Raw genomic sequence first — 50,716 nt, 5'->3', positions numbered from 1 at the left:
AACTCAAAGAGCAGGAAAACCTGCAGGCGCTGAGCCAGCTGCGGGTCGGGCTTAAGGTGACCTTCGAGACTCGCGAGGGACCGGCGTTCGGCATCGTCACCAAGATCAACCGCAAGAGCGTGATCGTGCTCGCCGAAGACGGGACCAAGCAGTACAAGGTCTCGCCGGAATTACTGAAACCGCTTCATGAAGTGAAGTGATCAACTCGCTTGGCGTAGGTCTACCACGTCTTGGAATGAACGCTTACTTTCAAATGGCACTTCCTGGATTGCATCCTCATAGAGTGCCTTCGGGATCGGGACCGTTCGTGACTTGCCAGACTTGGTGTAGTTGAACGTCACCCGGTAGGGCGCAAGGTTGCCCCTGGTAATGCCTTCCGCTTCTGACCAGCGGGCACCCGTCGCAAGCGCAAGCCGTGTCACCGTGTAGAGACTCGGATTCGATGAGGCGCGGCACTCCACCAAGAGCCGATTTATTTCCTCCTGGGTGAGGAAGGCCAGTTCCTGTTCGTCAATCTTGAACTTGCGAACATGGCGAATCGGGTTCGGTTTATCCCAACTGCCCAGGCGCGCCAGCTCATTGAATACGGCATTCAAGTAAGCTTGTTCCCGGTTGACCGTGTTTTCCGTCACGCGGTCAATCTCGATGCGCCTCTGACGGAATGAGGCAAAGTCACTGGCCGTGAAACGGTCCGCCCTGGGGTTTCCCAGCAACCTGGTTATCATCTCCAGCTTGCGCTTACGCTTTACGCCATCCTTTAACCGATAGCCGCTGGCGTCATGCCATTCCTCAACCAAGTCTGAAAGGTGTCTGCGATCCGGGGCCGGATTCCAGTCCTTCCGTTCCGCACTACGCCCGAGAGCGTACTGCTCAAATCGCTTTGCCTCTGCCTTGGTATCGAACCGTTTGCGGATCCGTTTCGATCCTCGGCCATTCGTCCAGAGATCGACTTCCCATCGGCCGTTTTTGAGCTTCCGGATCATGCCGCCACTTTCCCTTGCAGCCGTCGCTGTGTGAGTCCATCACGCACCATCTCGTACAGCATTCGCTCGGTGATCTCACGCCTTCGGTAGTAGGCTTTCAGGTCGTGCCATAAGCCGGACTTCTTAAGGCAGTGCCACGCCTGCTGAGCGTTGAACCGGTTGCGCGCATAAATGCTCAGCAGATTGCCGAAGGCAAGGGCGACGTTCTTTTCGTTGCCGCAACCCGGGGTCTTTTTTTCGCGTTTGTAGGCGATCGGCGGGGCTTTGTGGCCGAAGCTCACTTCATCGCGGAGGAAGGTCCAGATCGGGTGGACCCAGTCCTTGCGGTACTCATAGCGGTTCGACCGGAGCGCGTATTGCCACAGCCCCGTGAGGTGCTTGTCCGCTTCCAGATAGGTGTAAATGGGCCCGACAGCGTCAGTCCCCCGCCAGAGTTCGTTAATGATGCGTTGGTGAAATCGCACCTCCAGCCGCCAGACGGGCGCCTCCTCGTCGTAGCAGGTTGCCGGGAAGGTGTCGTCATTGGTGGCCGCTCGCCAGATCGACTCCATAAAGTCGCGCTTGTCGGAGACGTCCACTTCCTCGGACTTGTTGTAAAGGCAGAACTGGAGACTGTTGGCCTTGCCGAAGGTGAACGACGTCCCGCGGCCATGGACAATGGCACTGTCACAGCCCTGGAAGCGGAATTCGGCCATGCCGTCGTAACGCTGGACCCGGCGGGCCTTGGTGACAAAGTGGCTGTCGAAGTCCTGGGGCGGCTCCCAGCCCTGGAAGTCCACGGCCAGGTGAACGGCCACGGCGTTGGGTTTAGGGTTCTTCAGCAGCTTACCGGCCCATTCAAACAGCTCGTCGTTGATCTGGTACTTGTCGCGTTCATAGAGCCACTGGGGCGAGCACTCAATCTTGAGGTGCGTCGAGATGGCATCCACTTCGGCGTAGAAGTGCTTGTACAGCAGCGTAAGCCCCAGCTGGTTGTTCTGGAGCATGTACTTGAAGCCACCCTGTTTGCCGCTTTTGACAGCGAACGCATAGCCGTCAATGGTGACGGTTGAACCGACACCGGCTTCGTAGGCGTCCGCGATCTCGTGGAACTGGTGTTCTTCCGGCCGGCCTTCGAACATCTGGCGGATGGTGTCAGTCCCGGCCCAAAGGACGTTCACCCGGTCCAGGTTGAGCTGGGACCCATCGGGACCAACGAACAGCCGACCGGTTCCAAGTTCTCCGGTGTTCACGTCGAGGCGTTCAAAATCCTTAATGGTCATATGTGGTTTCCTGTGGTCTTAATTGGCTTTCAGAGAAAGACTGTGAGACGTGCTACAGGGACGTCTCAGGGCGCGCGCCCGCGCGCACCCACTACGTTGGGTCCGCGCGGACGCGCGTCGGCAGGCCCCGCTCTACCGCGTTGCGGCAGGTGTTGTAATCGGTATCAATGACGTGGCCGTTTTCATCCACCAGGCGGCACCGGTTATCGGTCCACATGCCCCCAACCGCCAGAGTTCCCCGGTCTTGTTCGGCCGGCTCAGCCTTGGCCACTTCCTGGACGTTCGCTTCCGGGGTATCCGTGCTGGCTTCAACGGCCGCTTCCGCCGCCTGGCCCTGCTGGGCAAAGGAACTGGCGAAACTGTTCACCAGGAGCACGATCAGCCCGATCCCGCCGACGACGATGCCGCCACCAACCTTCACGGACCGGGGCAGGCCCTTCACTTCGGTGTGCACCTCTGCGCTCTTGTAGAGGTCGAACAGCTTCTTCGGGTGCTTCCAGGGCGTCACATCGGCATCGTGCAGCTCGTGGCGGTCCTCCACATCAAAGGCCCGGTCCATGGCGTGGACGTTGACCAAGCCGAAGTTATTCTTGCGGGTGATGTGTTCGTGCTTGCCCACCAGGCGCCGCACGTGGTGGTTAATGAGCTTGGGATGCTGGGTGACCAGGATCAGGTCAATGCCCTTGTGCCGGTGCTCTTCCAGCTCGGTGATGCGCTTAGGCGCCTTGGCGTGGGGCGAGTCCGGGCGGAAAGTTTTCTGTGCCTCGTCGAACACCACCAGGGTGTGCTCGTCGTACTCGTACCATTCATGCTCCATGGGCCCCATGATCGACGGATCGGCGCCATCGACATTGCCCACGCAGCGAAACGGCAGGCCCTGCTTTTCGGCCCGTTCCTTGTGTTCCATGACGTAGTGAATCGCCCGCAGGGTTTTCCCTGCCCCTGGGACGCCGGTAATCAGACGGATCATCGGATCACCTCCTGGATATCCTGGATGGCGAACAGCACCCACAGGTGCGAGACGTAAAGGACAAGGGGATAGCGCCCCATCCATTCCAGGGGACCGCCGAACGACCCCACCGGAAGGCGGGCATTGCGTGGCACCTGGCGAAAGAGCCGGCCCAGGGCGAGGAACACAAATACATAACCGGGCTGGTAGCCCTGCCACGAGATGGGCCAGTTATAAAGCTGCAGGGCACCGACCACGGCGACGATCAACACCCAATGGATGGGAAGCAGCAGCAGCGGCAGTAACGCCGCATAAATCACCAGGATGGGAACGGCCGCGACGTCGAGCACAACGGCAACCGGCCAGGACACCAGGGCAGCCACCCACACCTGGCCGTAACGCCGGCCCAGCCGGTACCGGAACAGATACCCGGAAAGCACCATGAACATGGGCATTGCCAGGCGGGTGAGATGGCGGATCTCATCCGCCCAGCCGAAAACGACCACGACGTGATCCAGGATCATCAGCAGCAGCGCCAGCCCGCGCAGCACATCAAAGGCAGCTATCCGTTGCATCAGCTGCCCCCTGTAATCGCCGCACTGGGACCGATGGAGAACTGATCCAGCATCAGGCGAAACGCCCAGGCCCCGATGATGATCCCGAGCGCTTCCCAAATCCCCATCAACGCCGCAATCTGCAGCCATTCCTGAGGCGCTCCGGAGGCCGCGCTCTCGATCTGCTCCATCACGTAATCGACCAGGACCATGGACACGCCGGACCAGACAACGAGCCCGGCAATACGGGCGATCAGTGAGGCGATGAAGAAGCCGGACATCACCTGCAGGATTCTGACGACAATTCCCCACATGGCGTTATCTCCTGATCACGATGAAACCGGCCAGCACCCAGGCACCGGCCAGGAAGAAGGGGTTCACTCGCTCGGCAAAGGTGCAGATTTCGGTGTAAGGGATCGTGATTTCTTCCTGGACGATCCCGCCGACATTGAGGGTGAAGCTGTAAGGCTCAGGGCATTGTGCGGGCGCGACGTTGACGTCCTTCTCTTCCAGGTCGTCCGGGCCGTACATGTTCACGTTCCATTCCGGCTCCGGCTTCTCCGGAAAGGACAGGGAATCGCCATCACCGCCATCCATTTCATCCAGAATTTCATCCTCGGCGGTTTCCGGCTCGGTCTCTTGGTCCGGGTGGGGTCTTTCTTCGCCCTTTTCGTCCGCTGTTATATTGTCGGCATCCTTTTTAGCCGCACGGCGCAACGGCTCCGGGATACCTTCGTCCGATTCAATACGAGGATCCGCATCAGTGTTCTTCTTCCATTCGCCTTGGGGATCCTCAGCAATCCAGGGAACAAGCTGTTTCGACCGATCAGCAATCGGCTCATCCAGCTTTTCTAGCTCTTCATCAGTCGCCGGACGCTGTACTTTGTCCGGAACATTCTGTTGATCTAAACACCCGACCTCCTCAGCCTCAGGATCAAAAACACCAGAAGAACCAGCAGGACATTTAAGTTCATGGCAATGGTTTTTCCCGTAACACATATGAAACGGCAATCCTTTTGCGTACACATCGAGAAACCTCTCGTGCGCTTCCTCACGCGTGTAAGAAACACTCAAACTGGATGCTGAGGAATCAAGCGGTTCTATAAATTGAGTCTCAGACCCAGGAACAGACGTCATATTGCCTACCGGTACCTGCTCCGGATCCGATTCACTGAGAATCTCACCCGTGTCGTTATCAATAATCAGGCCAGCAGCAACGGTGGCCGCGATCATGGCCGGGTGAATGCGCCCACGAGCAACGGATTTAACGGCAAGGTTGCGAACTCGTGTCACAGGCACAGCGCGGGTAACAGTGGAATACATAGACCGCTTACCCGGCAGATTCTTGTGTTTGAGGTCGGCACTGAGCTCCAGCGCGGTAGCCTGAGCGTTTTTACCGAGCGTGCGCAGCGCCCGGACTTCCGTGCGGGTTTGAATATCAGAGGCGTGAGCGTCAGGGGTATCCGCTAACGCGAGTGCCAGAAGAGCAAGTAAAGCGCCGAATAGCCAACGATCAGGATCAACCATCCTTCCATTTCCACTACCACCGATTGAAACGAAAAGGCCCCCGAAGGGGCCTGTGCGTTCAGGCTTTCAGGAAGCCGCGGAGAACGCCGATGCCGTACACCACCCCACCGACGGTGAGGATCGCGGCACCAATGGTTGTGATGTTGCCGGTGACGGTCCCGCTGAGATGATCGACGATGGACGCCGTATCCAGGGTGGATTCACCGCTGCCATCGCTGGCCGCTGCCTGCATGGAGACAACCGCCGAAGTGGCTGCCGTGGATACCGCCGCAGCGGTGCGCTTGATTGCCCGCATAAGGCACCTCCTTTCTATCGGGTTTTGTAGAACAACACGCGGTAAGTAACTCCGACACTCCACGCGACCGCGAGCACGAGGGCGGAGGCACCGAGGATCTCCAGAGAGTCCCCGACTGACAGCGGAGGCAGCGTGGAGTGATAGGTCGTCCAGATGCAGTCCTGGCCAGCCGTGTCAGCGCACACCTTCACGTACTGGTAGGCCGGTTCCTGGTTGCCTTCGCTCATCGCTGCGCCCCTGCTGTTTCGCTATCCGTTACTGGCTCGCTTGGGCGGACTGACTGCCGCCGCTGGCGCCACTGGATTTGCTGCCGGTGATCTGGCGCTTGGCCAGACTGAGCAGCTTGAACTGTGCCTTCTGTCCGCCGCCGGCTTTCATCAGGGCTTCGGCGTCGAACTCGCAGGGCAGCTCGGATTCGTACTGTTCGATCTTTTCGACCAGGGCGTGATCACAACCCCATTTCATTACGTCGTTTCCGATGCGGTCCTTATCGTCCGGGTCGGCCGGTTCCATGGTGAAAATCTGGCCGATCTTGTTGCCGTCGATGTCGAAACGACGCGCACCGATGACGGTGATGGTGAGTTGTTGCTTGGACATGGTTTTTTCTCCAGCTTTTGGCCGCTTGTGCGGCGGTTTTCACTTGTGGACTCCGGGGAGTCCGGTTGCTCGGGGGCGCCCTGCGGGCGCCGGTCCGGGACCTCGGGCTCGGGAATCAAGGGGCAGGCGTCGCTACCCCCGTCATCCTCTGCCGTCGGCGGCGCCAAGATGACCCAGGCTTTGGACAGCGCAAGGGCCGCTTCGCTGCGCCCTTCGGGCGCCCCTTGCCCTGTCCAAATCCAGGGTCGGGCGCCTGGTACCGACGGCGACGGATGACGGGGGCAGCTCTTACGGGCCTACTCATTGGCAGCAGACTCCCCAGCTTTCTGTCTCAGTGCTTCTTCTCCAGCTCTGTGATTCAGTCCTTCAGCCAGCAGCTGTGCCGCGTAGTCGGACGGGGTTTTCACGTCCTGGGTGTTGGCGGCCTGGACCAGCAGCTGGCGATAGGTGTCGACGTCCAGGTAAAGGCGGACGCTTTGCTTTCGGCGGCTCATGCGGCCTCCTGTTGGTTGGATAGGGCGGAAAACGCAGTGCAGGCCCGGTGGATGAGAAACGCTTCCGGGCTGACGCTGTGGCAGGGCCTCAGGCTGTATTCGAAGACGACCCTTTCAACGCCCAGCAGCGGTTCATGCCATTCGGGCTTGAGCGTCATGGCGGCACTGACCAGCCCGGCGAGGCGGTGTTCCTGGATGCGAACCGCCTCGTGTTTACCCTGGTGGCACAGGTCCATGACGTGGCGGGCCTGCCGGGTGACCTGCTTCAGATACAGCTGTGGGTTCCCGGTCGCGTGTGTTGGCCGGCTCATGCCAGTTCCTCCTGGTTGGTGGCTTTCTGCGCCCACTGCTGGGTCTTCGCGTGAATCGCGTTGCGGAACCATTGCCGGAGCCAATCGGCGCACGTAGCGGATGAGACGGTGACGAAGAACCCGCGCTCAGGGTCATCGGCCTGGAAGATGTGCCACCACACGACTGGGTAGCCTTTGTCTCTGGTGCCCTTCAGTGACCAATCGCCCCGCACAGCGCGCCAGCGAACGCCATTCACGGACAGATTCAGGCGAACCGGGCGGCCGTTGTTGGAGCGCAGCGCTTTCTGTACGTCTTCGCGGCTGAGGAACGCGGCGTTCTCGGCCTCCATTGCCGTGAAGCCGATCAGATCGGGCTGGGCGGGGTCGTGAGTCGCGGGGTTCATGCCGTCCAGTCCTCCAGGTTGATGGCTTCCTGGGACAGGCGGGCGATGTTGACCATCCGGGCCTTGCCACACTTCATCGAGGGAAGGTGGCCTTTCTCGATCATGCCGCGGACCTGGCCTTCACTGAGCCCGGTCATCTCCGCAAATCGTTCCTTGCTCATGACCGGCACCGGGATCATCACAATTTGCTTCTGCTCGTCCACTTTTAACCACTCTGCTACACTATTAAACATGAATGCGTGGCACTATGTGCATTGCATTATCTACAAATATAAGGAGTATTTGTACTCCATACAAATAGTGGATTTAAATGATTCGCGAGCGCCTTATAGATTTCTTTAATACTTGTGGTGTCACATCTAAGGAGATGGAACATCTGACAGGTATCGATCGAGAGAAGTGGAACTCGGTCCGCGCAAGGCGCCGGCGAGTCAATGAAGAAGATATCGAGGGGTTCGCAGAAGCATTCCCGCAGTTCGCATACTGGTTAACGACAGGAAAAACTCTCCCGGAGTCAGGACAGATAAGTCCCCACGACGAGCGAGTAAGAGGTGATAACGACCTCGGACACGGAGAGGCTTCCGGTTAGCCGCAACAATCCGACAAAGATGGCATCAGGGAAAGCCCAGGGAATAACAAGGACAAGAGGGAAACGGCCAGCGTGCAAAGGGGTACTGGCGAAGGTTTTTAGGGAAGCAGAGGAGAAGTGACTTCTCTGGGTGTTCGGCAAGATTAACGAAGAAAGACACTTATGGATAAACGCTACCAAGTATTTGTGAGCTCGACATACGCCGATTTGGCAAACGAGCGACAGAAGGTGATTCAGTCACTGATGGAAATGGACTGTATACCAGCAGGCATGGAAATTTTTCCTGCCACTGATGAAGAGCAACTAGCTTTCATAAAAAAAGTTATTGATGACTGCGACTATTACCTCCTTATAATTGGGGGGCGATATGGTTCCACTGACGAGAACGGCTTAAGTTACACAGAAAAGGAATATGACTATGCCGTAGAGTCTGATATTCCAGTAATTGCTTTGTTGCATTCAGACCCAGGTCAAATTGCATCATCTAAAACAGACCAAAATGACGAGCTTGCACAACGTTTAGAAGAGTTTAGGGATAAAGTCAGTAAAGGAAGGCTTGTAAAGTTTTGGGATAATGCAGATCAATTGCCAGGATTAGTTGCGCTAAGCCTTTCAAAAACAATTAAAGCACACCCTGCGATTGGCTGGATCAGAGCAGACAAAGCAGCACCGGACTCCCTTTACCAACAAGTAAGCGAGCTATCAAAAGAAAATGCCGAACTAAGGGAAAAAATAAACGAAGCACCTAAGGCCAAGAAAGTAAAAGTTGAAAATCTAGCAGATCTAGACGATACGTTTGTTGTTTTTGGGGAGCACACTCCTACACGAGGGTCTCTTCGTGAGCAGTGGTCTGTGGAGTTGACGTGGGGCGAAATATTCTCATTCATTTCTCCATACCTCATGGAAACGCCAAACGATATACGAGTTAAACGCACAATTGAGGATCGTGCATTTAGAAAAACTGGAAATAGATGCATTAATAAAGATATAGACGACCAATGCTTTCAACAGATTAAAATCCAACTTATGGCACTTGATTTGGTTAAAGTCCAATATGCTAAGACCACAAGTGGTTCCAAGGCACTATTTTGGAAAATGACCGATAAAGGGCATGAAACCATGGTTCAAAGAATTGCATTAAAAAAACAATAGTCAGAAAAAGAAAGGCCTAGGACGAGAAAATTATCGTATAGCTGTAACTTTGGAAGAAGCAAAAAGCGGCATTAAATAACTTTTCACATTTGGTTTATATATACAGAATATCTTTTATGCCTATCACTGATAGAAAGTTTGTTTTTTCACTCAAAGCTATATTTTGGAGTGCAGCAGCTGCCATAGCAACCACCTTTGTTTTTTACGCTTGGAATTTTCCATTCGAATTAAGTCATGAACATCAGCGATGGGCTGAATTTGGTGACTATATTGGAGGCACTCTAAGCCCAATACTATCTTTCTTAGGTCTTCTCGCCATTCTTTTAACGGTGGTATTACAAAGCAAATCTCTAAGGATTTCCCAAGATGACCTCCGCTTAACAAGGGCAGAACTCTCAGAAACTGCCAAGGCATCATCCTCCCAAGCTGAACACTTCAAGACAAAAGCCAAAATCGATGACTGTGAGTCTGTAATACAGAATATCGAGAGTGAGTTCGCCCGCATAAAAGATTGGGCGATTCGATGTACGTTAGGAGATTCAGTTCTCCACCTATCGTTAGAACAAATACTCGCCAAAAGCCATGACTTAGACTTTTTAGCGAGGATACGCCCAGTCAGTGATCTTCAGGGTGACGAGATCAATCCGGAACTGCGAGAAGATGAAATTCGAAGACTTATATTTTTAATGCACTTTCAGATTAAGAGTTTAAAGAATATACCTGAAGCACAAGAGCGGCATAAATATTATCAAACAAAATACCTATGGGTTTTTATCGCAATTAATCTAACGGGGATTATAGATTGGGATTGGATCGGTATGCTAGAAGACGATTATAAAGATTATGTTAACAATATAACCAGTCAGATTGATTCTTTCCAAAACCAAGAAGCTAATTTTTAGCTTTTATTATCACTAAGCACCAGTACTCTCCCTGGCAGTCCCACCACTGAGCAGGTGGCGCACCCGCTCTGGCAGGAACTGCTGCATCCGTGCAACGCGGGTGACTCGTCCTGAGTCATGGGCACGATAGCGCCTGGTGCTTTCTCGGCGCTATGGGCGATCTCTGAGTTCCGTGTAGGATATTTCCTACGTCCATAGGGGAGGCTTCAATGTGTGGCCGTTTTGCCCTGTATACCCCAAGAAATCTGATCGCGAGAACCTGGTTCGGTATCAGCATGTCCGTGGGCAATGTTCACGCGCGGTACAACACCGCACCAGGTAGCGCGATCAGTATTGTCAGGCAGAGAGATGACGGAATAGATTTCGGCTTCGCTAAGTGGGGTTATAAACCGGACTGGGCAGAGGAGAAGGCGCCGAGGCCCATCAACGCCCGAGCCGAGACGGTGGCAACCAGCAAGTACTTTGCTGATGCGTTCCTTCATCGCCGCTGCCTGATCCCCGCTGATGGGTGGTTTGAATGGATGACCACAGACCAGGGTAAACAGCCGTACTACATAACGGACCCATCCAACGGCCGTAATGACGTCCTGTTTTTCGCCGGCATCTATACAGGGGATATCGAACCCAACTTATCGGCCGCCATTCTGACCGAGCCTGCTGCTCCGAACCTGCGCCACATTCACGACCGTCAGCCTGTGGTCCTGGATCCTGAATGCCGTTGGGATTGGCTGAGCCTTGAGATCACCAGCCGTGACCAAGTTCGCCAGGTCGCCAAGAGGCTCGACCCTTCGCGGCTGGATAGCTGGCCAGTCACGACTAAGATGAACAAACCGGACTATGATGATGAATCAATCATAGAGCCGTTATAGAGTGGAAGTGCGCGCGTTGTTTTTAGATAAGGAGTGAGGTACAGGGAAATGGGGATACAGGACAGAGAGTATTTCCAAGAAGATCAGAAACGTCGCATGGAGAAAAACGCGAAGGCAAGCCCGAAACCGGCCAAAGATTACCTGCTTGACCCTGCAGAAAGCCATATCATCCCACGCAGCCGATGGCCGGAGAATCGGCCAGCGTCCAATCGATCATCAGCCGGGTGGTCCCGATCGAATGTATCCGCCTGGTGCGCGGGACTTGCTGTTGGTGTACCAGCTGGTGCGCTCGGCCTCATGGTGATTACCATTACCGCTCCCAGGGCAATGGATCCACTGTGGAACTGGATGTTGCAACTGCTTTCCTGATCCGTGGCGAGTTAAATATACTCAACGTCGAAAAACCATGGGGTGCAGCCCCGTCATAGGCTGCTTTGTTCGCCGCTAACGAGCGGCCTATGGTTCCGATTAAGTGTCCACGAAGTGTCAACATAACTGCTGCTTACAGTGGTTCTGCGAGGTGCCCTTTTTCGCTAAGCACCTGACTGTGCAGGATTATGGTTTTTCGTGGTGTCTTCTCTCTGGATTGAAAATCCTCGTGTCGGTGGTTCGATTCCGCCTCCGGGCACCACAAATATCAAAGACTTAGCCCGCCTCGTGCGGGCTTTGTTGTTTCTGGCCATCCACATTTCATCCACACCCTTCAGGATGATGTAGAGTTCGTCGAATGTGGTAGGGTCGCTCAAGTAGATTGCAGGGAATGCGCAAAAAGGGAAGCCGTTATGACGAAATGGATATTGTCGCCCCAGGATGAAAAGAAACACCATCACTTCGAGCCTGAATCAAGAAAGTACGTTATCAAGAAGGCTGCTTACCTCCCTCAGGAAGGCATAGGCGTTAACGGGAACTTCTTTATTAAGGGTTCCGTCGTCGCGAGAGGCACTAATATCTTTGTGACGGCGATGGGCTTCACCCCCGCCATGGAATTGCCGAAATACGAAGGTGCATTTGAGTTCTACGGAAGCGTGATGCTTCTGTCCGGGAATGAAACCGTTACCCGTAAGCGTTTCAAGCGGGAAGGTCATGCTCTCTGGCCTGAGAATGGATACGCACCAATTGGTTCCGTGATGCTTTATACGCCTCCTGCGTACGATTCAGGGAATTACTCCCTTCGTATCGAGGCCAGTTACTGGTTTGACAGCGGTGTCGGCACAGTGACGCCGATGCCGAGAAAAGCGGAAACGGTCGTCGAGCTTAGAGGAGTGAACGCCAGATGAGTCGTGGCCGGGTATCTTTCATGTGGGTGGCTGTGTTGGTGGTACCGCTCATGCTTGGGTGTTCATCCTCTGCGGCAGAGAGCCCTGAGGAATTGGTTGAGAAGGCCCGGGCAACAGGGGCAAGGGCATCGGGCAATGCCGATTTCACTGAGGCTCTGAAGCTTACAGAGCAAGCTCTCGAAGAAGATGAGGCGTTTGTTCCTGCTCACAATGCGCGAATTAATATCCTGCTGGAAATGGGGCGACTCGATGACGTTGCCGCTCAGGCCCAGCGCTTGTACGAAGTCCAGCCAACCCCCGACAACCACCTTTACTGGTGTATGGCGAAAGAGGCAGCCAGCGACGACGATAGCGGTCAAAAGGCGTGCTATTCGGATGTCGTGGACAGCGTAGAGCAGAGCTCAGAAACGCCTGCCACGAATGCCAATTATGTGATGGCTCTGAAGTTGCTCGAGTCGCCGAAGTTTGATGAGGTGGTGGAGCGCTATATCGTTGAGCAGGAGTCTGACGCGGCGCGAGAGATGGCTCGTTTTCAGTTTATTGAGCGTGATCGGGAGACCGTGATTAACAATCTGTTCCGAGTGTCGAGTTCCGGCTCTTAACGCTCAAGCTGAAACGTAACGCTCATCGGCTTTTCTCCCTCATGCCGCAGGTAATTCACTTTCCCGTAGTACCGGAAGGGCGCTGCTTTGCCGTCCGGGCCCAGTTTGTTCTCCCGCACAAAGAGATGAATGTCGATGCCTCTGCTGTGGTGCTCTATGAGCTCACGGCCCTTGGGGTTGGCTGGAGAGGTGCTGTTCTGGCTCTGCCAGTGGAAGGTCTGGTCATCGATGAAATAGTCCTGGTAGCGGTGATCTTTCTGGCGGCCCTGCTTGTTCAGGGTTATCAGCAGAACGTGTGCGCCCTGCTCACGCAGAACGATATGCCCTTGGTTCCAGCTCCCGTGTTTGAAGGTCTCTCCGAACAGCGGAGGGATGTTTTCGCGCATGAAGGTTTGGCCTATGGCCAGGTCAAAAGGATCAATGACGTCCTTAAAGCGCGCAAATGTGTGCATTGATTCGTCGGCTGGAAGGTCTTCGTAATCGGGATTGTTGGCTCTCAGGACGTACTGGCCGTCATTCTGTTTGGTGACGACCCGAAGCAGATACTGGTTGTCGCCACCTTCATCCTGGCGCTCGATGGCCATGGTTGAACCGGTGATCGAGCCTGCATTGGTCGGGTTGATGCGCTCCAGAAGCAGGTAGTCGCCATCCCTAATGGGGTTTTTGCCGCCATCCATGGAATTCCCGGAAGCTTGTGCAATGAAATGCGTGTTCGGATCGAGCCTGCCGTAGCCGTCGCCTGGATTCACGTACTCTTCGGCATCCGCAGTGCCTGTCTTGAAGTGCCCACAGGCGATTCGAATATTCGGGAAGTAGGGCAGGTCGGCCCCTCGTTGTTCATCACCGAAGGGAGCCACGTTGTCAGGCTCCGGCGTATCCGGTACCAGCCGTTCCTGGTAGGTGCTGAGCCGGTAATCGACCAGTTCCTTGAGCATGGTTCCCAGAACGGGAATAAGTCTTTCGGGCAGCGTCAGTCTAGGGATCAGTCGATCATCTTCGAGCGTGAAGAGCGTTTCCGATTCCTGGGACTTGTTCTCACCGATCCAGGCCGCTATTGGGTTTTTGCGCCAGTAGCGCAGCCATTCGGTCTCTTCGACTGATTCCAGCAGGCGGTGGGATTCCGTCAGGTCAGCTCGCAGCTTCGGGCGCCGGTGCAGGATGTTTCTTGAGGCTTCACTGATGGTGCCGAGGGTTAATGGGTGCTTGAAGCCGTCGTTTTCGATCAGAGCGTCGAGAAGCACCATTTTGAAGCTTTTGTTCATTTTGGTGGTTTCAATCGCTTCCAGGAAACCAGCGGCCTTTTCGAGAACCTGCTTTTCCTCCTGGTCCAGGTCCGCCACCTCATCAATGAACGCCCACCAGCTGCCGTACTGTTTGCGCAGTTTCGAGATGCTGATGCCAGCGCGGTAGACTTCAAGCAGCGTTGGTCGGCGACCCATGCTTGATTTCAGCGATTGGTATTCGTCCTCTATACCGGTTGGGTTCAGGGACTGCAGGAAGTTGAGGATCTCGAGGTCGTAGTTGGCAAAGCAACCTTCCGGAAGAAGCGTTTGCTGCTGTGATTGCACCTTTTTCGCGAATTCAGCTAGTTTGCTGCCGGTTCCCTCCACGCCGAACAGTGCCTGGGGTTTGTTCAGGAACCCTTTGTGGTTACCGATGAAATCCAGGATCACCAGGCGGTCTTTCTTGTCTGAGCGGCGCAGCCCTCGGCCGATCTGCTGTAGGAAAAGCACCTTTGAATCGGTTGGGCGCAGCATCATGACGGTGTCGATATCGGGAACATCCACACCCTCATTGAAAAGGTCGACGGAAAAGACAACGCTGACCGAGCCATCGTTGAGCTTTTCGATCGCATCATGCCTATCAATGTCCGAGCGGGTATGCACCGAAACTGATGGGACACCGCTGCGGTTGAACTGCTCCGCCATGAAATCCGCGTGGCGGGTTGAAATACAGAATGCAAGTGTTCGCTTCAGTCCCTTTTCGCGCCATTCGTTCAGGGCATGTCTTGCCCGGCCCAACGTGGCGAGCTTGGTACTCAGCGCATTTGGGTCGAAGCGGCCGTTGCGCCAGGGGATCTCCTCGTAGTTGACGTTTTCGTCGTAGATTCCGTAATAGCTGAACGGGCAGAGCAGTCCCGCGCTGATGCCGTCAAAGAGGTTTCTGTTGTAGACCAGGTTGTCATCACAGAGTTGCAGGATGTCGGACTGGTCCGAGCGGTCCGGCGTTGCCGTCAGTCCCAGAAGGAATTTGGGCCGGAAGTGCTGGAGCAGTCTCAGGTAGGTGTTGGCCGCTGCGTGATGGAATTCGTCCACCACGATGTAGTCAAAATGGTCAGCCGGGAAACGCTCAAGGTGCGAGGCACGGTGCAGCGTCTGGACTGAGGCGAACAGCATGTGCGCTTCGCTGTCTCTGGAGTCACCGTAGTAACGGCCAACGCGGGTTCTGGGCATGACGCGCTGGAAGGTTTCCTCGGCCTGAAGGAGGATCTCCTCCCGGTGGGCGACGAACAGGACCCTGTGAGCACCCAGCTGCTGCGCATCAAAGGCGGCGAGGAAAGTCTTGCCCAAGCCCGTGGCCATGACAACCAGACCACGTTGATAGCCCTCGGCGCGGGTTTCTTTCAGAGCTTCCAGCGCGGTGCTTTGCTCATCGGTTGGCGTGGCTGGTTCCGGTTCTGGATCATCGCTGCCCGGTGCGATCTTCGGAACAATGTCCGGGCGGTTCTGCTCGTATCGGTCGATCCACTGATGGGTTAATGGCTTTGTACCATCTGAATGGAATAGGGTGGTGAATTCCTGTCTGACCGTTTCAAAGGGGCCTGCCCCATCAACCGAGTCTGAATCCGGGGTTATGACTCGGTAGTTCCACTCAAGGCCACTGGTGAGCGCAGTTCTGCTCAGATTGCTGGAGCCAACAAAAGCATCACCGATGAGTGTTTCATCTTCCGTCCGGACGAAGATGTAGGTTTTCAGGTGAAAACTGGTTTCCGTTGCTTCGAACACACGGATGTCCGCTCCCCGCTCGGCCAGCAGCATCAGCTGGCGCAGGGCTGCGGGATCGGTCACATTCAGGTAATCACTGGTCAGGATACGTAGGTTGGCCTGCGGCTCCTCGGTGACCCTCTGCACCAGGCTGTCAAAGATAAGCGCCAAGCCGGAGGACTTGATGAAAGCCACGGCAAGGTCGATCTCGTCCGCGCGCAGGATGGCCTGTCTCAGTTCCGGGGCGAGGGGGCTGGAATCGCCTCCGGTAATCAGTCTTTTCCTCTCGGTGCCGGTCATGCAGAAAGCCTGGTCGTGGGATTCCGATGACCGCCCAGGTTAGAAGCTTTTGATCCGTCACACCAGCAGTGGGGATATAGCTGGGTTTGCCGGCCGGTCACGGGTTCTGGAATACAGCGGTTTCCCAGGCCACTTCACTGCGGCCCATCCGGTCTGTTTCTTTCCCCTCAGCCACCGGAAGGCTTGCCAAAGATTGGCTTTCCGCCAGCCTCTCCAGCTCGTCGCGGTTCGTCTCATAGAACACACGCTCACCATCGCCTGGCCCATGCCGCAGGGTGATGACCAGGATGCCCCCGGGAGACAGCAAGTCCGTCAGCACTTGGAAGGCGGTGTTTCGTTGAGAGGGAGGGAGATGCATCCAGACCGCGGATACCAGGATCAGGTCGAAGCGGTGATCGAGGGTACGGACATGGCTCAGTTCGGGTAAGTGATCCTCACACCACTCAACTGCCAAGTGGCGGGCCGCGTTTTCGCCAAGTTGTCTGAGCGCAGTAGCAGGCTCCGCGGCGAGCACATGCCAGCCCCTGGATGCGAGCGCGGCCGCGTCCCGTCCACTGCCGGCCCCGACGTCCAGAGCAGAGCCCGGCGATTCAGGTAACTGTGCGAGCCAGTGCTGGTGAACGTCCTCAAACGCAAGCTTTTGGTATTGGTTGAAAAAGTGCAGGGCTTTTTCTGAGTATGGATCTGCCAATAGAGGTTACCTTCAGCCTACCCGAGTTCCTGAACCGGTCGTGTACCACGGCATTGGGGGAATCTCGTACATCCCCAGAACTGCTCTCCGGCATGGGCGCCACGTTGAGCGATCCTTTTGGTCATAGAGGACTGACAGCGGGGGCATTCAATCGTTGCCTTTGAAACCGTGGAGTGAGTTTCGATTCCACCCGGTTGGGTTTCAGCTTCCAGCAGCTTTGCAAGCTGTTGGCCATCTACCAGCTTAATATCGTTTTGCCCGGCAAGCTTAGAGGCATCAGGTGTAAATGATCCGGACGTCACGATGATGCCTTTATCTGCACCTGCAGCCGTGATGCTTCCCAACAGTTCCCGGATGACAGCCACGCCCACTCGTTGGGATTTCCAGTGCTTTGCCTGAACTAATGTATGGGTCCGGTCTTTTTTCAGTGTTAGGTCAACGCCGCCATCCGGGCCAGGGAGTGAGTGCTTCACCTGATATCCCTGGGCACGAAAAGTCGCTGCAAGAAGAGATTCAAACTGTTGCCACGAAAGGTCGTTCACTGGCGGAGGTGTTTGTTTCTGTTCTTTGCTCTGGATCCTCCTACGACTTCTTGAGAGCAGCCTGTCGCCCTTGTCGCGCCTTACAAGGTTGGCAATCATCCCCATGAGGAAAATAAGTGGAACGATATATTGCAGATAGGTACTGAATACACCGATGAGGATCCACGATAAGTTATCAGGGACAGGTATCGGGTTGTTGGGTGTAGAGGTGGTGCTGGGAGTGATCTCAATCAGTGATAGGGCGTGAAACACAAGAAACGATATGAGGGCTGATAGGAGTGATGCCCACCAAGGCATCAGAGTCGCCATCCTTAGAAGATCATTCAATGCCGATGCTTTTCGAGCCATGCGTAGGTTTCCATATAACCGGCTGGTTTATGGTTTTATTTTCGCTCAAGCCCTGTAATTCTGCCAGCTCTCACTGCCCGGGGCCGCCAGTCAGCTTCCGATCAATAGCCTTCAACATACTACCAAAAGCCTTGGTTCCGGCCTTGGCGGCAACCGGAGACAGGACACGCCCTACCACCGGAATACGAATCCGGAATACCGACGTCCAGGTCACCTTCGTGCCCCGAGCAGTCTCTTCCAACCTAATACGCCCACTCTCATGCTCAATCGGCGGGCGTGAGCGCAGGATGCGGTAGTCCATGCTTGTGGGCCGGTTGAAGTTGCTGATTTCTTCCTCAAACCAGACCGCGCCCAGGTCAATGCGACGCACGGCGCCGTTGCCGTTGGGCTCCTCGCTACCTTCTTTCAAAAGCCGGGAATCACGGATGCCGTCAAACTGCTTGTAGTTGGCGTGATCACTCAGGAGCTCGAAGACCTGGTCGATGGGAGCGTTGATGGTGCGTTCGACGGCGATCGTGTGCATGGTTCAGGACTCTATGGAGGGGGCGATCAATAAGGGGCAGGCCTGACTGAATGGATAGGCCCGCGGGGGCTGACGACGTCAGCATTTACCAGCTGGAGTCGCCAGCGTGTTCGTCACTCTCTTCTGATTGCGCTTCTTCGCCGGCATGTTCGTCCGATTCGGATTTTTTGTCATCCCTGGATTTGTCGTGATCCTTGGACTTCTTCTCATCCCTGGACTTGGCTTCATCACCGGCATGCTCGTCATTCGCATGTTCCTCGGAATCAGCGGTGTCCCCGGCATGTTCGTCACCATGACTGGATGCCAGCGCCTGGCCTCCGAAGGCAAGGCCTGCAATAACGGCCAGTACGGTTGCGATGGAATGGAAACGTTTCATGTTTTCTTCTCCTTGTTGGTGGAAACTACCTGCCAGCATACACCTCAGACTTTTGGAAACTGCGCCTCTGCCGTCAAGTACTTATGGAGTTTACGTCGCTGAGCGTCGCTCCGGATCATCCTGGTTGTGGTTGCGTTGGGTGAATGGCTCAGCCAGCCAGGTGGCGAACGACAGGTAGTCGTCCCGCCCCTCGGTCAGGCCGAGCTCCCGCATCTCGTCTTCATCCGGCTCCTTGTAAGTACCGAAGAGGCGGTCCCAGATGATGAAGATGGTCGCGAAATTGGCGTCCCCCGTCCGGCGCGAGACCGTGTGGTGGCTGGTATGGAACCGGGGCGTGACGATGAACAGGCGCAGGATGCGCTCCCAGCGGTCCGGGAAGTCGATGTTCGAGTGGTGGAACTGGCTGGCCAGACTGACTGAGATCTCGAAGGCGACAAACGCCGCCAGGCTCGGGCCCCAGGCGGCAATCCAGACCAGCTTCACGAAGAACGAAATGAACAGCTCCCCGGGGTGGAAGCGCAGCGCGGTGGTCACATCCACATGGGTATCCACGTGGTGCACCTTGTGGAAGCGCCAGAGCAGGCCCACCCGGTGATTGAAGCGGTGCCACCAGTAGTCGAACATGTCCAGAACAATGATGGTGGCAACGATGCCGCCGACGCCGCTGTAACCCAGCATGGGCGCCAGCCCCCAGCCCTGTTCGGCGATGTACTCCGTCCAGTAGAGAAAGGGTGCGAGGATGATGACTTTCAGGACGACTGTATTGAACACTGCCACGGAGGCATGCATGCGCAGGCGCTGGCCGCGCGGTTCCTGCCAGGGCCGCTTGGCCGCGAGGCTCTCGATCAGGAAGAACAGAGCGAAGCCGCCAAGGAACAGGGGCAGTTTCAGGTCATCCATAGTGGCTACCGGAGCAGGTTGATGCGGTCATCCACGAAGTTGTAACGCGGCTGCTGCACCCATTCGCCGTGCTTATGCACGGGCAGCTTGTGCACGTTTTCCTCGTACACGACCAGCTCGCCGCCGTGGACCTGCAGCCAGAAATCCAGGTCATAGGTTTTGTAGGGGTCACCAATGGCGGCAAAGTTGGTACACGCGAAGTAGTGACCGTCGCCCATGGTGCGCACCGGGTCGTGGATCTTCTGGAACCGGAGCTCAAGGGTCTGGCTGGTGCGCGGATCCGTGATCTCGAAAACGCCGGGGTTGCCCATCTGGGTGCGGTTCTCGATGTGCTCGCGCATTGCGGCCTTGATCTCTTCAGCGGTGAAGGATTCCGGGTCGCGCTTCGCCTCCGTGGCGTCAGTCTGCTCCGGGGTGGCCTCATTCGCCGGATCCGCGGATGCCTGTTCGTTACCGCCGTCTGGTTCACCGCCGCATCGTGCCAGCAGCACCAGTACGAGGATGATGGGCAGGGCGATCATCCCCTTGTTAAGCAGCCATTTGGCGCGTTCGCTCTGCATGGGTCGTTACCTGTTCCTGTCCACTATCGACTCTATACGTCCGGTGTTCGCCTCCAGTGCACTATTTGAGCTTGGAAGCCCAGATCGCCAGCTTGTGCTTCATGGCCTTCTGCGAGATCTGGTCTTCCGGAATGGGTTGGATCACGCTGTCGTGCACGAGGAGGCGGTAGATGTACTCGATCTTCGCCTCCTGCGAGTCTGTGGCCTCAAATTCCACCACGCCCCGGTTCTCGCCATACTTCATGCCTTCCTCAATGGCTTTTTTGACCATTTCCTTTTCGTTCTTCATTTTTTTCATGGTCACCTCATCGGATATGCCTTCTGAATCCACTGTAACGCCCTGACTGAACCCCGGCCAGCTGCGGCGGGCGGATGATTTCTGTTTTCTGGTGCATAATGCTCACTGAACCCGGGAGTTGCGTTACCCATGTATATTCTGGACATTGAAGCAAGCGGCCTTGGTCCGGACTCCTATCCGATCGAGATCGCCTGGTGCTCTCTGGATGGCGAGCAGGCGTGGAGTACCCTGATCAACCCGGACTCGGCGGGGGATTGGGAGGACTGGGATGACTATGCCGAGGAGGCGATCCACGGGATTGCCCGTGATCAGTTGCTCAGCGAAGGGCAGGATGTTGTGAAGGTTGCCCGTGAGCTTGAGCAGCGGCTGGGGGGCGAGGATGTCTTCTCGGATGCAGTTCTCTTTGATGGCTTCTGGCTGCGCCGGCTTTTCGGGGCGGTCGGGCGCCAGAATCCGGTACGACTTCAGCCACTGGAGACGATCTTCTGCAGCCGTTACGCCGTCGAGCTGGACTCGGCGATTGCGGCATTTGAGCCGCCCCACCGGGCGCTGGCGGACTGTCGTGGCCTGGCTGAAGTGGTCCGGTCGGTGGTTGGTCAGCAGTGATTCCATTAGGAGAGGCTATGCGTAGTCGATTGATAGTAATGATTGTGGCACTGGCTGTGCTGGCCGGCTGCAGCGAGGGCAGGGATGCGGATGGCCCGCACCGGATTGAGGTCAGCGGTGAGGGTGAGATAAGCCTGCCCGCGGAACTGGCGGACCTGAGCCTGGGGTTTGAGGTGATGGCCGATGGCGCCTACGAGGCCAGTGAACGCCTCCGGGCGAAGGTAAACCCACTGGTCGAGGAGCTGCGTGGGTCACTGCCGGAGGGTGCCGAGCTCCAGGCCCGCTCCCTGGCGGTTGCTCCGCAGTATCGTTGGAACGAGGGGGAGCGCAGCCTCGAGGGTTACCAGGCAACGCGCAGTATTCAGCTGATGGCGCTGCCGGTTGCGGAACTGGGTGAATGGACGTCCAGGCTTTCGGAGAAGAATCCCCAGCGGCTGTCCGTCACGAATTTCCGTCTCAGGGAGGGCGACACGGCCGAGCAGCAGGCGCTGGCCCGGGCGTTTCGAAGCGCACGCCGGCGGGCTCAGGCACTGGCGGACAGCGCCGGCCGTGAGCTGGGGCAGACGCTTTCCATTCAGGAGCAGCAGGTCTCTCAGCCCGGTCCACATCGCATGATGGCAGCGGATGCGCGTGAAGCGGATGAGTTTGAAGCGGGCCACGTTCAGGCCCAGGCGGATGTGCGCGTTACCTTCGCCCTGGAGTAGGGGGCGAACCATGGGGCGTTGCCCAGCGTACTGACTCCCATGACAGACCGGACGCCCCGCCATCTTATCCTGATCCTCGGTGATCAGCTCACTCCGTCGCTGCCAGCCCTGGCAGAGGCTGATCCCGCGCGTGACCATATCCTGATGGCGGAGGTCGCTGAAGAAGCTGGCTACACCAACCACCACAAGCAGAAGCTGGTGCTGATTTTCAGCGCCATGCGCCACTATGCGGCCGAGCTTGAGCAGGCCGGGTGGCGTGTTCATTACCACGTGTTCGATCCCGAAAGTGAGTGCCAAAACCTGGGAGGTGTGGTTCGGGCCACGGCGGAATCACTGGGCGCGGAGGGCGTGGTGACCACGCAGTGCGGCGAGTGGCGTCTGGACGAAGCCATGCGTGCGTGGGAACTGCCTGTGCCGCTGACGATCCGTCCCGACGGTCGATTTTTTGCCACGATTGAACGCTTTCAGGCGTGGAGCCGGAATCGCAAGCAGTGGCGGATGGAATACTTCTATCGGGAGCTCCGCCGCGAGACCGGCCTGCTCATGACCGTCGATGGTCAGCCCGAGGGCGGTGAATGGAATCTGGATGCCGCCAACCGCAAGAAGTGGAAGGGCGAGCCGCCCGCTCCTCCACCCTTCCGGGTTGAGCCGGATGCAACCACGGAGGCGGTGATAGCGGAGGTCGAGTCCAATCTAAGCGGGCACGTTGGCCGCACGGATTCCTTCGGTTGGGCCGTCACCCGGGACGACGCGCTCGGGGCGCTGGACCACTTCCTCACGCATCGACTGCCGTGGTTCGGCGACTTTCAGGATGCCATGTCGGACGACGAGGCGACTCTCTTCCATGCCCTGCTCTCGCCTTACCTCAACATTGGTCTGCTGTTGCCCAGAGAGGTCTGTGAGGCAGCGGAAGCCGAGTACCACGCGGGCCGTGCTCCGCTGAATGCGGTTGAGGGCTTCATCCGCCAGATTCTGGGGTGGCGCGAATTTGTACGTGGGCTCTACTGGACGCTGATGCCCGGTTATGCGGATGAGAACAGGCTCGGCAATACACGCCCGCTGCCATGGTTCTACTGGACCGGCGACACCCGCATGCGCTGCATGGCGAAGGCCATCGGCAATACGCTGGAGCACGCCTATGCGCACCACATTCAGCGGCTGATGGTCACCGGTAACTTCGCGTTGCTCGCCGGTGTTCACCCCGAGGCCATCTGCGACTGGTATCTGGGGGTCTACGTGGATGCCTACGACTGGGTGGAGCGGCCCAACACCCAGGGCATGGTCATGCACGCGGATGGCGGCATCCTGGGCTCAAAACCCTACGCGGCCAGCGGCAAGTACATTCACCGGATGTCGGATCACTGCCGCCACTGTGTCTATAACGTGAACGACACCACCGGCCCGGATGCCTGCCCCTTCAACAGCCTCTACTGGCATTTCATCCACCGCCATCGTGAGCATTTCCGGGGAAACCCCCGTATGGGCATGATCTACCGCAACTGGGAGGGGCAGGGTGAAGCCCGGCGCGAGGCGGTGCTGGCGAAAGCGGAAGAGGTCCTGCTCAACATTGAGGCCCTTTAGCAGGGGCACAGCTCCTTACTGGAACAGGTCCATCTGCCCGGTATGGCCGGAATGGGCCTGGCGTGGTGAGCGACGCCCGGATGGCCGGTTCCGACTGCGGTGAGCCCGGCTGCCGTGGCGCGCCAGTACCTGGTCCGTCATGTCCCGGCGCACGTGTTGCTGTCGCCACGCCTTGATACGCGCACGGGCTCGGCGTGCCGCCTCTTCGTGATCAATCAGGGGCAACGGGTAGGCCGCCGCACCGAGGCGGCTGCGCTGGGCGGATGACAGTCCCCAGGGTGTGTGAATCCATTCATTCGGTACGCCGGCCAGCTCCGGGACCCAGGCCCGGATGAAGCGGCCCTCCGGGTCCAGCCTGTGGGACTGCAGTACCGGGTTGTAGATGCGCAGGGCGTTGATCCCGGTCAGGCCCGACTGCATCTGCGCCTGCGGGTAGTGGATGCCGGGCTCGTAATCCGTGAACAGGCGCGCCAGGTGCAGTGCCGGTTCCCGCCAGTGCTGGTGCAGGTGGTAACTGGCCACCGCCATGAGCATGGCCCGCATCCGGAAGTTGATCCAACCGCTATGGTGCAGGGCCCGCATGCAGGCGTCCACCAATGGCCAGCCGGTTGTGCCCTCTCGCCAACGTTCCAACGCTTCTGGCCAGTTGCCGGGTTGTCGCAGTCCTTCCAGGTCCGGGTGAATGGTCTGGAATTCGATGGCCGGTTCGTCCTCCAGCTTCTGGATGAAGTGGCAGTGCCAGTGCAGGCGTGAGCGGAAGGCCTTGAGGCTGCGACGATGGGCGCCGGAGATTTCCGGGGCAGCGGCCGTCGCCCGGCACTGCTGGACGATCCGCCGCAGGGAGACGGTGCCATGGGCAATATGTGGGCTCAGGCGTGAACTCGCCTCCCAGGCAGTAACCGGGCTCGAAATGCACTTCTCGTACCCCCGGCTTCGTTGTTTGAGGAAATCCGCCAGCAGATGTTCGCCCTGGTCCATGCCTCCGCGCTGGCGAGCGGGGCAGGGGAGTTGATCGCCGAATGCCGGTGGCTTCAGGCTCGCCAGAGGGTGAGGGCATTCAGTCAGTTTGGGGGTGAGGCGTGAGGGCGTGGCGTAAGCAGGCGCCTCCATGACGGCGCGCCAGGCATTGTCCCAGTGGTCGCGGTCATGTGGCCCACGGACGACGCCAAACTGACGGTATTCGCGCCACTCGACACCCTGTGCCCGGCACCAGTGCGCGACCGCACGGTCGCGCTGGAAGGTCCAGTCGTTACCGGTTTCCTCATGACTCAGAAGTCGGGTGAAGCCAGTCTGCTGGTGGAGGTGATGGAGGACAGCGGTGATCTCGCCGTGATGCACGATCAGGGGCGCGCCGCGATCACGCAGTTCTGAGTCCAGGTCGAGCAATGATTCCAGTGTGAAAGCCCACTGCCGCTCGCTGGTGTCCGTAAGCTGCCAGTAATCCGGCTCGACCACGTAGAGTGGGATCACGCCCTCAGCGGCCGCATCATGCAGGGGGCCATGGTCGTCCACGCGAAGGTCGCGCTTGAACCAGGCGACGGTTGTCATCGCAGTACCTCTTCCGGCTGATTTCTATGGCGCCGGCAGCGCTCGCTGCAGTAGGTGACCTGGTCCCAGCAGCGGGCCCATTTGCGTCGCCACTTGAACGGGCGCCTGCAAACCGGGCATGTTTTTTCGGGGAGTGGTTTCTGACCCATGCTCGAGCATACGTCTGCTAAAGGAGGCTGGACCGCCAGGGGGTGGGTCCATACCCAGGCCAGATTGCGTATCATGGAGGAAAGGCCGCAGTAACCAGGTAACCGCTGCATGAGTGAATCGAAAACCAATATTGCGTTGATCGGCATGCCGGGCTCCGGCAAGAGTACCGTCGGTGTGCTTCTCGCCAAGGCCAGCGGCCGGGACTTCGTGGACACCGATCTGCTGATCCAGAGCCGTGCGGGGGCCACGCTGCAGACCATCGTGGATGAAAACGGCTACGAGGCGCTGCGTGAGGTGGAGGAGCAGGTGCTGCTGTCACTCTCGCTCTCCAATCACGTTATCGCCACTGGCGGCAGTGTGGTCTACAGCGACGCGGGTATGGCGCACCTGAAGACCAGCAGTGTGGTGGTCTTCCTGGATGTCTCCCTGGAAACCGTGCGGGAGCGTATCGGCGACTACAGCCTGCGGGGCATTTCCAAGCGGCCGGATCAGACCATCGAGGATCTGTTTGAAGAGCGCCTGGATCTGTACCGGCGCTACGCGGACGTTGCTATAACCTGTGACGGTCGCTCGATGGAGGAGGTGTGTGAGGCAGTGATGGCGGCACTGCCGAAGGCCTGAGGCTTGTCAGCTCAGAAGCCGGCGTATCGGCGCCGGCAGTCCTGCATCAAGGGCGTTCTCCCGGTGGAGCCAGGAGCGGCTGCGGTCATCCTGAAGCGCCTGGGTACTGATGGCGGTGAGCCGCACCGGCCGGATCCAGAGATGGTAGTGGCTGAAGGTGTGCCGGAAAGATTCCTGTGTTTCGGGCTCGGAGGTTTCAAGACCGAGTGACCGCTCGCAGTGCTCCGGCAGCTCCTCCGGTTGGAGCGCCGGATCGGCCTCCGGGAAGCTCATCAGGCCGCCCCAGATGCCACTGGGCGGGCGCTGTTCCAGCAGGATCCGGCCCTCGCCGTCCTCGATCACCAGCATCCACACGCTTTTTTCCGGCTTTTCCTTTTTCGGCTTGCTGTCTGGGTAGGCCTCGGGGTTGTTGCGGGCGTAACCAAGGCAGCCCTCGCGCACGGGGCAGGCGGCACAGCCGGGGCGACGCCGGGTGCAGACCATGGCGCCGAGATCCATGATGGCCTGGGTGTAGGCCTGGATGCGTTCGTCCGGGGTATGGGCCTCGGCGTGTTCCCAGAGCTCGTTGGCGACCGCCGTCTTCCCGGGCCAGCCTTCCACCGCGTGGTAGCGGGCCAGTACCCGCTTGGCGTTGCCATCCAGGATGGCGGCGCGTTGGCCGTGGGCCTGGGCAACGATGGCGGCGGCGGTTGAACGGCCAATACCGGGAAGCTGCTGAAGAGTGTCCTGTTCTTCCGGAAACGCACCACCGTACTGCTCCGCAACGGTGATCGCCGCCTTATGGAGATTACGTGCCCGGGCGTAGTAACCGAGCCCGGACCAGTAACCCATGACCTCATCCGTGCTGGCGGCGGCCAGGGCCTCCACCGTCGGGAAGCGCTCCATGAAGCGCTCGAAGTAGGGGATGACGGTGGTGACCTGGGTCTGCTGGAGCATGATCTCCGAGACCCAGACCCGGTAGGCGGAACGCTCCCGGTGCCAGGGCAGGTCCTTGCGCCCGTGCTGGTCGTACCACTGCAGCAGCTGTTCGGCGAACCAGTCCGTCATGATCAGTTGAACAGGTTCCGGATGCGGTCCCGTGTCTTCTCGTCCACACGTTCCTTGACCTCTTCCTCGACGCGTTCGCGTGCCTTCTGCTCGGCCTCGTCCTTCTTGCGGTCGACTTCCTGGCGGGCCATGGACTTGAGCACATCGCCAAAGCGGCTGCCGTCAAAACCGCAGAGCCCGGCGGGGTCATCCCCGAAGCCGCCCTGGCAGCGCACCGGGATAATCACGTTCTGGATGCGTTCGTTCACGCGGCAGGCGTTGTCCCGGTGGACTTCGCCCACGACACGCAGGCCCACGCGGTAGTCGAGCATGGATTCGATCAGGTTCACCACGCCGTCGCCCTCCAGCCGCAGGCCGGCGAGATCGGCGGTCAGGTTCTCATTTTCCAGAACGCCGTTGTTGATGGTGAAGTTGCCGCTCATGTCGTTGAAGGGGGTACTGTCACCCCAGTCCTCAACGCTCAGTGACTCACCGTGCACCCGGCTGATGCCCTGGCATGCCATGCGCGTCATGTTGACGTTCTCGATCGCGCCTTCCTCGATCCGGAAGTCGGCCTTGCCGTTCGAGTTCTCCAGCAGGGCGTTGATGCTGTTACCCCGGGAGGTGCCGCTGGCATTCAGGTTCATGCCGCCGGAAAGCAGGTCCATCTCCGCCAGGTCCATCAGCAGTGGCTGGGACTGTACGCCGGAGAGCTGTTTGTTGAACTGCCATTTCGGGTTGTCGGTGCGGGCATCCAGTGATGCCGTCATGTTGAACCCACCGTCATAGAGCCTGGCGCTGAGCTCATCCAGTGACAGGCGGCCTTCCTTGCCGGTGATCGTCACGAGTAGGTCGGTCAGGGTCAGGTTGCTGGCGATGAGTTCGCCAAGGCCAAGCTGGATATCCAGATTGAGGCCACGCAGGGTCTCCAGCGGCAAGAGTTCCGAATCACGGGCGCCCGCTGGCTGGCTCCCGGCATCAGCTTCTGCTGTGTACTCCTCGCTGTCTTCTGCTTTCGGCGGCAGGTAGCGGTCCAGGTTGAAGCGGTTGCCCTGGAGGTCGACCAGGATCGCCTGGTTCTCCAGTCCGTACCCGAGCTGGCCCTTGAACTCGGTTTCATCCAGCTGGAGGCGGGTCTCCTGGAGCCGGACCATGCCTTCGCGGGTGGCCAGGGTGGTCTCGAAAGCAGCCTGGGAGAGCACGTCATCATCCCGTGTCTCAATGGCCGGCTGGCCAAGCTGCTCCAGGAGTGTGGCGGGTGAGAATTCGGCCACTTTCAGGTCGCCACTGACATCCGGTTGGGCATTGAATCCCTGGATGTTCAGGTTGGAGGTCACCTCCAGATTCTCCAGGCTGGCCATAAGCCCGCTGACGCTGGCGGTTTCCGCGTCCAGGTCCGCGCTGGCCGAGCCGCTCAGTCCCGCACTCACGGTTTCCCCGTTGAAGGGAGCACCGGTAAGGGTGAAGTCGCCGTCGAGTCCGCTCATCGAGAACTGTTTCAGGTTCTGTGCGGCATTGAGCTGCATGGCCAGGGTGCCGTCCACATCCAGTTCCGGCTCATTGAGCGAGACACTGAACCCCAGTTCCAGCGGGAAGTCCTGCCCCAGGGCAATGTCACTGGCCTCAAGGCTGGCATTGCTGAGCTGGAAGGACTGGCCGGACTGACGGTTCTCGAAGTTCACCTGCGCATTGCTGATCCGGACTTGCTGCACATTGAAGCTGATCAGCTCGCTGCCGGACTCATCGGTCAGGGTCTGTTCCGTTTCTGCGGCGCTTTCATCGGTGGGTGCCGCTTCGCCCTCTGGTTTCTCGGGCATGATGCGGGTCCAGTTGCCGGTGCCGTCCTCATTCATCATGAGGTTGGCGCGGAAGCCGTCCAGCTGGAAGGTGTGGACCGCGGGCGCCATGGTGATCAGCGACCACAGGTCCACGCTGGCCACCAGCTCATCCAGCGCCACGAATTCCTCGCCCTCCAGCGACGCCTGCACATCCGCCACGGAAAGCCCCAGGGGAATGAAGGACCACCGGATGTCACCGTTGAGTCTGAGTTCCAGGTTGGTGTTGTCCGCGGCGGCCTGTTCGATGTGGCCTTTATAGTCGTTCGGGTCGATGACCATCATGGCCGTACCCACGGCAGCGACAAGCAGGATGACCAGTGCGACAATGGCGATGAGTGCGATGCGGAGGGCTTTCATTCTGCGTTCCCTGACAGTGGCTTCAGTAACTCAAGATAACGCATGGCCGGAGCTTGAGGAACCACTCCGTCATCTTCTGTCTTGACCGGGCGCGGGGAATTGGAGAAGGTGCGCGCAGTTTAAACAATGCTTCATGAACAACAACAGGAACGGAACCATGTCCATTACGGTAGCCATTGAGATCCAGCGCGAGTTCACGCTGGACGGCGATTACGATTCGGTGTTTGAACTGCTGGCCGATGTACCGCGTTCGGTGTCCTATTTCCCGAAGGTCCATGAACTGACGGATCTGGGCGACAACACCTACCGCTGGGAAATGGAAAAGGTCGGGGTGGATAAGTACAGCATCCAGACGGTCTATGCCTGCCGTTATGAGTCGGATCGTGACCGGGGCGTGATTGAGTGGACGCCGGTGCGTGGTGAGGGCAACGGTCTGGTGGGTGGCCGCTGGGACCTGCGGGACGCCGGCGACGGCCAGACCGCGCTCGCCTTCCAGACTGAAGCCGAGCTGACGCTGCCGCTCCCCAGAGTCATGAAGATGGCCGTCTCACCGGTGGTCAAGCACGAGTTCAACGGCTTCGTGGATACCTACATCGACAACCTCAAGAGTGCGTTCCGCGACGCCTGAGGCACTGAAAGGCGGGGCGGTTTCGGGCTATAATGGCGGTTTTGGACGCCTGCGGATGAACGACATGGCTGATCGGACGGCGCGCGTGGAGCGCGATACCCTCGAAACAAAGATCTCGGTAAGTCTGAACCTGGACGGCACCGGGCAGGCGGACTTCGACACCGGAGTGCCTTTTCTCGAGCACATGATGGAGCAGATCGCCCGGCACGGGCTGATTGATCTCAATGTGCAGGCAAGCGGCGATCTTGAGATCGATGATCACCACACAGTCGAGGACATCGGCATCACGCTGGGGCAGGCCCTGGCGAAAGCGGTGGGCGACAAGAAGGGCATCAACCGTTACGGCCACGCCTACGTGCCGCTGGACGAGGCCCTGTCGCGGGTGGTTCTGGACCTCTCTGGTCGCCCGGGGCTGACCATGGAGGTGCCTTTCACCCGTTCCCACGTGGGCCGCTTTGATGTGGATCTGTTCGAGGAGTTCTTCCGTGGCTTCGTGAACCACGCCATGGTGACCCTGCACATCGATAACCTGCGGGGCAGCAACAGCCACCACCAGATCGAGACCGTGTTCAAGGCCTTCGGCCGTGCCCTGCGCATGGCGGTGGAGGAAGACGAGCGTGCCGCCGGGGCCATGCCCTCGACCAAGGGGTCGCTCTGAGATGCAGGAAGTCGCGATCATCGACTATGGCATGGGCAACCTGCACTCGGTGGGCAAGGCCATTGAGCGGGTGGCGCCGGAAGTGCGGGTCTCGGTCACGGACCAGTACGAGCGCGTGCGCGCGGCGGACCGGGTGATCCTGCCGGGCGTCGGGGCCATGCGTGACTGCATGGCCGAGATCCGTCGCCTGGGCGTGGACGACTGGGTGCGTGAGGCGGTGGAGCAGAAACCACTGCTCGGCATCTGCGTGGGCATGCAGGCGCTGATGGCCACCAGCGAGGAGAACGAGGGGACGGAGGGGATCGGCATGCTGCCGGCCAGTGTCCGTTTCTTCGGCCATGATCTGCGCGAGGACGGGCAGCGCCTGAAGGTGCCCCACATGGGCTGGAACCAGGTGTTCCAGGCGGCTGCTCCAGCGCTGTGGCGGAACATTGAGGATGGCAGCCGCTTCTACTTTGTCCACAGCTATTACGTGGAGGCCGAGGGCAACGCCAACCTCGCTGGCCGCTGCCATTATGGCGTCGACCTGGCGGCCGCGGTGGCCGCACCCAACCTGTTCGCGGTGCAGTTCCACCCGGAAAAGAGCCACGATGCCGGCCTCCAGCTTCTTCGCAACTTCATTGACTGGGACGGTTCTCTGTAATGCTGATCATACCCGCGATCGACCTCAAGGACGGTGAATGCGTCCGGCTGCGCCAGGGGCGCATGGAGGACTCCACGGTCTTCTCCCGGGACCCGGTGGAGGTCGCCGGCCGCTGGGTGGAAGCCGGTGCCCGCCGCCTGCACCTGGTGGACCTTAACGGCGCCTTTGAAGGCAAGCCGGTCAACGATGAAATCATCCGGGCCATCGTGCGTGAATACCCGGGCCTGCCGATCCAGATCGGCGGCGGCATCCGCTCGCGCGAGGTGGTCGAGGCCTACCTGGATGCGGGCGTGCAGTGGGTCATCATCGGCACCCAGGCCGTGCGCGACCCGGATTTCGTGACGGCCATGTGCCACGCCCACCCGGGCCACATCATTGTGGGCCTGGACGCCCGCGAGGGCATGGTGGCCACCGAGGGCTGGGCGGAGACCTCCAGCGTGGAGGCCACGAGCCTGGCCCAGCGCTTCGCCAACGACGGCGTGGACGCCATTGTCTACACCGACATTGCCCGCGACGGCATGATGGAAGGCGTGAACGTGGACGCCACCCGGCGGCTTGCGGAATCCACCTCCATCCCGGTGATCGCCTCCGGTGGTGTCTCCAGCATGGTGGACGTGCGGGCCCTGGCCCAGGTGGCGCATTCCGGCATCACCGGCGCCATTACCGGCCGCGCCATCTATGAGGGCACGCTGGACCTGGCCGAGGCCCAGCGCTACTGCGATTCGGTGGCCTCGTCATGAGCCTGGCACGCCGCATCATTCCCTGTCTGGACGTGGACAAGGGCCGCGTCGTGAAGGGGGTGAATTTTGTCGAGATCCGCGACGCCGGGGACCCGGTCGAGATCGCCCGGCGCTACAACGAGGCCGGCGCCGACGAGATCACTTTCCTGGATATCACCGCCAGTCACGAGAGCCGGGACACCACCTACGAGACCGTCGAGCGCATGGCCGGCGAGGTGTTCATTCCGCTGACCGTGGGCGGTGGCGTTCGCCATGTGGGCCACATCCGCAACCTGCTCAATGCCGGGGCGGACAAGGTCAGCATCAACACCGCCGCCGTGCACAACCCCGAATTCGTGCGCGAGGCCGCCGAGCGCTTCGGCTCCCAGTGCATTGTGGTGGCCATTGACGCCAAGCGGGTCAGTGGCGAGGGCGAGGAGCCACGCTACGAGATCTTCACCCATGGCGGCCGTAACGCCACGGGGCTGGACGCGGTGGAGTGGGCCAGGCGGATGGCCGAGTACGGCGCTGGCGAGATCCTTCTGACCAGCATGGACCGGGACGGTACCAAGAGTGGCTTTGACCTTGGCCTGACCCGCGCCATCAGTGATGCGGTATCCGTACCGGTGATTGCCTCAGGCGGGGTGGGGAACCTGCAGCATCTGGTGGACGGCGTGCTGGAAGGGGGCGCTGATGCGGTCCTGGCCGCCTCCATCTTCCACTTCGGTGAGTACACCATCGCCGAGGCGAAGGAGTACATGCGCGATCACGGCATTGTCATGCGTTAAAGCCCCTCTGGCGCTGAATTCTGCGCTCCGTGCGCCTTGAGCTTCAGCGCCGGAAGGGCTTTAACCTGCCACTGGTTACTCCTGCTTCTGTACCAGTCGTGGGTCTGCCAGGTCGGGGAGCAGGGGCTGGTTTTCGTGGCGCATGGACCACAGCCGGCTCACTGTGGCAATGGCATAGCCGTGCCTGTCCAGCTCTGGCAGCACCGCCTCCAGGTAATCCAGTGTTTCCTCATACGGGTGGGCGATCCCGATGGCCGTCCCATTCTCCCGTGCCTTCCTGAGCAGCAGCCGGAACTGCTGGTGGATGCTGGCGTGATCCCGTTTGTTGTCCAGGAAGACATCCCGGCTCATGACGGGGACATTCTTTGACAGCGCGGTGGTTGCCGCCACTGTCGCCGCCGTAGTGCGGCTGTCGATGAACAGCAGACCGCGCCCCGCCAGTTCGTCCATCACCCAGTCCATGGGTTCCTCCACCTGGGTGAGCAGGCTGCCCATATGATTGTTGACGCCGGTGGCGCCGGGCACCGAGGCCAGTGCGCTGCGTAGCGTGGTCTGGACTTCCCGACGGGACATGTCAGCCGCCAGCCCGCCCGGGCCAAGGCCGATGCGGGCCTCATTGGCCATGGGGGCGTGGAGTATGACCTCCTTGCCATCGTCGGCCGCGGCTCTGGCCTGTTCCCGGGTATAGGGGCGGTGTGGCAGGAAGGCCAGCGTCAGGGGCTGGTCCATCTCGAGAAGGCGTGCGCCGGCCTCCTGATCGAGGCCCAGGTCATCGATGATGATGGCAATGGTCGGGGGCGGGCCCTGGCCGGCTGCACTGCCGGGGCCCAGAAGCACCAGCAGGCTGAGTGCGAGGCCGAGCGTGAGGCGCATGGCTGTGTCACTCCGCCTCGCCATTGTCCCCCTCGGACGCCGTCTCCGGGACCCTGCCCTGCTCCGGGGTGAGGATCCGCATACCCTTGAGCAGGTTCAGTGCCGAGCGCAGCTGGTAGTCCTTGCGCTTTGCCTCTTCTTCCTTGTCATCGCTGCTGGCGTCCTCTGATTCCCCGGTCTGGCCGTTCTCAAGGTGGCCGGGCAGGTCCGCCTCGCTGAACCGGCGGGCGGCTTCCACATCACGCAGTTCCGCCGGCCGCACTTCGATGTCCGGCTCAATGCCCTTGGCCTGGATGGAGCGCCCATCCGGGGTGTAGTAGCGTGCGGTGGTGAGCTTGATGCCGTGGTTGTCGCCCAGCGGCATGACCGTCTGAACCGAGCCCTTACCGAAGGACTTGGTACCCATGATCACCGCGCGGCGCTGGTCCTGGAGCGCGCCGGCCAGGATTTCCGAGGCCGAGGCCGATCCGGAATTGATCAGGGCCACAATGGGTACATTTTCGGCAATGCCGCCGGCGCTGGCCTCAAAGCTCAGCTGGCTGCTCTCGATCCGGCCCTTGGTGTACACGATCCGCCCCTCATCGATCAGGGAGTCCGCCACATCCACGGCAGCCTCAAGCACACCGCCGGGGTTGTTCCGCAGATCCAGCACGATCCCGTCCAGTTCATCCCCATGGCTGCTCACAAGGTCTTCATAGGCGGCCTTGAATTCCTCTCCGGTGTTCTGCTGGAACTGGCTGATGCGGATATAGCCGTAGCCGGGTTCAAGCATGCTTGAGCGGACACTGTCCACCTCAATGATGGCCCTCTCGATGGTCACCTCAATGGGGCTGCTTTCGCCGTCACGGCCGATGCTCAGAGTGATCTCGGAGCCCGGCTCGCCACGCATCTCCTTGACCGCCTCCTCCAGGCTCATGCCTTTAACCGGCGTGCCGTCGATCTCGATGATCAGGTCCCCTGCCTGGATGCCGGCTTCCTGCGCGGGGGTGCCATCGATCGGGGAGATGACCCTGACAAAGCCATCCTCCATGCCAACCTCGATGCCGAGCCCTCCGAACTCTCCGGAGGTGCTCTCCTCCAGCTGGGAGAAGGCCTCGGGTTTCAGGTAGGCGGAGTGGGGATCAAGCCCCGAAAGCATGCCGTCGATGGCCTTGTTCAGGAGTTCCTTGTCGCTGACCTCCTCAACGTAGCCGCGTTTGATGCGCTCAAACACCTCGGTGAACTTGCGCAGCTCATCCAGCGGAAGCTGTTTCTCCGGATCCGCAAGCTGGACTTCCAGCTCGCTGGTCTGACCGTTCACGGGGGGTTCTTTATCGATGTTCCGGGTCGGGGTGTCGTCATCGCCCTCCATGGGCTCGGCCGCGACGCCAGGGAGGGCGGTCAGCGTCAGCACCAGGCTGAGGGCGATAGTGGTGACGGGGTTCCGGGAGCTGTGTCGCATGGGCGCTGCGTTCCTGTTCAGTGCTATTCGAGCCAGGCTTCGGGATTCTCCGGCTGGCCGTTATGACGTATCTCAAAGTAAAGACCGGATCGGGAACGCCCGCCACTGTTACCGGTGCGGGCGATGGTCTCGCCGGCCTGGACCCATTCGCCGGCCGAATGGCTCAGGGTATCGTTGTTTCCGTACAGGCTCATGAAGCCGTCGCCATGATCTATGATGATCATGAGCCCGAACCCGCGCAACCAGTTGGCAAAGACGACGCGACCGTAGTGCACGGCTGTCACGGGCGTGCCCTTGTCCGCACGGATGCGGATGCCATTGGCCTGCATGCCACTGTCACCGACCGCATTCCCGAAGTGGTTGCTGACGGTTCCTTCCAATGGCCATGGCAGTCTAGCACGCAGTTCGGAAAATGGCCGGATGTCTTCGGGGGCTTCAATGCTGGAGATGGACGCTGCCATTTCCTCCAGGAGCTCCTCAAGCCGCTCACGGTCCTGGCGCAGGGAGGCCAGCCGGCTTTCGCGCTCACTGATGCGCTGGCGCAGTTCCGCGAGGCGCTGTTCACGCTCGCTGCGGCGCTGCTGGAGCTCATCGCGCTGCTCCCGGGCCTGATCGCGCTTTGAGGCCAGCTGCTCGCGTGTTGCCTCTGTTTCCCGGCGGTTACGCTCAAGGGCCTCCATGGTATCCGCCAGGTCCGCCAGCTGCTGGCGGGTGTGATTGCCGAGGCGCTGGTGCCATTCCAGCAGGCGGGCGGCCTCGCCGGGGTCCTGCTGTGAGAGGAACAGCCGCAGGGCGGCCTGGTCTCCCTGGCGCCAGGCGGAACGGACGACTTCCCTGAGGGTTTCCCGGCCGCGTTCGGCTTCGGCTTCCAGCTCCCGGTTGCGCTGTTCCAGTTGCGCGAGCTCATCATCCAGCCCGCCGATGTCCGAGTTGAGCTCGTTGAGGCGTTGCTGGCTGCGCGCCACGGCTTCTTCGGCCTCCCGCAGACGGGTCAGGTGGGCGTCCTCGTTGGCGCGGGCATCCTCGAGCCAGTGGGATACGGACTCGATGGCTTCCTTTACCTCATCAAGGCGCTCGCGGGCAGCCTGCTCATCCTCCTGTGCCGGAGCCGCGAACGCCGTCCCGAGCAGCATCGCCAGAACGACGCGGCGCATCTCAGGCCCCGGGCTGGATCAGCGTCTGGCCGGTCATCTCCGCGGGCTGCTGCTGGTCCAGAAGGCTCAGCAGTGACGGGGCGATGTCGCAGAGCGCGCCCCCATCCCGGAGGCTGAGCTTCCGGTCGCCTACGTACACCAGCGGGACCGGCAGGGTGGTATGGGCGGTGTGCGCCTGGCCGGTTTGCGGATCGCGCATCTGTTCGCAGTTGCCGTGGTCGGCGGTCACCAGGGCCTGGCCGCCATTGGCCTTCAGGGCTTCCAGTACTCGCCCGACGCTTTCATCCACCGCCTCGGCGGCCTTGCTTGCCGCCTCAATACTGCCGGTGTGCCCGACCATGTCGCCGTTGGCGTAGTTGCAGATCACCAGGTCGTACTGGCCACTGTTGATGGCCTCGACCAGCTTGTCCGTGACTTCCGGGGCACTCATTTCCGGCTGCATGTCATAGGTGGCCACCTTGGGGGAGGGCACCAGAATGCGGTCCTCCCCAGGGAAGGGTTCTTCCCGGCCGCCGTTGAAGAAGAAGGTGACGTGGGCGTACTTTTCCGTCTCCGCGATGCGCAGCTGCTTCAGGCCCTGGTTGCTGGCGTATTCGCCCAGCATGTTGGGCAGGGACTCGGGCGGGTAGGCGCAGCTGGTGTCCAGGTTGGCCTCGTATTCCGTGAGCATCACGAAGTCGGAAAGGCGCGGTTCGCTGCGGCGGGCGAAGCCGGTGAATTCCTGGTCCACGAAGGCGTGCGCCAGCTGGCGGGCGCGGTCGGCACGGAAGTTCATGAACAGCACCGCGTCGCCATCATCAATGGTGACCGGCGCTTCGCCTTCCGCCGCGATGACGCTGGCGGCCACGAACTCGTCGTCCTCGCCGCGTTCATAGGCGGCGTCCAGCGCGGCCACGGCGGAGTCACAACGGTGCTCGGCCTCGCCCAGGGTCAGCAGGTTGTAGGCCTTTTCGATGCGGTCCCAGTTGTTGTCCCGGTCCATGGCGAAATAGCGGCCGATGACCGAGGCCACGCGGCCGACGCCCGCCTCCTGCAGCAGGCGGTCCGCCTTTTCCAGGGATTCGCGGGCGCTGCGCGGGGGTGTGTCACGGCCGTCCAGGAAGGCATGGATATAGACGTAGCGCGCGCCCTGTGCCATGGCCATGCGGCAGGCGGCGAACAGGTGCTCTTCGTGGCTGTGCACGCCGCCGGGCGAGAGCAGGCCGATCACGTGAACGGCACCGTCGGCGGCGATGGCGCTGCGGATGGCGCCGCCGAGCACCGGGTTCTCCGCCAGGGTGCCGTTCTCGATGTCACGGCTGATGCGGGTCAGGCTCTGGTAGACGACGCGGCCGGCGCCCAGGTTCATATGGCCGACCTCGGAGTTGCCCATCTGGCCTTCGGGCAGGCCCACCGCCAGGCCGCTGGTGTTGAGCAGCGTGCGCGGGCATTCCGCCCAGAGCCGGTCCCAGACCGGGGTATGGGCAAGACTGACGGCGTTGTCGTCGGTGGGCTCACGCTGGCCCCAGCCGTCCATGATGATGAGCGCGGTTGTCTGAGGTCTGTCACTCATGTGTTCGGGTTCCGGGTTGCCTCGAAAGGGCCTGATTCTAACCTGATTACGGGTGCCCCGGCCATTGGCGCACCTGTCGTCGCTGCCGGGCCCTGTGTATAATCGCCGCTGAACGAACAGGGCCGCGTGGCCCGGACACAGGTGTGGCGCAGAATGATCCAACAGCTATTTGAGTTTGTCGTCAATCACTGGATGCTGGTCAGTGCCTTCTTTGTGCTGCTGCTGGCGCTTTTCTGGGTGGAGAGCAGCCGCGCCGGGCGCAAGGTGGCACCCCAGGAAGCGGTTCTCATGCTCAACCGTGACGAGGCCGTCGTGGTCGATGTCCGTGAAAAGAAAGAGTTTTCCGAGGGTCACATCCGTGGTGCCGAGCACATTCCCATGGCGAAACTTAAGGAAAGTGGGAACCAGCTCCGGAAACACCAGGACAAACTGATTATCCTCGTGGACAAGGCGGGCCAGCATTCCGGCATGGCCGTGAAGGAGGTTCCCAACCGTGAGGAGCTCCAGCTGGCACGGCTGACCGGTGGCATGATGGAGTGGCGCAACGCCAATCTCCCGGTCACCACCAAGTGAGAATGCGCCGGTGACGCGGCGGGCCGGGGTTGCCGGCCCGTGCAGTAACAATAGACAGGAATAACGCAATGGCCGAGAACAACGACACACAGGCTGGCGCCGCGGGCGGCCAGCAGGGCGACGAGAACCAGCCGCAGTTCGCGCTGCAGCGCGTCTACATCAAGGACAGCTCCTTCGAGGCGCCCAACACGCCGACCATCTTCCAGGAGCAGTGGAAGCCCGAGGTCACCATGGACCTCAATACCAGCCATACCGCACTGGGAGAAGGCCAGTACGAGGTGGTGCTGCAGCTGACGCTGACGGCGAAGATCGGTGAGAAGACCGCCTACATTGTGGAAGTGCAGCAGGCGGGCATCTTCGTGGTGCGCAATTTCGACGAGAACCGCCAGGGCCAGATGCTGGGCGCCTACTGCCCCAACGTGCTCTTCCCCTACGCCCGGGAATCCGTGGATACGCTGGTGACCAAGGGCAGCTTTCCGCCCCTGATGCTGGCGCCGGTCAACTTCGATGCCATCTACCAGCAGGCGCTGGAACGCCGCCGCCAGGAACAGGCCGGCGAGGCGGAGCAGCAGAACCACTGACCGCCGCTCAGCGGCAGAGCCCGTCCTCCAGCCCACGACGGCAGTAGTGGCGGGCTTCCACCCTCTCGACTTCCCAGCATCCGGCGGTTTCCGTCAGCCGGAGGCGGTGGTCGACACCCGCCACGGCATCATCCCGGAACCCCCAGCGCTGCAGCAGGCCTGTCACGCTGCCGTCCGCTTCCTGGCGGGTGCGCATATCAATTGTCAGCCGCTCACTGCGGTCCGCTCCGATCAGGTCCCGGGATTCCGCCCAGCTTTCCACGGCACTCCGGGCATCATCGCAGGCCTCCAGGGATTCCTGGGGCGTGAGCTCTGGGATGTGGCGCCAGTCCGAGAGACCGGGTTCATAACCGTTGTCGCTGGCCTGCTCGCGATAGTCAGCCCACTCCGGCTGTGCATAGAACTCACTGCCGCCGCCGGGGAATGAGGCTTCATCGGAGCAGCCGGTGAGGGCGAGAAGGGCGATGGCGAGAGCGCAAAGCCGCAGCATGGAAGGGGTTCTTTTACCATTGGATGATGTCATGAACCGCATCATGCCCGAATGTGACTCAGTCCGCAAAACGCTCGTCCGAGCTCTTCAGGCGGATCCGCCCATACCAGGCGCGGGTGCTGCCGCCGTGGTTGTCGCAGTCGGTCATGATGGCAAGGGCCGTGAGCTCTTCCGGCACCTCGCCGTGGTGGCGCCTGAAGTCGGCCCGCAGGTCCCGGGTGACGGTCTGCCATTGGGCGCCATCCTCGGGCGGTCCCGAGTTCACCGCCACCATCCGGGCGCGGGACTGGAAGGGATTCTGCCAGCTGCTGCCTTCCGGCTCCCCGCTGGCCCAGACGTAGTTGAGGGCCCGCGTTTTCCAGCGCAGCCAGGTGGGTTCGTGGACGGCGTAGATGCGGGCGGGGAAGTCGTCGCCTTCCTGACTCTGCTCGTTGATATCGCTGTAGACGGAGTCCACCCGCCAGCGCCATTCAATGATGGGCGTTTCGCTGAGATCAATGGGTTCCTCCAGGTACAGCCCCGATGCGGAGTCGCCGTTGCAGGTGGCGCGGACGGCCCTGCGGCCATCAACGGTGACCAGTTCGTAATCCGTTTCGCCGGTGAAGCTGTGATGCTCCCACCTGGCGATGGCTTCTGCCGGGAAAACACGCTCGGCCTGGCCTGGGACGCTCAGGGCACCCAGGCCCAGGGCGACCAAAGCCGCGGGAAGCCGGGACGACGTCTCACGCCAACGGCCCATTCTAGTCCTGGGGCCGCTGCCTATGGGGCTGATCGGATAGGAGCCGCCCTGGCTCCACAAAGGCTTCCTCGCATCTAGGTATGGCATGTCAGATATGACCCCCCATCCAGGCCCAGGCAATGCCGAGGTACTCGTGGATCGCGCGCTCGCTCATCTCCAGGGCACCTGCCGAGGGTAACCAGAAAGCGGGATCGGACTTCAGCGCGGTGCCTGCGGCGCGCCGGGCCGTTGGTGCGGGAATGGGGTTCAGGCCTGCCTTGCGGTTGAGCATCATGGCCCGGGGCATGTGCGAGGCTGAGGTGACCAGCAGGAAGGGCGCCTCACCCACGGCCTCCCGCATGAACTCGGCCTCCTGGCGGGTGTTCAGTGGGTTGGGGTGGATACGCAGGCGCTCCGGGTCCGCGCCCATCTCGACCGCCGCGCGACTCATGACCGTGGCACTGGGGGCATCCCCGAAGACACTGCCGCCGGAGAGGATCAGGGTGCTTTCCGGAAGGGCGTTCTGAAGCCGCAGCCCTTCCGCAAGGCGGAGGCTGGCGACGCCGCTGAGGCGGGTCGTGGGCGGAGCATCCGCGTCCTCCGAGGCACTGGAACCCAGAACCAGGATCCAGCGGACATTGGTGAAGGCCTGCGGCTGGGTGATGGGCTCATAACGGGACTCCAGGGGCAGGATCAGCCAGCGGGCCAGTGGTTCAACAGAGAATACCAGGAACAGGATTCCGGCCATGCAGGCCGCCGTAACGGCCAGCCGGGTCCGTTTAAGGAGGCGCAGGCCCCAGGCCGCCAGCAGGATGAGACCAACCAGGGGCAGGGGGCTGAGCAGGGCGGCGATGATTTTGGTGAGCAGCATGCAGGAAGGGTACCCGATACTGTCCTGGGCGGGAAATATTTGACAGTGGGTGCGCGCACATCAGAATTGGGGCATGTCTCAACGCCCGGAACGCCTAGCCAGCCTCGATGTACTGCGTGGATTCGCCATACTGGGCATCCTCGTGATCAACGTCCGGGCCTTTGCCGAAGTCTCCACCGCCCAGCTGAACCCCGGGGTGATGGGCGGCTTCGAGGGGGTGGAATTCTGGGTCTGGTTTGTTTCCCATCTGCTGTTCGAGTACAGCTTCATGCCGCTGCTGGCCGCGCTTTTCGGGGCGGGGCTGGTGATCCAGGGGGAGCGGCTCGGCGCTGAAGGGGGGAAGGTGGACCGGGTTCTGCGGCGACGTATGGGGGCGCTGGCTCTCATCGGGCTGGGGCACCTGGTCTTCATCTGGTACGGCGACATCCTGCTGCTGTACGCCGTGGTGGGGCTGGTCGCCGCGCGCTTCCGGCATCTGCCGCCGACACGTCTGCTGGGCTGGGCGCTGCTGTTCTATCTGGTGCCTTTCGGGTTCGCCCTCTTGATGACCGGCCTCCTCAACTGGCTCCCCGCGGGGGAGTATGAGTCCTTCAGGCAACAGTTCTGGAGTGCGGATTCCGCGCTCGTCCAGCAGGAGATCCAGGCCTATCGTGGTGGCTGGCTTGCCCAGTTCGAGCACCGGCTCATGGTGCTGTTCGAGAGCTGGCCGAGCATGCTGCTGACCGAGTCGGGCTGGCGTGTGCTGGCGCTCATGCTGGTGGGCATGGCGCTTTACCGGGGTGGATTCTTTTCCGGTCACTGGCCGGAGTCGCCCTACCGGCGGCTGGCGCTGCTGGGGTTCGGTATCGGTATTCCCCTGTGCCAGTGGGGTGTGCTCTACAACATGAGCCACGAGTGGCGCATGGCGGAGTCACTCTACGCCGGCCGCCAGTTCAATATCTGGGGCGGCCCGCTGGTGGCGCTGGGTTGGGGCTCCCTGGTGATGCTGGCGCTTCAGCGTGGCCTTTTCAGCGGACTTCTGGAGCGCCTGAGGGCCCTGGGCAAACTGGCGCTCAGTGCCTATCTGCTGTGTTCGGTGCTGGGCACGGCGTTCTTCTACACCGGCGAACGTTTTGAGGCCACGCCCCGGCTGGTGCAGCTGCAGTTCATTCTGGCGGTCTGGCTTATGCTGCTGGTGGTCGCGCCCCTCTGGCTGCGGCGCTGGCGGACCGGCCTCGCCGAATGGCTGTGGCGGCGCTTTGCCTACGGGGAGGAGCGGGGGTAAAGGCCGTTACCCCTGGAAGCTCCAGATCTGCGGAATCAGCGTGATGGCGGTGGCGGCCACCAGCAGACTCAGCGGAATCCCCATGCGCATGTAGTCCGTGAACCGGTAGCGACCGGGGCCGTAGACCATGAGGTTGGTCTGGTAGCCCAGAGGGGTGATGAAGCTGGCGCTGGCGGCGAACATCACCGCGATGGCGAAGGGCAGGAAGTTCACCCCGAGCTGCTCGGAGATCGCCAGGGCGATGGGGAACATGAGTACGGCGGCGGCATTGTTGGTGATGACCTCGGTGAACAGGGCGGTCAGCAGATAGATGATGGCCAGGGCCATCCAGGGTGAGATATCACTGTTGCCAAGCAGGCTGCCGGCCACCCACTGGGCCGCGCCGGTCTGGTCCATGGCGTTGCCCAGCGCAAAGGACGAGGCGATGATCACCAGCACCGGCAGGTCCAGGCTGCGCCGCGCACGGGAGGCACTGGTGCAGCCGAACAGGATCATGGCACCGCCGGCGAGGAAGGCGGCCTCCATGATGCTGAGCAGGCCGCTGGCACTGAAGGCCACCATGCCGGCAAGGATGCCCAGGGCTGCCGGCGCACGGCTGAAGTCAGGCGGTGTGGAGTCGTTGAGGGCGCTGACCAGCAGGAAGTCGCGGCGGAAGCGGTACTGTTCCACGAACTCGTGGCTGGCTTCCAGCAACAGGGTGTCGCCCATGCGCAGGCGGATATCGCCCAGCTTGCCGTTGACCCGCTTGCCCTCGCGCGAGACCGAGAGGATGGCGGCGTTGAAGCGGGAACGGAAGCGGCTCTCTCGCACTGTCTGCCCGAGCCCGGCGAATTCCTGGCCGAGGACGACTTCCACCAGGCAGCGCTGATGGTTGGCCAGTTCCAGCTTCTGGACATTGGCGTTGGCCGGTATCAGCCCCTGGATGCGCCGCAGCTCACTGGCGCACTCCGGAGCCCCCACGAAATAGAGCCGGTCTCCGCCCCGAAGGTCCCGGTCCGGTTCCACCGGTGAGATCAGGTGACCGTCACGTTCGATCTCCGTCAGGTAGCCGTAGTTCAGGGCGCGCAGGCCGGCCTCGGCAACGGTCCTGCCGGTGAGGGGGCCCTTTTCGTCCACCTCCACCTCCACACCGTATTCGCGTACGGCGTCCAGGTCCTCGGTGACGCCGCCGCGGTCCGGCAGCATACGGTTGGCGAACAGGACCAGGAAGGTGCCACCGATCAGCAGCAGTGGCACCCCCACCCAGGCCAGTTCAAAAAGACCCAGCTGGATGTCGAGGCGCGATTGCAGCAGGCCGTCCACCACCAGGTTGGTGCTGGTGCCGATGAGCGTGCAGGTACCCCCCAGAATGGCGGCGTAGCTCAGGGGGAGCAGCAGCCGGGAGGCCGGAATGCCCAGCCGCTGGGCCCAGTCCTGGACCGCCGGGATGAACATGGCCACCACGGCGGTGTTGTTCATGAAGGCGCTCATCAGGCCGGTCGGCGCCACCAGCCGAGCCTGGGCGCGCCAGGTGCCCTTGGGGTGACCGAGCAGGTGGCGGGCCAGCCACTGGATGGCGCCGGTTTCCTTGAGTCCGGCGGCGACCACGTAGAGGGTGGCGATGGTGATCACCCCCGGGTTCGAGAAGCCTGCCAGTGCTTCCGCCGGGGACAGGATGCCCAGGATCAGCATGACGGCCATTGCCGTCATCAGCACCAGGTCGGCGGAGAGCCGGGTGAAGATCAGGGTCCCCAGAACCGTGACCAGTGTGGCCAGGGTGAACGCCGCTTCCCAGTCCATGACGGTCAGGCATCACCCCCGGGTTTGAGCAGGTCGCGTTCCTTCAGGTAGCAGAGCAGGTTCTCCACGCAGGCATCGACGCTCAGGTTGGAGGTGTCCAGTGTGATCTCCGGGTGCGCCGGCGCTTCATAGGGGGAGTCGATCCCGGTGAAGTCATGGATCTCGCCGCTGCGCGCCTTGCGGTACAGGCCCTTGGGGTCGCGTTCCTCGCAGGTGGCCAGCGGCGTGTCCATGAAGACCTCGATGAACTCACCGGCGGGGAACATGTTGCGCACCAGTCGCCGGTCGCTGGCGAAGGGGGAAATGAAGGCACTGAGCACGATCAGCCCGGCATCCGCGAACAGCTTGCTGACCTCGCCGATGCGGCGGATGTTCTCCACCCGGTCCTCATTGGAGAAGCCCAGATCCCGGTTCAGGCCATGGCGGACGTTGTCACCGTCCAGCAGGAAGGTGTGGTAGCCCTCATGGTAGAGCGCGACGTCCAGCGCGTTGGCAATGGTGGACTTGCCGGACCCCGAGAGGCCGGTGAACCACAGCAGACATGGATGCTGGTGCTTGATGCTGGCGCGCTCGGTACGCGAGATCTTGTGGTCGTGCCAGACAATGTGGTCGCTCACGTTGGATCCTTCCTCAACAGCTGCTGGAAATCGAAAGGTGTTTATTCTCATCCAGTCACTAGGACCGGTGCAATGCCGCATCTGGGTCGAAGCGGCCCGGCATCTGGTAAACTGGTCTGCAAAACAGGGAAACAGGAGCATTCAACCATGCGTGATGTTGTCATAGCCGCGGCCCGGCGTACCGCCGTGGGCACCTTCGGCGGCGGTCTCGCCGGCCAGAGCGCGGCCCAGCTCGGCGCTACCGTCATCCGTCAGCTGCTTAGCGAGACCGGCATCACCTCGAGCCAGGTGGACGAGGTGATTCTCGGGCAGGTTCTGACCGCCGGCGTGGGCCAGAACCCGGCGCGCCAGGCGGCGATCGGCGGTGGGCTCACGGAGGCTGTGCCCGCCATGACCATCAACAAGGTCTGCGGTTCCGGGCTCAAGTCCCTGCACCTGGCCACCCAGGCGATCCGGTGCGGCGACGCGGACCTGATCATTGCCGGCGGCCAGGAGAGCATGAGCCAGGCGCCCCACGTGCTGCCGAACAGCCGTAACGGCCAGAAGATGGGCCACTGGCAGCTGATCGACTCCATGATCCAGGACGGTCTCTGGGATGCCTTCAATGACTACCACATGGGCGTGACCGCCGAGAACATCGCCCGCGAATACAGCATCACCCGCCAGGAGCAGGACGAGTTTGCCGCCGCCTCCCAGCAGAAGGCCGAGGCCGCCATCAACGCCGGGCGCTTCAGTGATGAGATCGTTCCGGTGAGCATCCCCCAGCGCAAGGGCGACCCCAAGGTGGTGGATACCGATGAGAACCCCCGCCCGGGGGTGACCGCCGAGGGGCTTTCCGCTCTCAAGCCGGCGTTCCAGAAGGACGGTGGCGTGACCCCGGGCAATGCGTCGGCACTGAACGACGGTGCCGCCGCCGTGGTGGTCTGTTCCGCCGAAAAGGCCCAGGAGCTGGGCCTGGAGCCGCTGGCCACCATCCGGGGTTACGCCAATGCCGGCGTGGCGCCGGAGATCATGGGGACCGGGCCCATTCCGGCGACCCGCCGCGCACTGGAACGCGCGGGCTGGGGCATCGACCAGCTGGAGCTGGTGGAGGCCAATGAGGCGTTTGCCGCCCAGGCCATTGCCGTGAACCGGGATCTTGGCTGGGACAAGGAGCGTGTGAACGTTAACGGCGGCGCCATTGCTCTGGGCCATCCGATCGGCGCCTCCGGCTGCCGCATCCTGGTGACCCTGCTGCATGAGATGCGCCGGCGCGAGGCACAGCGGGGTCTGGCAACCCTGTGCATCGGCGGTGGTATGGGCGTGGCCCTGGCCGTTGAGCGCTGAATGCTCAATATCGCGCTTTACGAGCCGGAGATCCCGCCCAATACAGGCAACATCATGCGGCTGGCGGCCAGTACCGGCTGCCGGCTGCACCTGATCCGGCCCCTGGGGTTCCGGCTGGATGACCGGCGCATGAAACGGGCCGGGCTGGATTACCGGGAGTATGCCAGCGTGGAGGTCCACCCGGATTACAGCACGTTCCTGGAAGCGGGCCCGGTGCGTGAAGGGCGGCTTTTCGGGGTTTCCACAAAGGGCACGAGTGGCCATCACCAGGTGGCCTACCAGCCGGGGGATACCCTGATGTTCGGGCCCGAGACGCGCGGCCTTCCGGACGATGTGCTGGCCGGTCTGCCGCAGGGACAGGTGATGCGCCTGCCGATGGTGCCGGAGCGGCGCAGCCTGAATCTCTCCAACGCGGTGGCCGTGGTGGTCTATGAGGCCTGGCGGCAGCTCGGTTTTGAGGGAGGCATCTGATGCAGGTCTACGAAGTGGGCGGCGCGGTGCGCGACTGGCTTCTGGGCCAGGCAGTGAAGGACCGGGACTGGGTGGTGGTTGGCGCTACCCCGGAACAGATGCTGGCGGCCGGGTACAAGCAGGTGGGGGCGGACTTTCCCGTCTTCCTGCACCCCGAGACCCATGAGGAATACGCGCTGGCCCGAACCGAGCGCAAGAGCGGCCATGGCTACCACGGCTTTGAGGTGCACAGCGCACCGGACGTCACCCTCGAGGAAGACCTGAAGCGCCGGGATCTGACCGTCAACGCCATGGCTCGTGATGCGGAGGGGCATCTGGTGGATCCCTTCGGCGGTGAACGGGATCTTGCTGACCGGGTTCTGCGCCACGTCTCGCCGGCCTTTGCCGAGGACCCGCTGCGCATCCTGCGTACCGCCCGTTTCGCCGCGCGCCTCGCGCCCCTGGGGTTCGAGGTGGCGGAGGAGACCATGGCCCTGATGCGCTCCATGGTGGCGGAGGGTGAAGTCGACCACCTGGTTCCCGAACGCGTCTGGCAGGAAACACGGCGGGCCCTTCACGAGGCGCACCCCAGGGTCTTCTTTGAGGTGTTGGATGCCTGCGGCGCCCTGGCTGTGGTGATGCCGGAAATCGCCTCCCCGGAAGAGGTGCTGGAAAGGGGCCTGGCTTCCCTGGTGCGCGCGGTGGGCATCAGTGATGCCACCGAGGTGCGCTTTGGCGCCCTGGTCGCGCCGCTGGACGCGGACACCGCACAGGCTTTCAGTGAACGCTTGCGGGTGCCCAACAGCTGCCGGGACATTGCCGTGAGTTCGGCGGCGCTGCCCCGCTGGCCGAAACCATTGAGCGTGGACTGGGTGGAGAAGCTTCTGGAAAAGGCGGATGCCTGGCGGCGCCCGGAACGCTTCGAGCAGTTGCTGATGGTGATGGAGGCCTGTGGACTGGATGGACTGGCGGCGGATCGGGTGCGCGAAGCCCGTTCCGGGGCCGCGGCCGTGGATCCCAAGGCCCTGATGAAGGAAGGCTACCATGGCAGGGCGCTGGGTGAGGCCATTGCGGCCCGCCGGCGACAGGCGATTGAACAGGTGGTTGATGGAGGGGTGGACGATGAATGAGCACGGCGGAGTGGCCCTGGTGACAGGCTCGGCCAGGCGGCTGGGCGCGGCCACGGCAAGAGCCCTGCATGCCAGGGGATACCGGGTGGTGGTGCATTACCGCGGCCGGGCCCATGATGCGGAAGCGCTGGTGGCGGACCTGAATGCCGAGCGTGCCGGCTCCGCCGTGGCACTGCAGGCGGACTTGCGGGACCCGGACGCGGTGCACGCACTGGCGCGCGAGGCACGGGAATACTGGTCGCGGCTGGATGTGCTGGTGAACAATGCGTCCGAGTTCTTCCCCACCCCCGTGGGGGAGTTGAGCATGGAGCAGTGGGGGCGCCTGGTGGACACCAACCTGCGCGCCCCTGTATTGCTGGTTGAGGCGCTCGCGGAGGAACTCAGGCTGCAGCATGGCTGCATCATCAACCTGATCGACGTTCATGCTGAGCGCCCGCTGGCGGATCACCCGGTCTACTGTGCTACCAAGGCAGCCCTGGCATCGCTGACGCGCTCCTGGGCCAGGGACATGGCGCCGCTGGTGCGGGCCAATGGCGTGGCGCCGGGCGCCATCCTGTGGCCGGAAGGCGAGGGTGGCGGTGCCATGCCGGAAGAGGAACGGCAGGCGATCCTGAAGCAGGTTCCGCTGCACCGTACCGGCGAAGTGGATGACATTGCCGGCGCCGTTGCCTGGCTGGCCTGCGATGCGCCCTATGTAACCGGGCAGGTGCTGAATGTGGATGGCGGGCGCAGCGTGACCGCCTAGATAACCCGATCTAGCCCGGGCGCACCTGGTCCAGGTCCATGGACACACGGTGCTGCTTCTGCAGGAAATCGATCAGCACCATTGCGCGGGTTTCCCCGTCGTATTCCTGGAAGACGGCGTTCAGGCCCCGGAAGGGCCCTTCCAGAATCTCCAGCTTATCCCCCTTGTGGATGCCGCCGGCCTCGGCCGCGGATTCCAGTCCTTCCCGGATCCCCTCGATGACCTCGTCGGCAATGGGCGCCGGCCGGTTGCCAAAGCTCACAACCCGCACCACGCCACGAGTGGAGCGGAGTTTGTGCCAGACCGGGTCGGTCAGCTCCAGGTTGATGAACAGGTACCCCCGGAACAGGGGCTCCCGGCGCATCCGGCGCTTGCCCTGCTGGATGGTTTCCACGTCAATCTCGGGGAAGAAACACTCGATGCCCTGGTTCTCCAGGTTGGCCAGTGCGCGAGCCGCCTGCGCGGGTTTGTGCTGTAAGGCGTACCATGCCATGGGGAGAAATCCTTTCCTTTACTACTGTGGGGCCATTCTAGTGCGCAACACCCGGCGAGGTTAAGCAGGATGTTGATAAAAGTCCTTTTACAGGTGCCGGGATCGGCTTATGGTGGGTCTTATCCACCGCAAGGGTGCGGTATACGGATAAAAAGGAGGTGACCATGAGTGTTCTTTTACTGCTGCTTGCCGGGCTGGTTCTGCTCTATCTCGGGGCGAACTGGTGGCTCGGTACCATCGGGCTTGTCGTTGCCACGGGCATCGGCTTCTGGCTGGACAGCTGGCACTGGCTGAGTGTCTTCATCGGAACCGTGCTGCTCCTGGGCACGCTGGTGGTCATCATCCCATCACCTCTGCGGCGCAGCCTCATCAGCAGCCCCCTTCTGGGCATGGTCCGCGGCATGCTGCCCACGCTCTCCGACACGGAACAGCAGGCCCTCAACGCTGGCAGCGTGGACTGGGACGGTCAGCTGTTCTCCGGCCGGCCGGACTGGAACCACCTCCTGGAGCTGCCGCACCCGAAGCTGACTGAAGAAGAGCGGGCCTTCATCGACGGCCCCGTGGACGAGCTCTGCGCCATGCTGGACGACTGGTCCATCACCAATGAGCGCTACGACCTGCCGGAGGAAGCCTGGAAGTTCATCCGGGAGAAGGGCTTCTTCGGCCTGGTGATCGACAAGGAGCACGGCGGGCTCGGGTTCTCGAACACCGCGCATTCCGAGGTGGTCATGAAGATCGCCTCCAGGGGTGTCTCCGCGGCGGTCACCGTGATGGTCCCGAACTCCCTGGGCCCGGGGGAGCTGATCACCTATTACGGTACGGATGAGCAGAAGCAGTACTACCTGCCTCGCCTGGCGAAGGGCGACGAAGTGCCCTGTTTTGCCCTGACATCGCCCGTTGCGGGTTCGGATGCCGGCGCCATTCCGGACCGGGGCGTGATCTGCCGGGGCTACTGGAACGGCAAGGAAGTGCTCGGCATGAAGGTGACCTGGAACAAGCGCTATATCACGCTGGCGCCGGTGGCCACGCTGATCGGCCTGGCGATCAAGGTCTATGACCCGGACCACCTGCTGGGTGAGGAGCACGACCTGGGCGTGACCACGGTGATGGTGCCGGCGGACACCGAGGGTGTGAACCACGGCCCGCGCCACCTGCCCATGAACACCGTCTTCATGAATGGGCCGACCTGGGGCGAGGATGTGTTCATCCCGCTGGAGCAGGTCATTGGCGGGCGCGAGATGATCGGCCAGGGCTGGCGCATGCTGCTGGAGTGCCTGTCCATCGGGCGCTCCATCTCACTGCCGGCGCTCGGTACCAGCGGCGGCAAGATGGCCTGCCTGACCACCGGCTCCTACGCCTCCGTGCGTGAGCAGTTCGGCCGCTCCATCAGCGACTTCGAAGGGGTCCAGGAAGCGCTGGAGCCCATGGCCGGTTACACCTGGATGATGGACAGCGCCAGGCTCTTCACCTCGGGCATGCTGGATCGCGGCGTGAAGCCCTCGGTGCCGTCCGCGCTGCTCAAGTACCGCAACACGGATCTGATGCGCAAGGTCGTGACCAACGCCATGGACGTCGTGGCCGGGCGTGGCGTCATCAAGGGGCCGCGTAACTTCCTGGCCCGGATCTATCAGGCCATTCCCATCGCCATCACGGTCGAGGGGGCGAACATCCTGACCCGCAGCCTGATGGTCTTCGGCCAGGGCGCGATCCGCTGCCATCCCTACATCGTGCAGGAGATCGAAGCCGCGGGCATGGAGGATTCCGGCAAGGCGGTGCAGAAGTTCGACGGCGTCTTTTTCGCCCACATCGCCCATACCAGCCGGAACGTACTGCGCTCCCTGGTTCTGGGGCTGACCGGTGGCCTTGTGCAGCCAACACCCAGCGAGGGTGGGCTGCGGCGCTACTACCAGCAGCTGTCGCGGTTCGCATCCGCCTTCTCGGTGCTGACCGACGTGGGCCTGCTGACCCTCGGGGGCAGTCTCAAGGGGCGCCAGCGGTTCACCGGGCGCATGACGGATGCGCTGGTCGGGCTCTATTACGCCTCCGCCTCCATCAAGCAGTGGCATGAGGAGGGCTATAACGAGGAGATGCGGGATGTGGTCGAGTGGAGTCTGCAGCGCTCTCTCTACGATATCCAGACAGCGCTCTACGCGGCCGTGACCAACTTCCCGGTCAGGGCCCTGCGCTGGCCGCTGAAGGTGCTGGTATTCCCGCTGGGCGTGCGGCTGCGCCAGCCAGACGACGAGCTGGGGCAGCGTGTGGCGCTGAGCATCGTGAAGGAAGGCGGCGCCAAGGAGCGGATTCCGCGCGGTGTCTATCACACCGAGAATCCGGAAGACCCGGTCGGCCGCATCCTTCATGCCCTGCGCGTGGCCCGTGAGACCGAGCCGGCACGCAAGCGCATCAACGATGCCATCCGAAAGTCGGACCCGGACGAACTCCAGGACATTGAAATGCTGCTCGGTCACCAGCGAGAGGAGCTGCTTGACTGGGCCCAGGAGCGGGATCTGCTGGACGACTCCGA

At 61.2% G+C, this 50,716-nt stretch carries 57 protein-coding genes; 23 read left to right on the top strand and 34 right to left on the bottom strand.

Annotated elements, in window-relative coordinates; all coding sequences use genetic code 11:
• Nucleotides 1-200 (top strand): hypothetical protein (locus CK501_RS15980; protein ID WP_095617590.1); only part of this gene is annotated, 200 nt, incomplete at its 5' end.
• Here the strand turns inward: CK501_RS15980 and CK501_RS15975 are convergent.
• The 12 genes from CK501_RS15975 to CK501_RS15920 form a co-directional block, all read right to left on the bottom strand.
• Nucleotides 201-983 carry a phage integrase gene (locus CK501_RS15975; protein WP_095618742.1) on the bottom strand — a complete coding sequence of 261 codons (783 nt, stop codon included), beginning with the start codon at nt 981-983 and terminating at the stop codon, nt 201-203. It lies immediately after the preceding gene.
• On the bottom strand, nt 980-2,245 hold the full coding sequence (locus CK501_RS15970) for a hypothetical protein (protein WP_095618741.1): 1,266 nt from the start codon (nt 2,243-2,245) through the stop codon (nt 980-982). Before CK501_RS15970 ends, CK501_RS15975 begins: the two co-directional genes overlap by 4 nt.
• 91 nt (nt 2,246-2,336) lie before the next feature.
• A complete protein-coding gene (locus CK501_RS15965) occupies nt 2,337-3,215 on the bottom strand; it encodes a zonular occludens toxin domain-containing protein (RefSeq protein ID WP_158223137.1) in 879 nt (292 codons plus the stop codon).
• Nucleotides 3,212-3,769 carry a TraX family protein gene (locus CK501_RS16780; protein ID WP_143421468.1) on the bottom strand — a complete coding sequence of 186 codons (558 nt, stop codon included), beginning with the start codon at nt 3,767-3,769 and terminating at the stop codon, nt 3,212-3,214. The genes CK501_RS15965 and CK501_RS16780 overlap by 4 nt, the downstream gene beginning before the upstream one ends.
• Nucleotides 3,769-4,062 (bottom strand): DUF2523 family protein, encoded by a 294-nt coding sequence (locus CK501_RS15960; RefSeq protein ID WP_095618739.1) that lies wholly within the window; start codon nt 4,060-4,062, stop codon nt 3,769-3,771. Before CK501_RS15960 ends, CK501_RS16780 begins: the two co-directional genes overlap by 1 nt.
• Nucleotides 4,063-4,066: 4 nt before the next feature.
• Nucleotides 4,067-5,275, bottom strand: a complete 1,209-nt coding sequence (locus tag CK501_RS15955) for a virulence factor TspB C-terminal domain-related protein (RefSeq protein WP_095618738.1) — start codon at nt 5,273-5,275, stop codon at nt 4,067-4,069.
• A gap of 58 nt (nt 5,276-5,333) precedes the next feature.
• Nucleotides 5,334-5,570: a major capsid protein gene (locus CK501_RS15950; RefSeq protein ID WP_095618737.1), complete on the bottom strand. Its 237-nt coding sequence runs from the start codon at nt 5,568-5,570 to the stop codon at nt 5,334-5,336.
• Between the two features lie 255 nt (nt 5,571-5,825).
• Nucleotides 5,826-6,167: a hypothetical protein gene (locus CK501_RS15940; protein WP_095618735.1), complete on the bottom strand. Its 342-nt coding sequence runs from the start codon at nt 6,165-6,167 to the stop codon at nt 5,826-5,828.
• Nucleotides 6,168-6,463: 296 nt separating this feature from the next.
• Nucleotides 6,464-6,661: a hypothetical protein gene (locus tag CK501_RS15935; protein WP_095618734.1), complete on the bottom strand. Its 198-nt coding sequence runs from the start codon at nt 6,659-6,661 to the stop codon at nt 6,464-6,466.
• Nucleotides 6,658-6,972, bottom strand: coding sequence for a hypothetical protein (locus CK501_RS15930; protein ID WP_095618733.1), 315 nt, complete (start codon nt 6,970-6,972; stop codon nt 6,658-6,660). Before CK501_RS15930 ends, CK501_RS15935 begins: the two co-directional genes overlap by 4 nt.
• Entirely contained in the window at nt 6,969-7,355 is a 387-nt protein-coding gene (locus CK501_RS15925) for a hypothetical protein (protein WP_095618732.1), read from the bottom strand. The genes CK501_RS15930 and CK501_RS15925 overlap by 4 nt, the downstream gene beginning before the upstream one ends.
• The gene (locus CK501_RS15920) at nt 7,352-7,516 is read right to left on the bottom strand and encodes a DNA-binding protein (RefSeq protein ID WP_198949564.1); all 165 of its coding nucleotides are present in this window, start codon (nt 7,514-7,516) and stop codon (nt 7,352-7,354) included. The genes CK501_RS15925 and CK501_RS15920 overlap by 4 nt, the downstream gene beginning before the upstream one ends.
• A gap of 590 nt (nt 7,517-8,106) precedes the next feature.
• Here CK501_RS15920 and CK501_RS15910 point away from each other — a divergent pair.
• From CK501_RS15910 to CK501_RS15895, 5 genes are all read left to right on the top strand, one after another.
• Nucleotides 8,107-9,096 (top strand): DUF4062 domain-containing protein, encoded by a 990-nt coding sequence (locus tag CK501_RS15910; RefSeq protein WP_095618729.1) that lies wholly within the window; start codon nt 8,107-8,109, stop codon nt 9,094-9,096.
• A 116-nt stretch (nt 9,097-9,212) separates the two neighbouring features.
• Nucleotides 9,213-9,998, top strand: coding sequence for a hypothetical protein (locus tag CK501_RS16775; protein WP_143421467.1), 786 nt, complete (start codon nt 9,213-9,215; stop codon nt 9,996-9,998).
• Nucleotides 9,999-10,207: 209 nt separating this feature from the next.
• Nucleotides 10,208-10,867, top strand: a complete 660-nt coding sequence (locus CK501_RS15905; RefSeq protein WP_095618728.1) for an SOS response-associated peptidase — start codon at nt 10,208-10,210, stop codon at nt 10,865-10,867.
• A 782-nt stretch (nt 10,868-11,649) separates the two neighbouring features.
• Complete coding sequence (locus CK501_RS15900) at nt 11,650-12,144, top strand: hypothetical protein (RefSeq protein WP_095618727.1); 495 nt, start codon at nt 11,650-11,652, stop codon at nt 12,142-12,144.
• Nucleotides 12,141-12,746 (top strand): hypothetical protein, encoded by a 606-nt coding sequence (locus tag CK501_RS15895; RefSeq protein WP_095618726.1) that lies wholly within the window; start codon nt 12,141-12,143, stop codon nt 12,744-12,746. Before CK501_RS15900 ends, CK501_RS15895 begins: the two co-directional genes overlap by 4 nt.
• Here CK501_RS15895 and CK501_RS15890 read toward each other — a convergent pair.
• The 8 genes from CK501_RS15890 to CK501_RS15855 all read right to left on the bottom strand — a co-directional run bounded on the left by CK501_RS15890 (nt 12,743) and on the right by CK501_RS15855 (nt 20,268).
• The gene (locus CK501_RS15890; protein ID WP_095618725.1) at nt 12,743-16,030 is read right to left on the bottom strand and encodes a DUF3427 domain-containing protein; all 3,288 of its coding nucleotides are present in this window, start codon (nt 16,028-16,030) and stop codon (nt 12,743-12,745) included. The two genes, CK501_RS15895 and CK501_RS15890, sit on opposite strands and share 4 nt — an antisense overlap.
• Nucleotides 16,031-16,127: 97 nt before the next feature.
• Nucleotides 16,128-16,721, bottom strand: a complete 594-nt coding sequence (locus CK501_RS15885; protein ID WP_095618724.1) for a class I SAM-dependent methyltransferase — start codon at nt 16,719-16,721, stop codon at nt 16,128-16,130.
• A 17-nt stretch (nt 16,722-16,738) separates the two neighbouring features.
• Nucleotides 16,739-17,611, bottom strand: coding sequence for a restriction endonuclease (locus CK501_RS15880; protein ID WP_095618723.1), 873 nt, complete (start codon nt 17,609-17,611; stop codon nt 16,739-16,741).
• 70 nt (nt 17,612-17,681) lie between these two features.
• Nucleotides 17,682-18,134 carry an SRPBCC family protein gene (locus CK501_RS15875; protein WP_095618722.1) on the bottom strand — a complete coding sequence of 151 codons (453 nt, stop codon included), beginning with the start codon at nt 18,132-18,134 and terminating at the stop codon, nt 17,682-17,684.
• An 85-nt stretch (nt 18,135-18,219) separates the two neighbouring features.
• Complete coding sequence (locus CK501_RS15870; RefSeq protein WP_095618721.1) at nt 18,220-18,510, bottom strand: hypothetical protein; 291 nt, start codon at nt 18,508-18,510, stop codon at nt 18,220-18,222.
• A 90-nt stretch (nt 18,511-18,600) separates the two neighbouring features.
• Complete coding sequence (locus CK501_RS15865) at nt 18,601-19,410, bottom strand: sterol desaturase family protein (protein WP_095618720.1); 810 nt, start codon at nt 19,408-19,410, stop codon at nt 18,601-18,603.
• A 5-nt stretch (nt 19,411-19,415) separates the two neighbouring features.
• On the bottom strand, nt 19,416-19,970 hold the full coding sequence (locus tag CK501_RS15860; RefSeq protein ID WP_095618719.1) for a hypothetical protein: 555 nt from the start codon (nt 19,968-19,970) through the stop codon (nt 19,416-19,418).
• A gap of 61 nt (nt 19,971-20,031) precedes the next feature.
• Nucleotides 20,032-20,268, bottom strand: a complete 237-nt coding sequence (locus CK501_RS15855) for a DUF5062 family protein (RefSeq protein WP_095618718.1) — start codon at nt 20,266-20,268, stop codon at nt 20,032-20,034.
• Between the two features lie 129 nt (nt 20,269-20,397).
• Here CK501_RS15855 and CK501_RS15850 point away from each other — a divergent pair, with 129 nt between their 5' ends.
• From CK501_RS15850 to CK501_RS15840, 3 genes are read left to right on the top strand one after another with little or no spacing between them, the layout of a single operon-like run.
• On the top strand, nt 20,398-20,874 hold the full coding sequence (locus tag CK501_RS15850) for a 3'-5' exonuclease (protein WP_095618717.1): 477 nt from the start codon (nt 20,398-20,400) through the stop codon (nt 20,872-20,874).
• 17 nt (nt 20,875-20,891) lie between these two features.
• Nucleotides 20,892-21,578 carry an SIMPL domain-containing protein gene (locus tag CK501_RS15845; RefSeq protein WP_095618716.1) on the top strand — a complete coding sequence of 229 codons (687 nt, stop codon included), beginning with the start codon at nt 20,892-20,894 and terminating at the stop codon, nt 21,576-21,578.
• A 39-nt stretch (nt 21,579-21,617) separates the two neighbouring features.
• Nucleotides 21,618-23,159 (top strand): cryptochrome/photolyase family protein, encoded by a 1,542-nt coding sequence (locus tag CK501_RS15840; protein WP_095618715.1) that lies wholly within the window; start codon nt 21,618-21,620, stop codon nt 23,157-23,159.
• A gap of 15 nt (nt 23,160-23,174) precedes the next feature.
• On the opposite strand, the gene CK501_RS15835 is transcribed toward CK501_RS15840, so the two are convergent.
• On the bottom strand, nt 23,175-24,707 hold the full coding sequence (locus tag CK501_RS15835) for an FAD-binding domain-containing protein (protein WP_095618714.1): 1,533 nt from the start codon (nt 24,705-24,707) through the stop codon (nt 23,175-23,177).
• Entirely contained in the window at nt 24,704-24,856 is a 153-nt protein-coding gene (locus CK501_RS15830; protein WP_095618713.1) for a DUF2256 domain-containing protein, read from the bottom strand. The genes CK501_RS15835 and CK501_RS15830 overlap by 4 nt, the downstream gene beginning before the upstream one ends.
• Before the next feature lie 109 nt (nt 24,857-24,965).
• On the opposite strand from CK501_RS15830, the gene CK501_RS15825 reads away from it, so the two are divergent.
• Nucleotides 24,966-25,478, top strand: a complete 513-nt coding sequence (locus tag CK501_RS15825) for a shikimate kinase (protein ID WP_095618712.1) — start codon at nt 24,966-24,968, stop codon at nt 25,476-25,478.
• Nucleotides 25,479-25,484: 6 nt separating this feature from the next.
• Here the strand turns inward: CK501_RS15825 and mutY are convergent, their stop codons facing one another.
• On the bottom strand, nt 25,485-26,525 hold the full coding sequence (mutY, locus tag CK501_RS15820; protein WP_095618711.1) for an A/G-specific adenine glycosylase: 1,041 nt from the start codon (nt 26,523-26,525) through the stop codon (nt 25,485-25,487).
• Nucleotides 26,526-26,527: 2 nt separating this feature from the next.
• Complete coding sequence (locus CK501_RS15815; RefSeq protein ID WP_095618710.1) at nt 26,528-28,699, bottom strand: AsmA family protein; 2,172 nt, start codon at nt 28,697-28,699, stop codon at nt 26,528-26,530.
• A gap of 157 nt (nt 28,700-28,856) precedes the next feature.
• On the opposite strand from CK501_RS15815, the gene CK501_RS15810 reads away from it, so the two are divergent.
• The 5 genes from CK501_RS15810 (at nt 28,857) to hisF (ending at nt 32,135) form a co-directional block, all read left to right on the top strand.
• A complete protein-coding gene (locus CK501_RS15810; RefSeq protein WP_095618709.1) occupies nt 28,857-29,327 on the top strand; it encodes an SRPBCC family protein in 471 nt (156 codons plus the stop codon).
• A 64-nt stretch (nt 29,328-29,391) separates the two neighbouring features.
• Nucleotides 29,392-29,985 carry an imidazoleglycerol-phosphate dehydratase HisB gene (hisB, locus tag CK501_RS15805; RefSeq protein ID WP_095618708.1) on the top strand — a complete coding sequence of 198 codons (594 nt, stop codon included), beginning with the start codon at nt 29,392-29,394 and terminating at the stop codon, nt 29,983-29,985.
• 1 nt (nt 29,986) lies between these two features.
• Nucleotides 29,987-30,628, top strand: coding sequence for an imidazole glycerol phosphate synthase subunit HisH (gene hisH / locus CK501_RS15800; RefSeq protein WP_095618707.1), 642 nt, complete (start codon nt 29,987-29,989; stop codon nt 30,626-30,628).
• Nucleotides 30,628-31,368, top strand: coding sequence for a 1-(5-phosphoribosyl)-5-[(5-phosphoribosylamino)methylideneamino]imidazole-4-carboxamide isomerase (hisA, locus tag CK501_RS15795; RefSeq protein ID WP_095618706.1), 741 nt, complete (start codon nt 30,628-30,630; stop codon nt 31,366-31,368). Before hisH ends, hisA begins: the two co-directional genes overlap by 1 nt.
• A complete protein-coding gene (gene hisF, locus CK501_RS15790; protein WP_095618705.1) occupies nt 31,365-32,135 on the top strand; it encodes an imidazole glycerol phosphate synthase subunit HisF in 771 nt (256 codons plus the stop codon). Before hisA ends, hisF begins: the two co-directional genes overlap by 4 nt.
• A gap of 75 nt (nt 32,136-32,210) precedes the next feature.
• On the opposite strand, the gene CK501_RS15785 is transcribed toward hisF, so the two are convergent.
• The 4 genes from CK501_RS15785 to gpmI are packed head-to-tail and all read right to left on the bottom strand — an operon-like array spanning nt 32,211 to nt 37,155.
• Nucleotides 32,211-33,008 (bottom strand): divergent polysaccharide deacetylase family protein, encoded by a 798-nt coding sequence (locus tag CK501_RS15785; protein WP_095618704.1) that lies wholly within the window; start codon nt 33,006-33,008, stop codon nt 32,211-32,213.
• 7 nt (nt 33,009-33,015) lie between these two features.
• Nucleotides 33,016-34,449, bottom strand: a complete 1,434-nt coding sequence (locus CK501_RS15780) for a S41 family peptidase (protein WP_095618703.1) — start codon at nt 34,447-34,449, stop codon at nt 33,016-33,018.
• 23 nt (nt 34,450-34,472) lie between these two features.
• The gene (locus CK501_RS15775; RefSeq protein ID WP_095618702.1) at nt 34,473-35,603 is read right to left on the bottom strand and encodes a murein hydrolase activator EnvC family protein; all 1,131 of its coding nucleotides are present in this window, start codon (nt 35,601-35,603) and stop codon (nt 34,473-34,475) included.
• Between the two features lies 1 nt (nt 35,604).
• The gene (gene gpmI, locus CK501_RS15770; protein WP_095618701.1) at nt 35,605-37,155 is read right to left on the bottom strand and encodes a 2,3-bisphosphoglycerate-independent phosphoglycerate mutase; all 1,551 of its coding nucleotides are present in this window, start codon (nt 37,153-37,155) and stop codon (nt 35,605-35,607) included.
• A gap of 153 nt (nt 37,156-37,308) precedes the next feature.
• On the opposite strand from gpmI, the gene CK501_RS15765 reads away from it, so the two are divergent.
• On the top strand, nt 37,309-37,728 hold the full coding sequence (locus CK501_RS15765) for a rhodanese-like domain-containing protein (protein ID WP_198949563.1): 420 nt from the start codon (nt 37,309-37,311) through the stop codon (nt 37,726-37,728).
• A 68-nt stretch (nt 37,729-37,796) separates the two neighbouring features.
• A complete protein-coding gene (gene secB, locus CK501_RS15760; RefSeq protein WP_095618700.1) occupies nt 37,797-38,309 on the top strand; it encodes a protein-export chaperone SecB in 513 nt (170 codons plus the stop codon).
• 7 nt (nt 38,310-38,316) lie between these two features.
• Here the strand turns inward: secB and CK501_RS15755 are convergent, their stop codons facing one another.
• The 3 genes from CK501_RS15755 to CK501_RS15745 all read right to left on the bottom strand — a co-directional run bounded on the left by CK501_RS15755 (nt 38,317) and on the right by CK501_RS15745 (nt 40,388).
• Nucleotides 38,317-38,832, bottom strand: a complete 516-nt coding sequence (locus tag CK501_RS15755; protein ID WP_143421466.1) for a hypothetical protein — start codon at nt 38,830-38,832, stop codon at nt 38,317-38,319.
• Between the two features lie 25 nt (nt 38,833-38,857).
• Nucleotides 38,858-39,538, bottom strand: a complete 681-nt coding sequence (locus tag CK501_RS15750; RefSeq protein WP_095618698.1) for a DUF3047 domain-containing protein — start codon at nt 39,536-39,538, stop codon at nt 38,858-38,860.
• 88 nt (nt 39,539-39,626) lie between these two features.
• Entirely contained in the window at nt 39,627-40,388 is a 762-nt protein-coding gene (locus CK501_RS15745; RefSeq protein ID WP_095618697.1) for an ElyC/SanA/YdcF family protein, read from the bottom strand.
• A gap of 73 nt (nt 40,389-40,461) precedes the next feature.
• Between CK501_RS15745 and CK501_RS15740 the strand changes: the two genes are divergently transcribed.
• Nucleotides 40,462-41,652, top strand: a complete 1,191-nt coding sequence (locus tag CK501_RS15740) for a DUF418 domain-containing protein (RefSeq protein WP_095618696.1) — start codon at nt 40,462-40,464, stop codon at nt 41,650-41,652.
• Nucleotides 41,653-41,658: 6 nt separating this feature from the next.
• Here the strand turns inward: CK501_RS15740 and CK501_RS15735 are convergent, their stop codons facing one another.
• The gene (locus tag CK501_RS15735) at nt 41,659-43,431 is read right to left on the bottom strand and encodes an SLC13 family permease (RefSeq protein WP_095618695.1); all 1,773 of its coding nucleotides are present in this window, start codon (nt 43,429-43,431) and stop codon (nt 41,659-41,661) included.
• A 5-nt stretch (nt 43,432-43,436) separates the two neighbouring features.
• Entirely contained in the window at nt 43,437-44,099 is a 663-nt protein-coding gene (gene cysC, locus CK501_RS15730; protein WP_233128928.1) for an adenylyl-sulfate kinase, read from the bottom strand.
• Nucleotides 44,100-44,195: 96 nt separating this feature from the next.
• Here cysC and CK501_RS15725 point away from each other — a divergent pair, with 96 nt between their 5' ends.
• The 4 genes from CK501_RS15725 to CK501_RS15710 are packed head-to-tail and all read left to right on the top strand — an operon-like array spanning nt 44,196 to nt 47,699.
• Entirely contained in the window at nt 44,196-45,374 is a 1,179-nt protein-coding gene (locus CK501_RS15725; RefSeq protein ID WP_095618693.1) for an acetyl-CoA C-acetyltransferase, read from the top strand.
• Nucleotides 45,375-45,845, top strand: coding sequence for a tRNA (uridine(34)/cytosine(34)/5-carboxymethylaminomethyluridine(34)-2'-O)-methyltransferase TrmL (gene trmL, locus CK501_RS15720; RefSeq protein ID WP_095618692.1), 471 nt, complete (start codon nt 45,375-45,377; stop codon nt 45,843-45,845).
• Entirely contained in the window at nt 45,845-46,954 is a 1,110-nt protein-coding gene (locus CK501_RS15715) for a multifunctional CCA tRNA nucleotidyl transferase/2'3'-cyclic phosphodiesterase/2'nucleotidase/phosphatase (protein ID WP_095618691.1), read from the top strand. The genes trmL and CK501_RS15715 overlap by 1 nt, the downstream gene beginning before the upstream one ends.
• Complete coding sequence (locus tag CK501_RS15710; protein ID WP_095618690.1) at nt 46,947-47,699, top strand: pteridine reductase; 753 nt, start codon at nt 46,947-46,949, stop codon at nt 47,697-47,699. The genes CK501_RS15715 and CK501_RS15710 overlap by 8 nt, the downstream gene beginning before the upstream one ends.
• A 10-nt stretch (nt 47,700-47,709) precedes the next feature.
• Here CK501_RS15710 and rfaH read toward each other — a convergent pair whose 3' ends face one another.
• Nucleotides 47,710-48,192 carry a transcription/translation regulatory transformer protein RfaH gene (rfaH, locus tag CK501_RS15705; protein ID WP_077529355.1) on the bottom strand — a complete coding sequence of 161 codons (483 nt, stop codon included), beginning with the start codon at nt 48,190-48,192 and terminating at the stop codon, nt 47,710-47,712.
• Between the two features lie 164 nt (nt 48,193-48,356).
• Between rfaH and CK501_RS15700 the strand changes: the two genes are divergently transcribed.
• Nucleotides 48,357-50,716 (top strand): acyl-CoA dehydrogenase (locus CK501_RS15700; protein ID WP_143421465.1); only part of this gene is annotated, 2,360 nt, incomplete at its 3' end.

The organism is Halovibrio salipaludis (assembly GCF_002286965.1).
Taxonomy (GTDB): domain Bacteria; phylum Pseudomonadota; class Gammaproteobacteria; order Pseudomonadales; family Oleiphilaceae; genus Halospina; species Halospina salipaludis.
This window is presented reverse-complemented; position numbering and strand designations above follow the sequence as displayed.

Bases quoted from the DNA above. Each gene is read 5' to 3' on its own strand.
- CK501_RS15950 (WP_095618737.1), bottom strand. From the start codon at position 5,570: ATGCGGGCAATCAAGCGCACCGCTGCGGCGGTATCCACGGCAGCCACT.
- CK501_RS15725 (WP_095618693.1), top strand. From the start codon at position 44,196: ATGCGTGATGTTGTCATAGCCGCGGCCCGGCGTACCGCCGTGGGCACC.
- CK501_RS15970 (WP_095618741.1), bottom strand. From the start codon at position 2,245: ATGACCATTAAGGATTTTGAACGCCTCGACGTGAACACCGGAGAACTT.
- cysC (WP_233128928.1), bottom strand. From the start codon at position 44,099: ATGAGAATAAACACCTTTCGATTTCCAGCAGCTGTTGAGGAAGGATCC.
- CK501_RS15755 (WP_143421466.1), bottom strand. From the start codon at position 38,832: ATGACATCATCCAATGGTAAAAGAACCCCTTCCATGCTGCGGCTTTGC.
- CK501_RS15745 (WP_095618697.1), bottom strand. From the start codon at position 40,388: ATGCTGCTCACCAAAATCATCGCCGCCCTGCTCAGCCCCCTGCCCCTG.
- CK501_RS15975 (WP_095618742.1), bottom strand. From the start codon at position 983: ATGATCCGGAAGCTCAAAAACGGCCGATGGGAAGTCGATCTCTGGACG.
- CK501_RS15960 (WP_095618739.1), bottom strand. From the start codon at position 4,062: ATGTGGGGAATTGTCGTCAGAATCCTGCAGGTGATGTCCGGCTTCTTC.
- CK501_RS15780 (WP_095618703.1), bottom strand. From the start codon at position 34,449: ATGCGACACAGCTCCCGGAACCCCGTCACCACTATCGCCCTCAGCCTG.
- CK501_RS15810 (WP_095618709.1), top strand. From the start codon at position 28,857: ATGTCCATTACGGTAGCCATTGAGATCCAGCGCGAGTTCACGCTGGAC.
- CK501_RS15890 (WP_095618725.1), bottom strand. From the start codon at position 16,030: ATGACCGGCACCGAGAGGAAAAGACTGATTACCGGAGGCGATTCCAGC.
- hisF (WP_095618705.1), top strand. From the start codon at position 31,365: ATGAGCCTGGCACGCCGCATCATTCCCTGTCTGGACGTGGACAAGGGC.
- hisA (WP_095618706.1), top strand. From the start codon at position 30,628: ATGCTGATCATACCCGCGATCGACCTCAAGGACGGTGAATGCGTCCGG.
- CK501_RS15815 (WP_095618710.1), bottom strand. From the start codon at position 28,699: ATGAAAGCCCTCCGCATCGCACTCATCGCCATTGTCGCACTGGTCATC.
- CK501_RS15870 (WP_095618721.1), bottom strand. From the start codon at position 18,510: ATGAAACGTTTCCATTCCATCGCAACCGTACTGGCCGTTATTGCAGGC.
- CK501_RS15850 (WP_095618717.1), top strand. From the start codon at position 20,398: ATGTATATTCTGGACATTGAAGCAAGCGGCCTTGGTCCGGACTCCTAT.
- CK501_RS15860 (WP_095618719.1), bottom strand. From the start codon at position 19,970: ATGCAGAGCGAACGCGCCAAATGGCTGCTTAACAAGGGGATGATCGCC.
- CK501_RS15765 (WP_198949563.1), top strand. From the start codon at position 37,309: ATGATCCAACAGCTATTTGAGTTTGTCGTCAATCACTGGATGCTGGTC.
- hisH (WP_095618707.1), top strand. From the start codon at position 29,987: ATGCAGGAAGTCGCGATCATCGACTATGGCATGGGCAACCTGCACTCG.
- CK501_RS15895 (WP_095618726.1), top strand. From the start codon at position 12,141: ATGAGTCGTGGCCGGGTATCTTTCATGTGGGTGGCTGTGTTGGTGGTA.
- CK501_RS15845 (WP_095618716.1), top strand. From the start codon at position 20,892: ATGCGTAGTCGATTGATAGTAATGATTGTGGCACTGGCTGTGCTGGCC.
- rfaH (WP_077529355.1), bottom strand. From the start codon at position 48,192: ATGGCATGGTACGCCTTACAGCACAAACCCGCGCAGGCGGCTCGCGCA.
- CK501_RS15905 (WP_095618728.1), top strand. From the start codon at position 10,208: ATGTGTGGCCGTTTTGCCCTGTATACCCCAAGAAATCTGATCGCGAGA.
- CK501_RS15735 (WP_095618695.1), bottom strand. From the start codon at position 43,431: ATGGACTGGGAAGCGGCGTTCACCCTGGCCACACTGGTCACGGTTCTG.
- CK501_RS15920 (WP_198949564.1), bottom strand. From the start codon at position 7,516: ATGAGCAAGGAACGATTTGCGGAGATGACCGGGCTCAGTGAAGGCCAG.
- CK501_RS15740 (WP_095618696.1), top strand. From the start codon at position 40,462: ATGTCTCAACGCCCGGAACGCCTAGCCAGCCTCGATGTACTGCGTGGA.
- CK501_RS15830 (WP_095618713.1), bottom strand. From the start codon at position 24,856: ATGGGTCAGAAACCACTCCCCGAAAAAACATGCCCGGTTTGCAGGCGC.
- CK501_RS15710 (WP_095618690.1), top strand. From the start codon at position 46,947: ATGAATGAGCACGGCGGAGTGGCCCTGGTGACAGGCTCGGCCAGGCGG.
- CK501_RS15865 (WP_095618720.1), bottom strand. From the start codon at position 19,410: ATGGATGACCTGAAACTGCCCCTGTTCCTTGGCGGCTTCGCTCTGTTC.
- CK501_RS15930 (WP_095618733.1), bottom strand. From the start codon at position 6,972: ATGAGCCGGCCAACACACGCGACCGGGAACCCACAGCTGTATCTGAAG.
- CK501_RS15935 (WP_095618734.1), bottom strand. From the start codon at position 6,661: ATGAGCCGCCGAAAGCAAAGCGTCCGCCTTTACCTGGACGTCGACACC.
- CK501_RS15855 (WP_095618718.1), bottom strand. From the start codon at position 20,268: ATGAAAAAAATGAAGAACGAAAAGGAAATGGTCAAAAAAGCCATTGAG.
- CK501_RS15940 (WP_095618735.1), bottom strand. From the start codon at position 6,167: ATGTCCAAGCAACAACTCACCATCACCGTCATCGGTGCGCGTCGTTTC.
- CK501_RS15910 (WP_095618729.1), top strand. From the start codon at position 8,107: ATGGATAAACGCTACCAAGTATTTGTGAGCTCGACATACGCCGATTTG.
- CK501_RS15825 (WP_095618712.1), top strand. From the start codon at position 24,966: ATGAGTGAATCGAAAACCAATATTGCGTTGATCGGCATGCCGGGCTCC.
- CK501_RS15835 (WP_095618714.1), bottom strand. From the start codon at position 24,707: ATGACAACCGTCGCCTGGTTCAAGCGCGACCTTCGCGTGGACGACCAT.
- CK501_RS15925 (WP_095618732.1), bottom strand. From the start codon at position 7,355: ATGAACCCCGCGACTCACGACCCCGCCCAGCCCGATCTGATCGGCTTC.
- CK501_RS15965 (WP_158223137.1), bottom strand. From the start codon at position 3,215: ATGATCCGTCTGATTACCGGCGTCCCAGGGGCAGGGAAAACCCTGCGG.
- CK501_RS15880 (WP_095618723.1), bottom strand. From the start codon at position 17,611: ATGGCTCGAAAAGCATCGGCATTGAATGATCTTCTAAGGATGGCGACT.
- CK501_RS15750 (WP_095618698.1), bottom strand. From the start codon at position 39,538: ATGGGCCGTTGGCGTGAGACGTCGTCCCGGCTTCCCGCGGCTTTGGTC.
- CK501_RS15775 (WP_095618702.1), bottom strand. From the start codon at position 35,603: ATGCGCCGCGTCGTTCTGGCGATGCTGCTCGGGACGGCGTTCGCGGCT.
- mutY (WP_095618711.1), bottom strand. From the start codon at position 26,525: ATGACGGACTGGTTCGCCGAACAGCTGCTGCAGTGGTACGACCAGCAC.
- hisB (WP_095618708.1), top strand. From the start codon at position 29,392: ATGGCTGATCGGACGGCGCGCGTGGAGCGCGATACCCTCGAAACAAAG.
- CK501_RS15900 (WP_095618727.1), top strand. From the start codon at position 11,650: ATGACGAAATGGATATTGTCGCCCCAGGATGAAAAGAAACACCATCAC.
- CK501_RS15785 (WP_095618704.1), bottom strand. From the start codon at position 33,008: ATGCGCCTCACGCTCGGCCTCGCACTCAGCCTGCTGGTGCTTCTGGGC.
- CK501_RS15955 (WP_095618738.1), bottom strand. From the start codon at position 5,275: ATGGTTGATCCTGATCGTTGGCTATTCGGCGCTTTACTTGCTCTTCTG.
- CK501_RS15875 (WP_095618722.1), bottom strand. From the start codon at position 18,134: ATGCACACGATCGCCGTCGAACGCACCATCAACGCTCCCATCGACCAG.
- CK501_RS16780 (WP_143421468.1), bottom strand. From the start codon at position 3,769: ATGCAACGGATAGCTGCCTTTGATGTGCTGCGCGGGCTGGCGCTGCTG.
- CK501_RS15715 (WP_095618691.1), top strand. From the start codon at position 45,845: ATGCAGGTCTACGAAGTGGGCGGCGCGGTGCGCGACTGGCTTCTGGGC.
- CK501_RS15840 (WP_095618715.1), top strand. From the start codon at position 21,618: ATGACAGACCGGACGCCCCGCCATCTTATCCTGATCCTCGGTGATCAG.
- secB (WP_095618700.1), top strand. From the start codon at position 37,797: ATGGCCGAGAACAACGACACACAGGCTGGCGCCGCGGGCGGCCAGCAG.
- trmL (WP_095618692.1), top strand. From the start codon at position 45,375: ATGCTCAATATCGCGCTTTACGAGCCGGAGATCCCGCCCAATACAGGC.
- CK501_RS16775 (WP_143421467.1), top strand. From the start codon at position 9,213: ATGCCTATCACTGATAGAAAGTTTGTTTTTTCACTCAAAGCTATATTT.
- gpmI (WP_095618701.1), bottom strand. From the start codon at position 37,155: ATGAGTGACAGACCTCAGACAACCGCGCTCATCATCATGGACGGCTGG.